General features: G+C 71.6%; 32 protein-coding genes and 1 riboswitch (1 of these 33 only partly in view). Of the genes, 11 read left to right on the top strand and 21 right to left on the bottom strand.

Annotated features, from left to right (window positions below; translation table 11 throughout):
- Positions 1-120: 120 nt before the first annotated feature.
- Positions 121-2,619, bottom strand: a complete 2,499-nt coding sequence (locus ACZ56E_RS07445) for a DUF5682 family protein (protein ID WP_471212068.1) — start codon at positions 2,617-2,619, stop codon at positions 121-123.
- Positions 2,616-3,740: an ATP-binding protein gene (locus ACZ56E_RS07440; protein ID WP_471212065.1), complete on the bottom strand. Its 1,125-nt coding sequence runs from the start codon at positions 3,738-3,740 to the stop codon at positions 2,616-2,618. Before ACZ56E_RS07440 ends, ACZ56E_RS07445 begins: the two co-directional genes overlap by 4 nt.
- Before the next feature lie 154 nt (positions 3,741-3,894).
- Here ACZ56E_RS07440 and ACZ56E_RS07435 point away from each other — a divergent pair, with 154 nt between their 5' ends.
- Positions 3,895-5,247, top strand: a complete 1,353-nt coding sequence (locus tag ACZ56E_RS07435) for an SWIM zinc finger family protein (RefSeq protein WP_471212063.1) — start codon at positions 3,895-3,897, stop codon at positions 5,245-5,247.
- A 95-nt stretch (positions 5,248-5,342) separates the two neighbouring features.
- Positions 5,343-6,956, top strand: a complete 1,614-nt coding sequence (locus ACZ56E_RS07430) for a DUF5691 domain-containing protein (protein ID WP_471212061.1) — start codon at positions 5,343-5,345, stop codon at positions 6,954-6,956.
- Positions 6,957-7,013: 57 nt separating this feature from the next.
- On the opposite strand, the gene ACZ56E_RS07425 is transcribed toward ACZ56E_RS07430, so the two are convergent.
- Positions 7,014-7,424 (bottom strand): cobalamin B12-binding domain-containing protein, encoded by a 411-nt coding sequence (locus ACZ56E_RS07425; RefSeq protein WP_471212060.1) that lies wholly within the window; start codon positions 7,422-7,424, stop codon positions 7,014-7,016.
- Positions 7,425-7,848: 424 nt separating this feature from the next.
- On the opposite strand from ACZ56E_RS07425, the gene ACZ56E_RS07420 reads away from it, so the two are divergent.
- Both ACZ56E_RS07420 and ACZ56E_RS07415 read left to right on the top strand, forming a co-directional pair.
- A complete protein-coding gene (locus tag ACZ56E_RS07420; RefSeq protein ID WP_471212058.1) occupies positions 7,849-8,820 on the top strand; it encodes a lipase family alpha/beta hydrolase in 972 nt (323 codons plus the stop codon).
- Positions 8,821-9,049: 229 nt separating this feature from the next.
- Complete coding sequence (locus tag ACZ56E_RS07415; protein WP_471212057.1) at positions 9,050-10,498, top strand: M23 family metallopeptidase; 1,449 nt, start codon at positions 9,050-9,052, stop codon at positions 10,496-10,498.
- A 36-nt stretch (positions 10,499-10,534) separates the two neighbouring features.
- Here ACZ56E_RS07415 and pcrA read toward each other — a convergent pair whose 3' ends face one another.
- On the bottom strand, positions 10,535-13,015 hold the full coding sequence (gene pcrA, locus ACZ56E_RS07410) for a DNA helicase PcrA (protein ID WP_471212054.1): 2,481 nt from the start codon (positions 13,013-13,015) through the stop codon (positions 10,535-10,537).
- Positions 13,016-13,271: 256 nt separating this feature from the next.
- Positions 13,272-13,427: riboswitch (cyclic di-AMP (ydaO/yuaA leader) on the top strand.
- A gap of 8 nt (positions 13,428-13,435) precedes the next feature.
- Here pcrA and ACZ56E_RS07405 point away from each other — a divergent pair.
- Positions 13,436-14,674 carry a C40 family peptidase gene (locus ACZ56E_RS07405; protein ID WP_471212053.1) on the top strand — a complete coding sequence of 413 codons (1,239 nt, stop codon included), beginning with the start codon at positions 13,436-13,438 and terminating at the stop codon, positions 14,672-14,674.
- 80 nt (positions 14,675-14,754) lie between these two features.
- On the opposite strand, the gene ACZ56E_RS07400 is transcribed toward ACZ56E_RS07405, so the two are convergent.
- Positions 14,755-15,114: a hypothetical protein gene (locus tag ACZ56E_RS07400; protein ID WP_471212052.1), complete on the bottom strand. Its 360-nt coding sequence runs from the start codon at positions 15,112-15,114 to the stop codon at positions 14,755-14,757.
- Between the two features lie 174 nt (positions 15,115-15,288).
- Positions 15,289-15,642 carry a hypothetical protein gene (locus tag ACZ56E_RS07395; RefSeq protein WP_362993363.1) on the bottom strand — a complete coding sequence of 118 codons (354 nt, stop codon included), beginning with the start codon at positions 15,640-15,642 and terminating at the stop codon, positions 15,289-15,291.
- Positions 15,643-15,988: 346 nt separating this feature from the next.
- Here ACZ56E_RS07395 and ACZ56E_RS07390 point away from each other — a divergent pair, with 346 nt between their 5' ends.
- Positions 15,989-17,038 carry a C40 family peptidase gene (locus tag ACZ56E_RS07390; protein ID WP_471212049.1) on the top strand — a complete coding sequence of 350 codons (1,050 nt, stop codon included), beginning with the start codon at positions 15,989-15,991 and terminating at the stop codon, positions 17,036-17,038.
- 25 nt (positions 17,039-17,063) lie between these two features.
- On the opposite strand, the gene ACZ56E_RS07385 is transcribed toward ACZ56E_RS07390, so the two are convergent.
- Together ACZ56E_RS07385 and ACZ56E_RS07380 are read right to left on the bottom strand one after the other, a co-directional pair.
- Positions 17,064-17,795 (bottom strand): LuxR C-terminal-related transcriptional regulator, encoded by a 732-nt coding sequence (locus ACZ56E_RS07385; RefSeq protein ID WP_471212047.1) that lies wholly within the window; start codon positions 17,793-17,795, stop codon positions 17,064-17,066.
- On the bottom strand, positions 17,792-19,081 hold the full coding sequence (locus tag ACZ56E_RS07380; protein WP_468604599.1) for a PspC domain-containing protein: 1,290 nt from the start codon (positions 19,079-19,081) through the stop codon (positions 17,792-17,794). Before ACZ56E_RS07380 ends, ACZ56E_RS07385 begins: the two co-directional genes overlap by 4 nt.
- Positions 19,082-19,265: 184 nt before the next feature.
- Here ACZ56E_RS07380 and ACZ56E_RS07375 point away from each other — a divergent pair, with 184 nt between their 5' ends.
- On the top strand, positions 19,266-20,645 hold the full coding sequence (locus ACZ56E_RS07375; protein WP_471212046.1) for a PspC domain-containing protein: 1,380 nt from the start codon (positions 19,266-19,268) through the stop codon (positions 20,643-20,645).
- Positions 20,632-20,874, top strand: a complete 243-nt coding sequence (locus ACZ56E_RS07370; RefSeq protein ID WP_471212043.1) for a hypothetical protein — start codon at positions 20,632-20,634, stop codon at positions 20,872-20,874. The genes ACZ56E_RS07375 and ACZ56E_RS07370 overlap by 14 nt, the downstream gene beginning before the upstream one ends.
- On the opposite strand, the gene ACZ56E_RS07365 is transcribed toward ACZ56E_RS07370, so the two are convergent.
- From ACZ56E_RS07365 to ACZ56E_RS07355, 3 genes are all read right to left on the bottom strand, one after another.
- Positions 20,871-21,392, bottom strand: a complete 522-nt coding sequence (locus ACZ56E_RS07365; RefSeq protein ID WP_471212040.1) for a DoxX family protein — start codon at positions 21,390-21,392, stop codon at positions 20,871-20,873. The two genes, ACZ56E_RS07370 and ACZ56E_RS07365, sit on opposite strands and share 4 nt — an antisense overlap.
- A gap of 131 nt (positions 21,393-21,523) precedes the next feature.
- Entirely contained in the window at positions 21,524-22,789 is a 1,266-nt protein-coding gene (locus ACZ56E_RS07360) for a hypothetical protein (protein WP_471212038.1), read from the bottom strand.
- A gap of 151 nt (positions 22,790-22,940) precedes the next feature.
- The gene (locus tag ACZ56E_RS07355) at positions 22,941-23,726 is read right to left on the bottom strand and encodes a class II aldolase/adducin family protein (protein ID WP_471212035.1); all 786 of its coding nucleotides are present in this window, start codon (positions 23,724-23,726) and stop codon (positions 22,941-22,943) included.
- Positions 23,727-23,856: 130 nt separating this feature from the next.
- Between ACZ56E_RS07355 and ACZ56E_RS07350 the strand changes: the two genes are divergently transcribed.
- On the top strand, positions 23,857-24,348 hold the full coding sequence (locus ACZ56E_RS07350; RefSeq protein WP_471212032.1) for a pyridoxamine 5'-phosphate oxidase family protein: 492 nt from the start codon (positions 23,857-23,859) through the stop codon (positions 24,346-24,348).
- A gap of 83 nt (positions 24,349-24,431) precedes the next feature.
- Here the strand turns inward: ACZ56E_RS07350 and guaA are convergent, their stop codons facing one another.
- Positions 24,432-26,018, bottom strand: coding sequence for a glutamine-hydrolyzing GMP synthase (guaA, locus tag ACZ56E_RS07345; protein WP_471212029.1), 1,587 nt, complete (start codon positions 26,016-26,018; stop codon positions 24,432-24,434).
- 444 nt (positions 26,019-26,462) lie between these two features.
- On the opposite strand from guaA, the gene ACZ56E_RS07340 reads away from it, so the two are divergent.
- The gene (locus ACZ56E_RS07340; protein WP_471212026.1) at positions 26,463-26,768 is read left to right on the top strand and encodes a chorismate mutase; all 306 of its coding nucleotides are present in this window, start codon (positions 26,463-26,465) and stop codon (positions 26,766-26,768) included.
- 662 nt (positions 26,769-27,430) lie between these two features.
- Here the strand turns inward: ACZ56E_RS07340 and ACZ56E_RS07335 are convergent.
- The 3 genes from ACZ56E_RS07335 to ACZ56E_RS07325 all read right to left on the bottom strand — a co-directional run bounded on the left by ACZ56E_RS07335 (position 27,431) and on the right by ACZ56E_RS07325 (position 29,621).
- The gene (locus ACZ56E_RS07335; protein ID WP_471212024.1) at positions 27,431-28,162 is read right to left on the bottom strand and encodes a hypothetical protein; all 732 of its coding nucleotides are present in this window, start codon (positions 28,160-28,162) and stop codon (positions 27,431-27,433) included.
- Positions 28,163-28,319: 157 nt separating this feature from the next.
- Positions 28,320-29,123 (bottom strand): hypothetical protein, encoded by an 804-nt coding sequence (locus ACZ56E_RS07330; protein WP_471212021.1) that lies wholly within the window; start codon positions 29,121-29,123, stop codon positions 28,320-28,322.
- A 132-nt stretch (positions 29,124-29,255) separates the two neighbouring features.
- Positions 29,256-29,621: a hypothetical protein gene (locus tag ACZ56E_RS07325; protein WP_471212018.1), complete on the bottom strand. Its 366-nt coding sequence runs from the start codon at positions 29,619-29,621 to the stop codon at positions 29,256-29,258.
- 259 nt (positions 29,622-29,880) lie between these two features.
- Between ACZ56E_RS07325 and ACZ56E_RS07320 the strand changes: the two genes are divergently transcribed.
- Positions 29,881-30,966, top strand: coding sequence for an LAETG motif-containing sortase-dependent surface protein (locus tag ACZ56E_RS07320; RefSeq protein ID WP_471212015.1), 1,086 nt, complete (start codon positions 29,881-29,883; stop codon positions 30,964-30,966).
- 79 nt (positions 30,967-31,045) lie between these two features.
- On the opposite strand, the gene ACZ56E_RS07315 is transcribed toward ACZ56E_RS07320, so the two are convergent.
- The 6 genes from ACZ56E_RS07315 to ACZ56E_RS07290 all read right to left on the bottom strand — a co-directional run.
- A complete protein-coding gene (locus tag ACZ56E_RS07315; RefSeq protein WP_471212012.1) occupies positions 31,046-32,869 on the bottom strand; it encodes a GMC family oxidoreductase N-terminal domain-containing protein in 1,824 nt (607 codons plus the stop codon).
- A gap of 76 nt (positions 32,870-32,945) precedes the next feature.
- The gene (locus ACZ56E_RS07310) at positions 32,946-34,562 is read right to left on the bottom strand and encodes a succinic semialdehyde dehydrogenase (RefSeq protein WP_471212011.1); all 1,617 of its coding nucleotides are present in this window, start codon (positions 34,560-34,562) and stop codon (positions 32,946-32,948) included.
- A 143-nt stretch (positions 34,563-34,705) separates the two neighbouring features.
- Positions 34,706-36,439 carry a serine/threonine-protein kinase gene (locus ACZ56E_RS07305; protein ID WP_471212008.1) on the bottom strand — a complete coding sequence of 578 codons (1,734 nt, stop codon included), beginning with the start codon at positions 36,437-36,439 and terminating at the stop codon, positions 34,706-34,708.
- 112 nt (positions 36,440-36,551) lie between these two features.
- Positions 36,552-38,354, bottom strand: a complete 1,803-nt coding sequence (locus tag ACZ56E_RS07300) for a protein kinase domain-containing protein (protein WP_471212006.1) — start codon at positions 38,352-38,354, stop codon at positions 36,552-36,554.
- Between the two features lie 112 nt (positions 38,355-38,466).
- Entirely contained in the window at positions 38,467-40,104 is a 1,638-nt protein-coding gene (locus ACZ56E_RS07295) for a serine/threonine-protein kinase (RefSeq protein ID WP_471213084.1), read from the bottom strand.
- Between the two features lie 132 nt (positions 40,105-40,236).
- A protein-coding gene (locus ACZ56E_RS07290) for a protein kinase (RefSeq protein WP_471212004.1) crosses the window boundary here: on the bottom strand, positions 40,237-42,543 show its 3' portion. Its footprint extends 198 nt past the window's final position; 2,307 of the gene's 2,505 nt are visible here — the last part of the coding sequence; its start codon lies beyond the right edge, outside the window — the gene reads right to left on this strand; the stop codon is at positions 40,237-40,239.

Genomic DNA, 42,543 nt, shown 5'->3' with positions numbered 1-42,543 from the left:
ATCCCACTCACCCCGCCACCTCCAAGCAGCCGTTACCGCTGACCTCCACCGCCATCCCGTCGAGGCCTCCCCCACCCAGCACCAGCCGCCACCGGCGCAGCCGCCCACCAGCCACCCCACTCATCCCGCCACCCCCACACAGTCGTTGCCGTTGCCCCCCGCCCCCGCTCCCCCTTCTGCCTCCGTCACCAAGCCCAGCAGCAGCCGCACGATCGGCACCACGGCGTCCGCGCGTGCGGGGTCGACCTCATCGGCGAAGCCGGGGAGGCCTCCCCCTGCCCCGCTCGCGGATCCGCTCCCCACGCGCCCCGCCCCGGCTCCGGCCCCCGCCGGCCCCCGTCTCACCAGCTCGCCCAACGTCCGCCGCACCCCCGGTTCGTACGCCGAGAAAGTGCGCCGCAGCAACGGCAGTACGTCGGTGAAGGCGCTGTCCGACACCCCGCTCAGCCAGTCGTCGACCAGGCCGAGCAGTCGCTCGTCGTGCACCAGCAGCATCCCGCCGCCGGAACCGCCTCCGACGAACCCCTCGATCCAGGCGGCCCCTTCGGCGGGCGCGCTCCCCCGGGACAGCGCGAGCCCCATGAGCCGAGCGACCTCCTCATCCCCCAACGCCCCCGCGTCCAGCAACAGCCGCACGCTCCGCCCCCGTACAACCCCCGCGACCGTGTCCCGCTGCCCCAGCACCCGAAGCACGGAGTGCCAGCGCTCCCGCACCCCCCGCCCCGCCGCCGCGGGTGCCATGTCCACCGCCCCGGGCGCCGAAGCCCGGGGCGACGGCCCCACAGCCGGGCCCGGGCTGATGTCGCCGAGCAGCCCCACCGCCCCGTGAACGGCGTCCACATGCCCCCGCATCTCCACGGCCGCCTCCGCGTCCAGCCCCGCGCACGCGGGCGGCAACCCCACGAAGATCCGCTCGGCGAGCCCCAGGGCCACCCCGCCGAGAGCCTCCGTGCCGGTCCCCCGGACATCCCCGTACCGAAGGGACCGCACCAGCGCGGGCAACGCCTGCGCGAGGTGCCCGACATCCGCGTCCAGCGCCGCCCGGTCCGCCAGCACCCGCATCACCACGGGCAGGGCGTCCGGCAGCTCGGCCAGCAGACACCGCTCGGCGAGCGCGGTGACCTCGGCGAGTGCCGAGGCGTCGACCGCGTCGGACGAGGCCTTGCCCGAGGCCGCGGCGAGGACCGTGGTCCCCCACACCCCCGCCTCCGCGACCCGCACGGAGAGCTCCGGCTCCCACCGCAGCCGCCAGGTCTCCCGGAACGTCCCCGTGCTCCCCCGGGACACAGCCGGCTCCCCCCAGTGGACGCCGAGCAGCCGCAGCCGGTGCAGCAGTCTGCTGCGCGCGGCGTCCGTCTCCTTGCGGAGGTCGAGCTCCAGCTCCCGCTCCGCCGCCTCCGGCTTGAGCCGCAGCGTGCGCTGCAACCGCGTGAGGTCCCGCTGCAGCGGCACCGCGGGCGCCGACTCGGGCACCTCGCCCAGCACATCGCCCACGACGAGCTTGTCGTGCACGAGCGCGAGCGGCACATCGGAGCCGTCGCACATCACCGCACGCACGGCGTCGGTCGTCTCGGTCAGTCCGGCCAGCGGCCGCCCCCGCATCGCGGCCAGCGTGTCGGCGAGCCGCACCGCCTCGATGACGTGCGCGGACGAGACGAGCATGCCCTCGTCGCGCAACAGCCCCGCGACCTTCGTCATCCACCGCTCGACGGGCCGGTCGGGCGCGCCGAACAGATGCCCGTACCAACCGGGCGAGGTGATCCCCGCGCCGTACCCGCTGGCGCGGGACAGCCTGCGGTGGGTCCACGGCACCCACGTCATCTCGGCCTTCACCTTGGGCAGCCCCTTGAGCAGCGCCCGGTCGGCGGCCACGGTGACCTTCCGCTGCAGCGCGGGGACGTGCCAGGCCCCGCACACCACGGCGACCCGCTCGGGCCCGAACTCCTTCTGCGCGGCGCGGACCTGGAGTCGCATGTACGCCTCGCGCACCAGGTCACGGTCGTGCCCGCCGTCCCCGTAGGCCTCGCGCAGCGCCCCCATCGCGTCGCCCAGCGCCTCGAACGGCGCGAACGCGTCACCGTCCGCCCCCCGGTGCTCGACGACGTCCTCCCACCAGCGCTCAGGGTCGTCGTACCCCGCGGTCTCGGCCAGGACGCCGATGGGATCGATCCGCACGTCCCCCGCGCTCCCGTCCTCCCCACCGCCGCCCTCCTCCCCAAGCGGCACCTCGGCACCACCCCCCTCCTCCCCCAGGGGCGCCTCCTCGACGCCCTCTTCCGCCTCCGTACGCAGAGCGAGTGAGTGAGCCGCGGGCAGATCGATGAAACGCACCGTCGCCCCCCGCCCCAGGGCCCACTTGATGGCAACCCACTCCGGAGAGAACTCGGCGAGCGGCCAGAACGCCGAACGGCCCGGCTGGTCCACGACATGGGCGAGCAGCGCCACCGGCGGCCGCATCCCCTCGTCGGCGGCGAGCCGCACCAGGGCGTCGGCCTCGGGCGGGCCCTCCACGAGCACGGCGTCGGGCCGCCCCGCGTCGAGCGCCGCCCGCACCGCACGCGCGGAGCCCGGCCCGTGGTGCCGCACCCCGAGCAGCAGCGGTTCCAACGCCCTCGTCATGCGCTCACCTCGCGGCACGCGCGGTAGAAGTCCTTCCACCCGTCGCGCTCCCGCACGACCGCCTCCAGGTACTCCTGCCAGATGACACGGTCCGCCGCCGGGTCACGCACGACGGCGCCGAGGATGCCGGCCGCGACATCACCGGGGCGCAGGACGCCGTCCCCGAAGTGAGTGGCCAGCGCGAGCCCGTTGGTGACGACGGAGATCGCCTCGGCCGTGGACAGCGTGCCGCTGGGCGACTTCAGTTTCGTACGCCCGTCGGCCGTCACGCCGTCGCGGAGCTCGCGGAAGACGGTGACGACACGGCGTATCTCGTCGATACCTTCCGGGCCCGTGGGCAGGTCGAGGGAGCGGCCGATCTGGTCGACGCGCCGCGAGACGATGTCGACCTCGGCGTCGGCGCTCTCGGGCAGCGGCAGGACGACGGTGTTGAAGCGGCGGCGCAGGGCGCTCGACAAGTCGTTGACCCCGCGGTCGCGGTCGTTGGCCGTGGCGATGAGGTTGAAGCCGCGCACGGCCTGCTGCTCCTGCCCCAACTCCGGGATGGGCAGCGTCTTTTCCGACAGGATCGTGATCAGCGTGTCCTGCACGTCGGCCGGGATGCGGGTCAGCTCTTCGACGCGTGCCGTCATGCCCTCCGCCATCGCCCGCATGACGGGGCTGGGCACGAGGGCGTCGCGGCTGGGGCCGTGCGCGAGCAGCTGGGCGTAGTTCCAGCCGTACCGGATGGCTTCCTCGGGTGTGCCCGCGGTGCCCTGGACGAGCAGGGTCGAGTCGCCGCTGACGGCCGCCGCGAGGTGCTCGGACACCCATGTCTTGGCGGTGCCGGGGACGCCGAGCAGCAGCAGGGCACGGTCGGTGGCGAGGGTGGTGACGGCGACCTCGACGATGCGTCGCGGCCCGACGTACTTCGGCGTGATCACCGCGCCGTCGGGCAGGGTGCCGCCGAGCAGATAGGTGGCGACGGCCCACGGCGAGAGCTTCCACCGCTGCGGCCTCGGCCGGTCGTCCTGGGCGGCGAGCGCGGCCAGTTCGGCGGCGAAGACGTGCTCGGCGTGCGGCCGCAGGGCGCCCGACGGATTCGCGGTCGCGGACGTCGTCGAGTCGACGGAAACGGTCATGGAGCGATCCCCCTCCAGCTCGTCCGGGCCGCATCTGGCCCGGATATGTCTCCACGGTGCACCACGCCACTGACAATCACCCTCCGCAAGCCGCTGACCTGTACAAACACCCGCAACCGGCCCGATTGTCAGTGGCTGCGCATACCTTCGAGACATGACTCAGCAGGGGGTGCGCTGGACGGCGGATCAGGTGCTGGCACTGGCTCCTGACGCGCCGTCACGCAAGGCGGGAAGCAAACTCGGCGTCGCCGGCCCATGGTCGGAGGCGGGCAGTTCTGGCGAGGGGACGGTGTGGGGGCTGTGCAAGGGCAGTGGCAGCAAGCCGTATCAGACGGTCGTCGACATCGCGGACACAGCGGGCCCGGCGTACAAGTGCAGTTGTCCGAGCCGCAAGTTCCCGTGCAAGCACGCGCTGGGGCTGCTGCTGGTCTGGGCGGGCGCGGACGGCACCGTGCCGGAAGGCGGGGAACCGCCGCTCTGGGCCGAGGAATGGCTCGCGTCACGCCGCAGAAAGGCCGAGGGCAAGCGGAGTCCGGCTGCGGCGCCCGCGGCCGCGGCAGACCCGGAGGCGGCGCGTAGAAGAGCCGAGAAGCGGGCCGAGCGGATCACCGCGGGGGCGTCGGAGCTGGAGCAGCGCCTGTCCGACCTGCTCCGCAGCGGCACCGCCTCGGCCGAGCAGGCGGGGTACGGCGCGTGGGAGGAGACGGCGGCCCGCATGGTCGACGCGCAGGCGCCGGGACTCGCCGCTCGGGTAAGGGAATTGGGTGCGATTCCGTCCTCCGGCCCCGGCTGGCCCGCGCGCCTGTTGGAGGAGTGCGCGCTGCTCCACCTCCTCGACCAGGGCTGGCTCCACCGCGACCGGCTGCCGGCCGATCTTGCGGCCACCGTGCGCTCGCACGTCGGCCTGCCCGCGCACCCGGAGGGCCCACCGTTGCGGGACCACTGGCTGGTCCTCGCCCAGTACGACACGTCGGACAGCAGGCTCACCACACGCCGCATATGGCTGTACGGCACGGAATCCGGCCGCACCGCGCTGCTCCTCTCGTACGGCGCGGCGGGCCGCGCACCCACGCTCGCCCTCCCGGTGGGCCTCGCGCTCGACGCCGAGGTGACCGCCTATCCGGGCGCGTCCCAGCCGCGCGCGGACCTGGGCGAACAGTTCGCGGCGCCGACACCCACCGCACACCGCCCCCCGGGCGTACGGACGGAAGAGGCCACCGCCCGATACGGCGAGGCGCTGCTCGGCGACCCATGGCTGGAGTCCTGGCCCGTCACGCTCGTCGAGGTGATACCGACCCCGCACGAAGACTCCTGGCAACTGACGGACTCCGAGGGCACCACCGCCCTCCCCCTGTCCCCAGCCGCCATATCCAGGCCAGGCCTATGGCGTCTGGTCTCCCTCTCCGGAGGGGCACCGCTGACGGTGTTCGGCGAGTGCGGCCATAAGGGCTTCACCCCGCTCACGGCCTGGCAGAAGGACTCACGGCATCCGGTGTCGCTGTGCTGACAACCGCACGCCAGAGGACAAACACATGCCAGAGGCCAACCACACAGCTGGTGACCAACGCACACCTGGGGACAACCGCACACCAGGAGACACGCATGCCCACTCCACCCCCCGCCCCTGCCTGGGACGACCTGGTCACGGCAGCCTTGCTGGGCACCGACCGCCGCGCGCTGCCGGCCGCCCTCCACGCCCACGGCAAGGAGGCGCCACTCGCCCTCCTGGACGCGGCGGCGGTGCAGACGGTGCGCCGCAGGGCGGGCCTGCGCCCGGCCGCGGCCGCCACGCCACCCGAGCCCGCCGCGGACGACCCCAGGCCACAGGTGCCGCCGGCGGCCGGACGCAGGCTCGCGACGCTGCTCACCGACCAGCCCGGCACCGGCAGCGGCGGCCGCCGCGGCTCCGCACCCGACCTGATGGAGCTCCTGCCCCAGTGGCTGGCCCTGGCCAACGCGCGAGGCTACGGCGCACCACCGGAGCTCCTGCCCGCCCTCCTGAACGCCGCCCGCGGCCGCACGGACCTGCGCCCCCAGGCACTCACCTTCGCGGGCCCCAGAGCGCTCTGGCTGGCCCGCCTGAACCCCGACTGGAAGTTCGCACTCCGCGCCACCCCGGGAGGCGGCGTGGCGCTCCCGTCCACCGGCGACGCAGAGAGAGTCAGGCAGCTCTGGGAGGAGGGCCTCTTCGCCGAGCGCGTGGCGCTCCTCACCGCGCTGCGCGCGGACGACGCCCGCATGGCCCTCGACCTGCTCGCCTCCACCTGGCCGACGGAGCGGGCGGAGGACCGGCTGATGTTCCTCGACTCGCTGCGCACGGGCCTCTCCGCCGCGGACGAACCCTTCCTGGAGCAGGCCCTCACGGACCGCAGCCGGAACGTCCGCGCCACAGCGGCAGAACTGCTGTCCGCGCTCCCCGAATCGGCTCTGGCAGGCCGGATGTCGGCACGTGCCGCCTCCTGCGTGGCCATCGACCACACATCGCACACACCGACCCTCACCGTCGAGGCGCCGCACGAGTGCGACGCGGGCATGGAGCGGGACGGCGTCGTCCCGAAGCCCCCCGCCGGGCGGGGCGAGCGCTCCTGGTGGCTCGGCCAGCTCGTGGAATCGGCCCCGCTCGCCACCTGGCCGCCCCGGCTCGGCAACCGCACCCCCACGGAGATCGTGGCGCTCCCCGTGGCCGACGACTGGCGGGGCGAACTGCACGCCGCGTGGTGCCGCGCGGCCGTACGTCAACGTGACGTCGCCTGGTCCAGAGCGCTCCTGGGCGCCCCCGCCTCACCCGACGCGGCGGGTCCGGGCGCCGTGTCGCTCGCCGAGCGAGCCAAACTGCTCGCCTCCCTGCCGGCCGCTGAGCGCGCGGACTGGGTGGCGGGGTTCATAGCGGCACACGGCCTGTCGGAGGCGTTCCAACTGCTCGGCGTCTGCGCGGTCCCCTGGGCCGGCCCTCTTGGGCGGGCCGTGGTCGACTCCCTGAACATCGCGCGCGACGCGGGCAGTTACCCGTGGAGCTTCAGCGGAGTGATGGGCCTGGCCGAGCGCTGTCTGGACCCGGCCGAGGCGGTCCGCCTGGAAGCGCTCACCGCGCTCCCCGACGAATCGGAGGACGCGTCACCCGGCGCGGGAAGCTACTGGTCGGAAGCGTTCCAGCGCCTGGTCACCACCCTGCGCCTACGCGCGGCGATACGCGACGAACTTCCCCCACCGCCATGACGCCCACCGATACGACACGGACCGCGACGGGCGAGCGAGCGAGCGATGGGGAAGTGCTCAGGCGGCCTGTCGCACGTTCCCCCGAACCCACTCCACGATCGACGTGGTGGTGGCCCCGGGCGTGAAGATCTCCGCGACGCCCTTCTCCTTCAGCGGTTCGATGTCCGCCTCCGGGATGATGCCACCACCAAACACCTTGATGTCCTCCGCGTCCCGTTCCTTCAAGAGCTCCAACACGCGCGCGAACAGCGTGTTGTGCGCTCCGGAGAGGATGGAGAGGCCGATCGCGTCGGCGTCCTCCTGGATCGCGGTGTCCACCACCTGCTCGGGCGTCTGGTGCAGCCCGGTGTAGATGACCTCCATACCGGCGTCACGCAACGCCCGCGCGATCACCTTGGCCCCGCGATCGTGCCCGTCGAGCCCCGGCTTGGCGACCACCACGCGGATCGGCCCGGCTGCCACACCCATCACTGCCTCCATGTACCGATATCCGTACCGACAACAGTCTGTCCCCGGCACAGATACCCCGCACCGCACCGGCCGGGGAAGTGAACGAACGTTATCCCCAGCATCGCGCAAGCGGCAGTTTCGCGGTGGAGAGCGAGGGGGAAATCACACGTGGGACACATTCGCTGCGCGCCCGTCCGCAACCCAGGGGTTCACGCTCCGCATCCGGACCAGGCGCGAGGGGAGCCGCAACGAGACGCCGGTCCACCGCGCCGGCAGCCGCACGGCGTGGTGACACCGCGCATCGGCGATGCAACGGGGGCACGGAGTCACCGCAGCGCGGTGGCCGGGATCGCCATCGCACAGCCGACTCCTCGACCACGACTCCCCCTAGGGCACACGGGGGACAGAGCCTCCCTTCCGTGCGCCAAACGGGAGGTCGACGATGCCGGTCACGAAGGCCCACGCAGGGGCCCGGCCCTTTCGTCCACTCGGTTCGCTGCTGCCGAAGATCCTCGGCCTGACCCCACTCCCGGCGCTCCCATCCCTCCTGCCCCTCCCGTCCCTCGCGTCTCTCCCGTCTCTCCCCGCCCTGCCGTCCCTCCCCGCCCTGCCGGCCAAAGTGGCCGGCCTCTCCGTGGCCCTGCTGAAAGCGACCGCTCTGGAGCTGACGATCCTCGCGGGCCACCTGCTCCTGTACCCCTCGGGCATCGCCCAGGAGCGCAGGTCGGCCCCGATCCAGCCGCCCGCCGGCGCGCCCCGTCTCCCCCCGGACGGCAGGCCTCCAGTCCTGCTCCTGCACGGCTTCATCGACAACCGCTCCGTCTTCGTACTGCTGCGCCGCGCGCTCTCCCAACACGGCCGCCGGGTCGAGACCCTCAACTACTCCCCGTTGACCTGCGACATCCGCGTCGCCGCCGAGCTGCTCGGCCGCCACATCGAAGAGATCTGCGAGCGCACGGGACACGCCCGGGTGGACATCGTCGGGCACAGCCTCGGCGGCCTGATCGCCCGCTACTACGTACAGCGGCTCGACGGTGACGCACGCGTCCGCACGCTGGTCACGCTCGGCACCCCGCACGCCGGCACCCGCGTCGTGCCGCTCGCGGACGCCCACCCGATCGTCCGGCAGATGCGCCCGGGCTCCGAAGTGATCCAGGAACTCAAGGAGCCGGCACCGGACTGCCGCACGCAGTTCGTGAGTTTCTGGAGCGACCTGGACCAGATCATGGACCCGCTGGAGACGGCCTGCGTCGACCACCCCGACCTCCTCGCGCAGAACGTACGCGTGACCGGCATCGGTCATCTCGCGCTGCCCGTGCACCCCGCCGTCGCGAACGGCATACGCCAGGCACTCGACCTGGCGAATCCGGGAGCCGACGCCAAGAGCGCGCCGAGCGGACTGACGGTCGCCTGACCGGGGCGCACCTCATCCGTCACTTTCCACTCCCACGCCCCCATTCACCTCCGCGTCTATCGAACGGACCTCGAACGCAGAGCCAAGGCTGTGCCCACAGTCCCCCGAAAGGCGGCCGAATGCCCGTTTCCTGAAACCGTGAAACCTGCCGAAGATTGTCGCGCCCGTATACCGCCGGGTACAGTCGCCGCACTGCTCTGCCCCTGCTGCCGAGGCGAAAGAGAAGTTGGTGAACGACCGTCACCCGTCGGGGAGCTCGACTCCCCCGTCCTCGGCACCCGGCGCCGACCAACCGCACTACCCGACGTACGACCAACAGAGCGCCCAGCACGGCGGCTACGGCTACGACAGCTACTCCACCGGCACCTTCGCCACCACCGGTTTCGACACCGGAAGCTTCGAGACCGGAAGCTTCGACACCGGTACTTTCGCCACCGACCCGCTCTTCGGTGACATGCCCGGCACCGGGCACGACACGGGCCAGTGGGAGACCACCACGGCCACCACGGCCCCGCCCCAGCGGACGACGCTCGCCGAGGACCCGTACGCCGCGCAGTACTACGCCGAGACGTACGACACCGGCAGCTACGACACCGCGTCCATGTGGTCGACCGGTGGCTACCAGCAGCTCGCCGACATCCCCGCGCAGCCGGGCCCCGACTCCACGGGCCAGTGGGACACCGCCGCCTGGGATCAGACGCCCCAGACCGGCGAGTGGGACACGCAGACCTTCGACACGAGCGCGTACGACCCGCACGACGCGGCCCCGCCGCACGAGGCGGAGCAGCCCGACCTCGACCAGTACGCGCTCGACGCGGACGCCGACGCCGCGTACGGGACCACGGATACCGAACCGGCCGCCGCGGACTCCCGGAGCGCCGCACCCCGCTCTTCCCGCGCCTCCCGCGGAAAGAGCGGCGGTGCCGACGGCGGCCGCTCCAGGACCCGCCGCCGTAGCCCCGCCAAGCGCTCCGCCCTGTTCACCGTCGCGGTGCCCTCGGCCTGCGTGATGGGCGTCGCCGGTGTGGCCGCCGCCTCCGTGGGCAGCTTCGGCGGGGACGACGAGAAGAAGGAAACGGCGGCATCGGCTCCGGACGCCACGTCCGTGCAGCCCTCTGCCGCCAACAACAAGCTGGACACCCAGCTGGCGAACCTCTCCGCCGACGCTGGCGACTTCGCGGACCGCGCGAGCCGCACACAGGAACGCATCGACCTCAAGGCGGAGAAGGTGGCCGCCCAGAAGAAGGCGGCAGCCGAGGCGGCGCGCAAGGAGCGGCTGCGCCCCAAGTTCGCTCTGCCGGTGAAGCAGCACGGCCTGAGCGCCTACTACGGCCAGGCGGGCGTCAACTGGATGTCCGCGCACTCCGGCATCGACTTCCCGGTGTCGTACGGCTCGGAAGTCTTCGCCGCGACCGACGGCACCGTGTCGACGAAGTGGAACAGCGCCTACGGCAACATGGCGATCGTCACCGCCAAGGACGGCACGGAGACGTGGTACTGCCACCTCTCCACGCACAAGATCTCCAGCGGTCCAGTGAAGGCGGGCGAACCCATCGCCTTCTCCGGGAACTCCGGCAACTCCACAGGACCGCACCTCCACTTCGAGGTGCGGCCCGGCGGCGGCTCGGCGATCGACCCGCTGCCGTGGCTGCGCAGCCACGGCCTCGACCCGACGTAACCCCCTGGGGTCACTCTCCGACCGCCACCCCAGACGTCAGAGCTTCTCCACCGGCGCGTACCTCAGCAGCAGACGCTTCGGCTTGGGCTCTCCGAAGTCCACCGTCGCCTCGGCGTTCGCACCCGTCCCCTTCACCCCGACCACGGTCCCGAGGCCGAACTGGTCGTGCGTGACCCGGTCGCCGACGGCGAGCGACACCACCGGCTTCTCCGACGCGCGGCGCGTGGCGAAGCCCTGCGCCCCGCCGGAACGCGAGCGCGAGGAGGACAGCGTCGAGGCGATTCCCGCGACGGGCCCGGACGACGCGGGCGCGCCCATCGAGCCGGTCCGCTTCCAGTCCAGGTGCGTGTCCGGGATCTCCTCGAGGAAACGCGACGGCGGGTTGTACGACGGCTGGCCCCAGGCGCTGCGCATCGAGGACCGCGTCAGATAGAGCCGTTCACGCGCGCGTGTGATGCCGACGTACGCGAGGCGGCGCTCCTCCTCCAGCTCCTTGACCTGCCCGAGGGCGCGCATGTGCGGGAAGACGCCGTCCTCCATGCCGGTCAGGAACACCACGGGGAATTCGAGGCCCTTGGCGGTGTGCAGGGTCATGAGCGTGATGACTCCGGAGCCGTCGTCCTCCTCGTCGGGGATCTGGTCGGAGTCGGCGACCAGGGCGACGCGCTCCAGGAAGTCGGAGAGCGTGCCGGCCGGGGCGGCCCCCTCCTCGCCCTCGGCGGCAGCTGCGCTGTTGTCCTGCTCGAACTCCAGCGCGACGGCGGCGAGCTCCTGGAGGTTCTCGATGCGCGTCTCGTCCTGCGGGTCGGTCGAGGCCTGCAACTCGGCGAGGTACCCGGTCCGTTCGAGCACGGCTTCCAGGACGACGGCCGGACCCGCGCCGGACTCGACGATGGTCCGCAGCTCCTCCATGAGCGTGTTGAAACGCTTGACGGCGTTGGTGGAGCGGGCCGCCATTCCGTACGCCTCGTCGACGCGGCGCAGGGCCTGCGGGAAGGAGATCTTCTCTCGCTGCGAGAGCGCGTCGATCATGGCTTCGGCGCGGTCGCCGATGCCCCTCTTCGGCACGTTCAGGATGCGGCGCAGCGGGACCGCGTCCTCGGGGTTGGCGAGAACACGCAGGTAGGCCAGCACATCGCGGACCTCCTTGCGCTCGTAGAAGCGGACGCCGCCGACGACCTTGTAGGGCAGGCCGACGCGGATGAAGATCTCTTCGAAGACACGGGACTGGGCGTTCGTCCGGTAGAAGATCGCGACGTCGCCGGCCTTGGCCTCGCCCGCGTCGGTGAGGCGGTCGATCTCGTCGGCGACGAACTGGGCCTCGTCGTGCTCGGTGTCGGCGACGTATCCGGTGATGCGGGCGCCCGCGCCCTGGTTGGTCCAGAGGTTCTTGGGGCGGCGGCTCTCGTTCCGCTCGATGACCGCGTTCGCCGCGGTGAGGATCGTCTGTGTGGAGCGGTAGTTCTGCTCCAGGAGGATCGTCGTCGCGTCGGTGTAGTCCTCCTCGAACTGGAGGATGTTGCGGATGGTGGCGCCGCGGAAGGCGTAGATCGACTGGTCCGCGTCACCCACGACGCACAGCTCGGCCGGGTCGTCCTCGTCGCCTCCGGAGGGGCCGACGAGCTCGCGCACCAAGGCGTACTGGGCGTGGTTGGTGTCCTGGTACTCGTCGACCATGACGTGCCGGAAGCGGCGCCTGTAGTGCTCGGCGACGTCCGGGAAGGCGCGCAGCAGGTGGACCGTCGTCATGATCAGGTCGTCGAAGTCCAGCGCGTTCGCCTCGCGGAGGCGGGACTGGTACATCGCGTAGGCCTGGGCGAGGGTCTTCTCGAAGCCGTCGGCGGCCTGCCCGGCGAAGTCCTCCTCGTCGATCAGCTCGTTCTTCAGGTTCGAGATCTTGGCGCTGAAGGACTTCGGCGGGAACTTCTTCGGGTCGAGGTCCAGGTCGCGGCAGACCAGGGCCATGAGGCGCTTGGAGTCCGCGGCGTCGTAGATCGAGAAGGAGGAGGTGAAGCCCAGTTTCTTGTACTCGCGGCGCAGGATGCGGACGCAGGCGCTGTGGAAGGTGGAGACCCACATCGCGTTCGCCCGGGGGCCGACGAGCTGCTCGACGCGCTCCTTCATCTCGCCCGCGGCCTTGTTCGTGAAGGTGATCGCGAGGATCTGGCCCGGGTGCACGCCGCGCTCGGCGAGGAGGTACGCGATGCGGTGGGTCAGCACCCGGGTCTTGCCGGAGCCGGCGCCGGCCACGATGAGCAGCGGGGAGCCGGCGTGCACGACGGCCGCGCGCTGGTTCTCGTTCAGCCCGTCGAGGAGGGACGCCGGGTCGATGACCGGGCGCGGGGCACCGTCGCGGTAGTGCGACTCGCGGGTCATGGGCGCGTCGAACTTCCCGTCGAACAAGTCGTCCGGAATGGGCTCCGGAGCGCTGTCCTCGGGCGGCGGCGGGGGCGCTTCGTCCGCGGCCCGGGAGGGCTGCAGGTCCGCCAGGAAGCTGTCATCAAAGAGGCTGCTCATCGCCTCCCGAGTCTAGGCGGCCCCACTGACAACCCGCTGCGGGTTCCGGACACACCCCGGACTTCCCACTCCGCGCTCACGGACGATCACGATCCGCTACGTCTCTCCGTGTCTCCATCGTGTCCGCGTCAAGGGTCTCGTAAAGTCACGAAAATGTATCGGGCATATCGAACATCAACCTTCACAGGAGCCACACGGGTTGGCTAGCGTGCCCGGCGGGCCACTCGCCCTCCCACCGGCGAACCCCGCCGGGAACGGGTGGCCTCCGCCGAGTCCGACACGTTCGGAGCCGGGGACCCACCAGAACCTTGGGGTGAATCGGTCCCGTACGAAGTACGGGACTGTAGGGCAGCCTTCCGAACCACCCGCCCGAACCCGACAGCTAACCCGGTAGGCGGTCTACGGAAGGAGTCGCCTCCCTTGGCGTCGCACCGCAAGCCGCGGACCCGTACAGCCGGCATACGCACGGCCCCCGCCGTCGGCATCACGACGGCAGCCCTCACCTCCGTCGCCCTCCTGGCACAGAGCGCGCAGGCGGCGCCCTCCGCGCCGACGAAGCCCAGCCTCGAAGAGGTCCAGAAGAAGGTCGACGAGCTCTACCGGCAGGCCGGCGTGGCCACCCAGAAGTACAACTCGGCCAAGGAGCGCACCGACAAGCAGCGCAAGAAGGTCGACCGTCTGCTCGACGACGTGGCCACACGCACGGACGAGCTGAACGACGCGCGCGAGGAGCTCGGCTCGTTCGCCGCCGCCCAGTACCGCACCGGCGCCGTCTCCGAGACGGCCACGATGATGCTCGCCGACGATCCGCAGGGCTACTTCGACCAGAACCACCTGGCGGACCGGCTCACCACGCGCCAGAAGAAGGCGGTCGACGACTACCAGGCGCAGCAGGCGTCGGCGACCAAGCAGCGCACGAAGGCCGCGAAGAGCCTCGAGACGCTGAGCGACTCGCGGGACGACCTGAGGACGAGCAAGCGGACCGTCCAGAAGAAGCTGGGTGACGCGCGTGAGCTCCTCTCGAAGCTGACCGCCGAGGAGAAGGCGCGGCTCGCGGAGATCGAGCGGAAGAAGAAGCAGGAGGCCAAACGCAAGGCCGAGAGGCTGGCCCGTGAGCAGGCCGCGGAGGCGGAGCGGGAGCGGAAGGCCGAGGAGGCGGCGCAGCGGGAGAAGGAGCGCGAGGCCGGCCAGGGTTCCGGTTCCGGCTCCGGATCTGGCTCCGGATCTGGCTCCGACACGGGATCAGGCTCGGGCTCGGGCTCCGGTTCAGGCTCCGGTTCGGGCTCGGGAAGCACCGACGGCAGCTACGCCACCAAGGCCGCGAAGGTCATCGATTTCGCGGAGGCCCAGATCGGCAAGCCGTACGTCTGGGGCGCCACCGGCCCCGACTCCTACGACTGCTCCGGACTCACGCAGGACGCGTGGAAGGCCGCGGGGATCTCCCTGCCGCGCACCACGTGGGACCAGGTGAAGGTCGGCACGACCGTGAAGACCGCCGACGCCAAGCCGGGTGACCTGGTGTTCTTCTACGACGACATCAGTCACGTGGGGATCTACATCGGCAACGGCAAGATGATCCACGCCCCGAAGCCGGGCGCGAACGTCCGCGTCGAGTCGATCTACTACATGCCGATCCACAGCGTGGTCCGCCCCGCCTGAGAACGAACCCCCTCCCAGGGCCCGAGACACCCTCTACGCGCGCGTGGCCCGCATCCTCCCCGGATGCGGGCCACGCGGGCTCACGGGCGCTTGACTCGGCTCATCCACCACGGCGCATCCGGCGGCGCGAACGGATCTTTCACGGTTCGCCTCAGGAACTGCTCGTCGAGCGGCTCAATGAGCGCCCGCAGGTCTCGAGCGGCTCTCGAAGAAAGGGCATGGAGGAGCGTTTCCAGGACGTCCCGGCACCGCTCGGGACCGATGTCCTCGCCTGTTTCGTAGTGGTAGCAGTTGTCGTACTGCGTCGCCCTCGTGTACATCACGCCACGTCCAGGGCGTCGACAGATTTTCTGCCACTGCCCCAGAGCTTCGTGGGTGGCGCCAATCCATAAGCGCCGCCGCTCGATGCGAGCGATCTCCGCCAGTACACGGGACGACAAGCCGGGCACCGTGGCTCTTCGTTCCCATTGCCGTAAGGGTCGTGGCAGGTCACGACGGACCTGCGAAGGGCGCCTACGAGGCATGGGCCTTTCGTGTGTTGACCATGGCGACCATCATGCCCGCCCTCACGACACCCGTCATCCCTCCGCGGCAGTGGCCTGTTCGCATAGAACTCAGGTCCACAGCACCGCGATGAAGATGTTCGCCGTGGTCAGCAGGCCGACCGCACCGAACATGCCCTTGTCGACCTTTTCCTCGTCCCGCTTCACATAGACCAGCGCGAGGATCACGATCAGCAGGGCCAGCTTGATGCCGATCTTGACGTTGTTGACCGTGTTGTCGTCCGCCTGGTTGAGGCCCACCAGAACCACACCGGTGACGAGCATGATCAACGCGCCGTGCAGCATGCCGGGGCTGAAGCGCGCGGTGCCCTGGCCCATCTGCTTCATCTGGGTCAGGAAGCCGCCCAGGAGCGAGGCGATTCCGATGATGTGCAGGCCGACGAAGAGATGGATGAGTAGGTCCATGGGGCCGGAGCCTAGCCGGGCCTCAGGCCGGGTGCGGCAGGCGCCCCCGTAGCACGACACTCCGGCCGGGCAAGCCGGAAACGGGCCATCGGTCGCGGCCGCGCGCCAAGCCGCCGTCGTCCCGTGAGCGGCACGGTCGTTGTCGGTCACTGTGCGCCCACTTCCGCCAGTTGCGCACAATCCCTCACCAACCCGTGACAGCCAGGTTTAGCGTCCTCCACCAGGTGACCGGCTCCCCAACCGCCGTCCGACCCGGGACGGCCGTCGGTCGCCACCGCCGAGAAACCCGGCGGCGGCCCGTCCCCCCTGTGCGGGCCGCCGCCGGACACGTAAGGAGCCCCACTTCGTGGCAGCGCACCGCAAGCCCAGACAGCGCTCGCTCAGCGGCAGCACGGCCCGCACCGCCGCAACCCTCGCCCTCGCCGGAGCCGCGTCGGTGACCGCCTTGGACGGCACGGGACACGCGGACCCCCGGCTCAGCCCCGCCGAGGTGAAGTCCAGGGTCGACGCGCTCTACCGCGAGGCGGAGACAGCCACCGAGAAGTACAACGGCGCGAAGGAGAAGGCCGAGAAGGCCGAAAAATCGCTCCGCGAACTGCGCGACACTGCGGCCCGCAAGACGGAGAAGCTCAACACCGCCCGCAACAGCCTCGGTTCATACGCCGCCGCGCAGTACCGCGCAGGCGGCATCGACCCCTCCGTGCAGCTCGCGCTCTCCTCCGACCCCGAACAGTTCCTGGACCGCGCGGCACGCGCCGACCGGGCCGGCAGCCGCCAGGCCCTCGCCGTCCGCGATGTGCGGAAGCAGGTCCGGGAGATGGACCGGCTGCGCGGCGCGGCCGACGAACGGCTGACCGCCCTCCGCGCACGCCAGGCGGAGCTGGACAAGCACAAGAAGACGATCACCAGGAAGCTCGGCGAGGCGAAACGGCTGCTGTCCCGGCTCACCGCCGAGCAGCGCGCGGAACTCACCGGCCGCGAAGCAGACGACCGCGCCTCCCGCGCGGACACCCGTGCCGCGTCCCCGGTCGCCGCCAAGGCCCCCAACGCCCGCGCCGCGTCCGCCGTCTCCTACGCGTACAAGGCCATCGGCAGCCCCTACGTCTGGGGCGCCACCGGCCCGAACGCGTTCGACTGCTCGGGGCTCACCCAGGCCGCCTACCGCTCGGCGGGCGTCGCACTGCCCCGCACCACCTACGCCCAGATCGCCTCGGGCGAGCGCGTCTCCCGCTCCGAGCTGCGCCCCGGCGACCTGGTGTTCTTCTACTCCGGCATCAGCCACGTCGGCCTCTACGTCGGCAACGGCCAGATGATCCACGCCCCGAACCCGAGCGCCCCGGTGCGGCTCGCACCCATCGACCAGATGCCGTTCGCGGGAGCCACGCGCGTGGCCTGAGCCGACTCCCCCGTCCGTCGTCCGGTCAGACCAGCCGTCGCGCCGTCGCCCATCGCGTCAGCTCATGGCGGTTGGAGAGCTGCAGCTTCCTCAGGACGGCCGACACGTGCGACTCGACCGTCTTCACGGAGATGTAGAGCTGCTTGGCGATCTCCTTGTACGCATAACCACGCGCGATGAGCCGCAGGACCTCCCGCTCGCGCTGCGTGAGGCGGTCCAGGTCCTCGTCGATCGGCGGCGCGTCCGTCGATGCGAAGGCGTCCAGGACGAACCCGGCGAGGCGCGGCGAGAACACCGCGTCCCCGTCCTGCACACGGAAGATGGAGTCCACCAGGTCGGTGCCGGTGATGGTCTTGGTGACATAGCCGCGGGCTCCGCCCCGGATGACGCCGATGACGTCCTCGGCGGCGTCGGAGACCGACAGCGCGAGGAAGCGCACCGGGCTCTCCGCGTCGGCCATCAACGGCGAGCAGCGGCGCAGGACTTCCACGCCACCGCCGCCCGGCAGGTGCACGTCCAGGAGGACGACCTCCGGCCGGGTGGCCGTGATGACCGTGACCGCCTGGTCGACGTCGGCGGCCTCGCCGACGACCTCGACGCCGGTGATGTCGGTCCGGCCGATCTCCGCCTGCACTCCGGTACGGAACATCCGGTGGTCGTCGACCAGGACGACTCGCACGCGACGCCCGCCCGCACCGCCGCCCTCGTCCGTCCCGGTCGGCTCCATGGGCTCGCTCGCCCCGGTCGCGTCGCTCATGTCGTCGCCGTCCTCTCCATCTCCAGCTCGACTTCCGTGCCGCCGCCGGGCACCGCGCGCAGCCGCGCCGTGCCGCCGTTGCGCTGCATGCGGCCGATGATCGATTCTCGTACGCCCATGCGGTCGTCCGGCACGGAATCCAGATCGAAGCCGGGACCGCGGTCCCGGACGGACACGAACACCGTCTCCTCCTCGACTTCGGCGAACACCTGCACCGCGCCGCCCTCGCCACCGTACTTGGCGGCGTTGACCATCGCTTCCCTCGCGGCCTGCATCTGTGCGGTCAGCGGCTCGTCGAGCGGGCAGTCGCCGACCACGACGACCTCGATGGGCACGCCGTGCTTGTCCTCGACCTCGGCGGCGCTGCGGCGGACCGCCTCGGCGAGGGTGTCGGGCTCCTCGTCCTCGTCCTTGCCGCTGCCCTCGGGGTTGTAGAGCCAGGCCCGCAGGTCCCGCTCCTGGGCACGGGCGAGGCGGCGGACCTCGCCGGCGCTCTCCGCGTTGCGCTGGATCAGGGTGAGGGTGTGCAGCACGGAGTCGTGGACATGGGCGGCGACCTCGGCTCTCTCCTGGGCGCGGATGCGCATCAGCCGCTCCTCGGAGAGGTCCTGCATCATGCGGACGAGATAGGGGCCGGCGAGCAGCGCGATGCCGACGAGGACGGCGAGCGAGGCCTGCAGCACGGCGCCGAGGTGCGCGGCGGAGCCCTGCAGCACGAAGATGCCGGAGACGCCGGCGCCGACCAGGAACACTCCGGCCGCCGACCGGGCGATGGTGAGGGTGCGCCTGCGACGGCCGACGGCCATCCAGCGCGCCCGGCGGGCGTTGTCGGCCTGCCGCCAGACGAGGGCGACACCGGCGGCGACGAGCAGGGTCGGGACGACATAGGCCTTGGTCGAGCCGTCCAGGTCCACATTGCCGACGAAGACCATGGCGACGACGACCATCGCGAGGAGCGCGACGAGCTGCCCCTTGTCGGGCTTGCGGGCCACGAGTCTTCGGCGGCCGTCCGGCGCGGTCTCGGCAGTGAAGGCCGCGGGCGGCCGCTCGGAGTCGACGCCGCCCACACCGAGCGGGACGAAGAACCAGAACGCCGCATAGAGCAGCGCGCCGAGGCCATCCGCGGTGAACAGGCCGACGAAGACCAGCCGGACCCAGATCACGGGCAGCCCGAGGTGCCCGGCCAGGCCGCGCGCGACGCCGCCGAGCCAACGACCGTCGCCGCTGCGATACAGCTTGCGCAGCGGTCGGACGTCCTCGATGGGCGGGGCAGCGGCTTCCGGCATGTCATCGATCCTCACACGCGGGCTCGGGTACGAGCATCAGGGTCGACCCCCGAGACTTCCCTGATCTCGGCCCCTGCCCCGGCCCTGTCAGGGGTGCGACCCGAGGCGTCTCAGGGGCGATATCAGGGTTCGGCCAGGGTCGTCCCGACTGCCGCGGCGGGCCTGCGGCAGTCACCATGGACGCATGAGCGATCAGCAGCCCGCCGAGACGGAGACCGAGGCCGCCATCCGCGATGCCCTGCGCACCGCGCCCGGCGAGCCGGGCGGTCCCGCGGGCGGACACGCGCCGGGCGGTTCCACGCCGGGCCTGCCCGCGGAGGAGCGGAAGTTCCGCCGCGACCGCCGGCAGAAGAAGCTCGGCGGCGTGTGCGCCGGGCTCGGCCGGCACTGCGACATGGATCCGGTGATCTTCCGCATCGGCCTCGCCGTCCTCGCCATAACCAGCGGCCTGGGCCTGGTCTTCTACGGCTTCGCCTGGCTCTTCGTGCCGTACGAGGACGAGGAGGAGAACGAGGCGCGCAGGCTCCTCTCCGGCCGGGTCGACGGCCAGGCGCTGACCGCGGTGCTCTTCGCCCTGGTCGGCTGCGGCGTCTTCCTCACTCTGTTGAACAACGGCGGGGCGCTCACCTTCGCCGCCGTCCTGGCCCTGCTCCTCGCGGGCGCGGGGTACTGGTCGCAGCAGCGCGACACCCTCGACACCGACCAGGTGGCGGCGCAGGCCGCGGCGGACGCCCCGCCCGAGGCGAAGGCGCCACCCGTCGCCGGAGGCCCTTCATGGTGGCGCGACCCAATAGTCAAGGACGGTACGCACGACGGGATCTCGGGGTACTTCTGGGGCCCGGAAGGCCTCGACATCGGCTATCAGCCGACGGGCCATCGCGGTGTGCCCCGCAAGGAGACGGCTCCGGTCGACCCGGTGCCGCAGCCCAGTGGGCCGCGCTGGATTGGCGGCTCGGTGTTCCTGTTCGCCCTGCTCGCGGGCGGCCTCGGCACCGGCCTGACCTGGGAGGAGCAACCGCTCGGCACGACGTTGCAGACCGGTCTCGCGTGCGCGCTGGCGGTGTTCGGCCTCGGTATCGCGGTGAGCGCCTTCCTCGGGCGCACCGGCGCGGGATCGATCGTGCTGGCGGTGCTCACCGCCGGTCTCCTCGCCGCCTCGGCGGCCCTGCCGAAGAACATCACGACGCACTACACCCGCACGGACTGGATACCCACGGCCGTGGCGGACGTCCGGCCGCAGTACGAGGTGGGGCTCGGCAGGGGCACGCTCGATCTGAGCAAGGTCGAGGTCGGCAAGGGGAAGACGCTCGAGACCGGCGCAGAGGTCGGCGCGGGTGACCTCCGGGTGATCGTGCCGAAGGACGTCACCGTGCGGCTGGACGCGGAGGTGGGCGTCGGCGACATCGTGTTGCCGGACGACAAGGGCAAGGACCTGGACATCGCTCCGGGCCGGGAGAAGAAGGTGACGCTGGAGCCGCCCGCGGGCAGCAAGGACGGCGGCACGATAGATCTGCGCCTCGAAGTCGGCGTCGGACAAGCGAAGGTGACCCGTGCTACGACATGAGTTCCACCCCGGAAAGCTGGTGGCAGGCCTGTTCCTGCTGTTGGTCGCCGTCGTGTACGCGGGCGACGCGGGCGGTGTCTGGGACGCGCCCTGGTTCGTGGCGCTGCCGCTCGTGATGGCCGGCCTGTTCCTCGCGGGCGTGACGGCGGCGATCCACGGGATACGTCCGAGGAGAGCGGCCCGCCCGGCCGGCCGCTCCCAGGGCGCCAAGGACCAGCGGCAGGACTAGGGCCCGGGGGCGCCCCTGCGGCGGGCGGCGCGCAGGGCGTCGATGGAGAAGACCGCGGCTCCGGCGAGCACCAGCGGCAGCCACGCCATCAGATACGCCAGGTCGTTGCCGTAGTAGTAGGGCGTCTCGTGCCAGCTGACGGTCAGCCAGAGGCTGAGCGAGATGAGCGCTCCGCCGAGCGCCGCGACCCGGGCGAACAGGCCGATGAGTGTGCCGATGCCGACGGCCAGTTCACCCAGGGCGATGGCGTAGCCGAAGCCGACGGGGCTCTTGAGGGACAGGTCGACGAGCGGGGGGATCGCGGAGATGTCCCGGACGCCCTCCATCTGGGCGCCGATCGAGCCTGCGCCGCTCGCCTGCATGAAGGCGCTGTCGGTGAGCTTGTCCAGGCCGGCGTAGATGAAGGTGACGCCCAGGAAGATCCGTAGGGGGAGCAGGGCGTAGCGGGTGGCGGAGTCCCGCCAGTCGTCACGCCTGACGTGGTGGGTGTGGCTGTCCGTACGCATGCCGTGCGCCATGGCACTCCGCCGCCTCTCGGGTGGTCCCGTCTTCCGACGATACGTACGAAGAGGCGCCGCTGCTCACCCATGTGCAGCGGATTCCACGACACAGGTCCGGGTGATCCGGAGAGGGGGGAGGCAGCGATGGTTCAGTCTGTGACGTCGATCGTGACGCGGTTCGTCTCGACGCCCGCGGCCGTGACGACCTGGACGTCGACGCGGCCGGGTTCGACGTCGACGGGGACGGGCACGGTGAGCGTCGCGTCGGTCGGGTTGGTGAAGCCTCCCGGCACGGGCACGAGCGGCACGTGGACGTGCACGGCGCCGATGCGGACGACCGTGCGGGCGAGCCTGTCCGCGTCACCGGCGCCGGGCGGGACGAAGCCGGCGCCGCGGATCTCGATGTCGTCGCCCGTGCGGATGGGTGCGTCGAGGTCACCGGCCTCGCGGGCGCGGACGACGGAGAGGATCACGGGACGGCCGCCTTCGGAGTACTTCCCCGCCAGGTATGTCGCGGCCGACACCAGCACGAGCAGGGCGAGACCCCACGGCAGATCGGGCAGCTGCTCGGGCCGCCGCGCGAGGCGTACGGCGGCGAAGGCCACGGCGACGGCGTTGACCAGGACGTACTGCGCGTCGCTGAAGCTGCCGCGGCCCTCGTCGTCGGTGAGCGGGTCGGCGGCCCGCGGCCGGTCCGCGCGCACCTTCTGCAGGCGCTGGCCGAGCACGCGCAGGCCGACGACCCTGCGTACCAGGACGGCGACGGCGCACACCACGGCGAGGACGGTGACCGTACCGGCGGCGCGGGCCAGTTCGAGACCGGCGATCAGGTCGTCGCGCTGCCGGTGGTCCGAGGCAGCGGCCAGTTCGCCCGCGAGGACGAGCACGGCGAAGACGACGAGGAGCACCCAGGCGGCGGCCACGGCACGCGAGGTGGAGAGCCGGTTGTCCTCGCCGATCACCGGCGCGAGGATCCCGCCGCGCGCCCGGTGGGTGTACGCCGCGCCGGTCAGCAGCCCGCCCACGACGAGGGCCGCGAGGAGCCCGGCCGTCCGCGCGTCCGACCAGCCGGCGCCGATCGCGGTGAGCGCCTGGACGAGGAGCAGCACACCGAAGGAGACCCAGACGACGCCGAGCGTGCGCGTCCAGAGCCGTCGCAGCCAGGCCTCGCCCTCGGCCCTGCCGCGCTCGGCGACGGTGTGCGCGGACTGCGTCAGCTCGTCCGACACCCACTGCCGTGAGGCGCTCGCCGAGTGGGCGACGGCCGCCGGCAGCCCCTGCCCGGAGGCGAGTTCGTCCCGCTTGGTGAGGAACGCGGCCACGGCTCTTCGGTGCCCCTCGCGCGCCCCGTGCGGGCAGCCGCCGCATGTGCAGCCACCCCCGTGCGCGCCCTGCCCCGCCTCCTGCACTGCCACCGCGTACGCCGCCTTCCCCACCCTCGAAGCCCCTGGGGGCCCATGCGAACTTCCTTACAGAGCAAGCGAATTGTGCCGCACCGAGAGGCGAACGTACTGCCGGGGTCAGGTCAGCGGGGGTGAATGGCCCGGCCCGGGGTTGACGGCCGGGTCAGGCCAGCAGGTCCGGTTCGCTGCGGCTGATGTCCTGCCACAGGGACTGGTAGTTGATCCACGCGACCAGATCGCTGCCGAGCTGTTCGCGGGTCTGCACCGCCTGCTTGTGGCCGATCAGCACCGGTCGGCCTGCGGCCCGTGCGCTCAGCTGGACCTGGCAGGAGCGTTCCATGGAGATGAACCACCAGGCGGCGGCATCGACGGAGTCCCCGACGGTGAGCAGGCCGTGGTTGCGCAGGATGACCGCCTTGTGTTCGCCGAGCGCGGCCGCGATCCTGCGGCCCTCGTCGGCGTCGACGACGACTCCGGTGTAGCCGTCGTACAGCGCGTGGGTCTCGTAGAAGGCGCAGGCCTCCTGGGTGATCGGGTCCAGGAGCTCGCCGAGTGTGGAGAGCGCGCGGCCGTGCAGCGAGTGGCAGTGGGCGACGGCGACCACGTCGGGCCGCGCCAGGTGGGCCTGGGCGTGGACGGTGAAGGCGGCCTGGTTGACGTGGTGGCGGCCCTCGACCACCTGCCCCTCGGCGTTGACGAGGACGAGGTCGCCGACGGTGATGTGCTTGAAGGGCATGCCAAAGGGGTTCACCCAGAAGCAGTCGGTGTGTTCCGGGTCGCGCGCGGTGATGTGGCCGGAGACCCCGTCCTCGTACCCGAACCGTCCGAAGATCCGCAGCGCGCCGGCGAGCCTCTCCTTGCGGTGCCGGCGTTCGTCCGTCACGGAGTCGTGGACGGGCGGCATCGCGAACTGCAACCGTTCGACGGGTATCGGTGTGGGCGCCTGCATGTGTCCTCCATCCCTGGCTGTACGGGGCGGAAGTTACCGGCGGGAAGCCCAGGAGGACAGAGGCGCGGCGTGATCAACGATGCGCGAAAAGACGACAGGAGGTGTCTGGTATCGGTGCCAGGCTGTGCGCATGCCATTCACTGGGGAAGTCAACTGGGAAGCCTTCGCCGCGGCAGAACCGGACCTGGCCGCGACCGTCGAGAAGCGCTTCGGCGCGTTCACCCACCACATCCTCGCGACGCTCCGCAAGGACGGGTCGCCGCGCACCACCGGGCTGGAAGTCCGTTTCCTGAACGGGGAGTTGTGGCTCGGCATGATGCCGAACTCCGTCAAGGCGCTCGACCTGCGCCGCGACCCGCGCTTCGCGCTGCAGGCCAACCCGGGGCCGGGCACGGAGATGGCGGGCGGCGACGTCCGTATCGCGGGGCGGGCGGTGGAGGTGCGGGATCCGGCGACCGTCGCGCGGTACACGGAAACGGTGAATCCGCCGGACCCGGATGCCTTCCACCTCTTCCGGACGGAGCTGACGGAGGTCGTGCGGACCTATATCGAGGACGGGAGGTACCTGGCGGTGCAGCTGTGGAAGCCGGGCGCCGGGGTGCGCACCACGCGCCGGACGTGAGAACGCCGGTGCCGCCCCTCCGTGGTGTGGACGGAAGGGCGGCACCGGCGCTCAGCAAGGCCTGGGAAGGTCGACCGCGGGGGTCACTCCCACTCGATGGTCCCCGGCGGCTTCGACGTGACGTCGAGGACGACGCGGTTCACGTCGGCGACCTCGTTCGTGATGCGGGTCGAGATCTTCGCGAGGACGTCGTACGGCATGCGGGTCCAGTCGGCCGTCATGGCGTCCTCGGAGGAGACGGGGCGCAGGACGATCGGGTGACCGTAGGTGCGGCCGTCGCCCTGGACGCCGACGCTGCGGACGTCCGCGAGCAGCACGACGGGGCACTGCCAGATCTCCCGGTCGAGGCCGGCCGCCGTCAGCTCCTCGCGGGCGATGGCGTCGGCCTCGCGGAGCAGGTCGAGGCGGTCCTTGGTGACCTCGCCGACGATGCGGATGCCCAGGCCGGGGCCGGGGAAGGGCTGGCGCTGGACGATCTCGTCCGGCAGGCCGAGCTCGGCGCCGACCATCCGGACCTCGTCCTTGAACAGCTTGCGCAGCGGCTCGATGAGCTGGAACTCGAGGTCCTCGGGGAGCCCGCCCACGTTGTGGTGGGACTTGATGTTCGCGGTGCCGCTGCCGCCACCGGACTCGACCACGTCGGGGTAGAGGGTGCCCTGGACCAGGAACTCCACGGGCTGGTCACCGGGGGCCTCGGCGACGATCTCCGCCTGGGCCTGCTCGAAGACGCGGATGAACTCGCGCCCGATGATCTTCCGCTTCTCCTCGGGGTCGCTGACCCCGGCGAGGGCGTTCAGGAACCGCTCCTGGGCGTCGACGACCTTCAGCTTGACGCCGGTCGCGGCGACGAAGTCCTTCTCGACCTGCTCGGTCTCGTCCTTGCGCATCAGGCCGTGGTCGACGTACACGCAGGTCAGCTGCGAGCCGATGGCCTTCTGCACGAGAGCCGCGGCGACCGCGGAGTCGACGCCGCCGGAGAGGCCGCAGATCGCGCGCTTGGTGCCGACCTGCTCGCGGATCGCGGCGACCTGCTCGTCGATGACGTTGCCGGTCGTCCAGTTCGGCTTGAGGCCGGCGCCGCGGTAGAGGAAGTGCTCGAGGACCTGCTGGCCGTGGGTGGAGTGCATCACCTCGGGGTGGTACTGCACGCCGTACAGCTTCTTCTCGTCGTCCTCGAAGGCGGCGACCGGCACGACGTCCGTGGACGCGGTGACCGTGAAGCCCTCGGGCGCGGCGCTGCACGCGTCGCCGTGCGACATCCAGACGGACTGCTCGGTCGGGGTGCCCTCGAAGAGGGTGGAGCCGGCCTTGGAGACGGCCAGGGGCGTGCGGCCGTACTCACGGGCGCCCGTGTTGTCCACCGTGCCGCCGAGGGTGGTGGCCATCAGCTGGAAGCCGTAGCACATGCCGAAGACGGGGACGCCGGCCTCGAAGAGCTGGCGGTCGACGGACGGCGCGTTCTCCGCGTACACCGACGAAGGGCCGCCGGACAGGATTATGGCGGCGGGCTTCTTGGCGAGCATCTCGGAGACGGGCATCGTGCTCGGCACGATCTCGCTGTAGACGCGGGCCTCACGGACGCGACGGGCGATGAGCTGGGCGTACTGCGCTCCGAAGTCGACGACCAGAACGGTGTCGGGAGCGGCGGCAGCGGGGGACGCTGATGGCACGGCGGCGGCCTTCCGGCGTTGAGCTTGAGCGGTGCGTGAGCAGAGGCTCGTGCGTGAGCAGGGGGTCTGTGTTTGTCAATTCTAACGGGCCCGGCGCGACACCTTCGTCGTATCCGACGGGGCCCGCGCCCGAGGCATCGGGACGGCGAGGCGGCGGGGCGCCAGGGCATCGGGGCCGGTTGGGACGGGTGTCTCAGTATCCGAGCCGTGCCCGGGTTCCGATTGACCCGGCGGGCGGGCGTGGGGGCATACTGGGCCCGTGACCAAGCACCTCAGCTTCCTCTTTACCTATGGCAACCGGCCTGCCGGCTGCCATGGTCGAGCTGCTTGATCCACTGACAAGCGACTTACCGGGCGCCCCGGGCCGACAAGGCCCGGGGCGCTCTGTCGTTCGCGGGTCCTGCCGCTCCGGGGCACCTCACCCCTTCCGACAAGGAGCCCCAGATGACCGCCACCACCGCTTCCACCGCTGCCGCCGCCGACAAGACCGGCGCCCGCACCCCCGAGGCCGTCGGCGTGATCGAGAACGCCCGGGAGCGGATCGACGCGCTCGACGACCGGATCATCGGCCTCGTACAGGAACGTATGGCCGTCTCGGCCGTCATCCAGGAAGCACGCATCACCTCCGGCGGCCGCCGGGTGAACCTCTCCCGCGAGATGGAGATCCTCGGCCACTACAGGGACGCGCTCGGCAAGCCGGGCACGGCGCTCGCGATGACGCTCCTCGAGCTGTGCCGGGGCCGCGTCTGACCCGCGCAGCCGGCCCCGTGCACGGCCCCGCGCACGACCCCGCGCACGAGTTCGGGTCCGTTCTCACCCGTACGGCGCGTGACCGGTTCCGGGCGGGCTTCGTTGGTCCCGGTGTCCGTGTCAGCCAGGTGCGGGCCCGTAAGAACCACGCGTGGCTCCGCTGGAGCGATGAGGCGTGAGGATTGCGTCCTCGCGCCGTGGGACCTCACTCCAGTGATGTGACCGGACGGCAGGGGACAGCAGCCCGGTCACCCAAGAGAACGGTCGGTTCCGGGGACGCCCGGAGCCGGCCGGCCTCCGTCCCGAACACCGTCCCCCGACGCCGTCCCAGCGCCCTCCCAGGATCCCCGGCCCTTTCCTATAGAAGTGGGTCGAAACGGTTGCGCAGCCAACAGCACATCCAGCACGATGCGTAGAAGGGCGGAGCGCAAGCCCCCCGTCCACAGCTTCATTGCCAATGGTCGATACCACGTGCGCGCCCCTTGTGCGCCGGGGCGGCCACCGGCACCACGACCAAGCGGCGCACTCCCCCCGGCGCCGCTCCGAGGCCCCGACGCAGCCCTGACGTCGGTGCCGACGGCCAAGGGCCCCGCGGTTCCGTCCCGCGGGGCCCTTCGCTCCGTCCTCTGCTCGATCCACTCGATCTACTCGACCTACTCGATCTACTTGCTCGTCTTCTCCAACTTGTTCACCTGTGCCTCGACGATCTCCGCCGGCACGCCGAACTTCTTCGGCTTGAGCAGGTTGATCGAGTAGAAGGCCGCGACCGTCGATCCGCTGCGGACGACGGTGAAGCTCATCGGCGTCTTCTGACCCTCGATGTCGCCCACGACCTTGTACGAGACGGCCTCGTCACCCACCTTCGGGGCGGTCAGGGCCGCGACGTCGCGGTACTCGGAGCCCGCGTGCTCGTACGAGGTGCACTTCTTCGTGGCGGTCCGCAGGCCGGCCATGACCTTCTCGGCGTCGTCCTGTCCGTGTGCGAGCAGCGCGAACGAGATGACGGTGGCATCCATCTCGTTCGTGCTGGTCACGTTCCGACCGATGCGGGCTTCCGCCGCCGGCCGGCTGGCGAACATGAACATGTCGGCGAACGGCTGGCAAGCGGCCGGGTCCGCGGGCACGGTCTGCGAGGGCATGTCCGCCGCGGACATCTTCTCGACCTTGTAGCCCTTGAGGTCACCCTTGACGAGTGCCGCCTTGTCCAGGTCGGCGGTGGTCAGCACGGTCGACTTCTTCGCGGCCGGCTTCACCGCGGCAGGCTTCTCCGACGACTTCTTGCCGTCGTCGCCGCCGTTGCCGTTGCCGCCGTTGTCGCTGCCACAGGCTGCGGTCAGGCCCAGCGCGACCGTGACGGACGCGGCCATGACGGCCCGAGACACAGATGACTTCACGTTTGCGTTTCCTGCCTTCAGTTTCACGGCGCGGGCGACGGCCCGCGCCGAGGCGACATGAAAGCGGTAAACGCACGCCTGTCACCAGCGTTTTCCGTAACGATCGGAAACCGCCGGAAAGGTTGTACGCGGTGGATGTGAGTTAGGTCAGGGCTGGTCAGAGCTTGCCGAGCTGCGCCTCGACGATCGCGGGGGCCACCTTCGGGTCCTCGTCCGCCGTGGGAGCCCCGACGCCCTCCATGCCGTCCTTCGCGCCGTCCTTGTCCCTCTGGACGCTCTCGGGGTCGTACAGGTTCACCGCGTCGAAGATCGCGAGCGTCGAGCCGCTGCGTGCGACGGTGATGCCGTCCCGCACCATGAACTCGCCCGTGCGATGAGCAATTTTGTACGAAACGACCTCATCGCCACCCCCCTCCGGGGCCGGCAGCGCCTTGACGCCGAGGTAGCGCTGATCGCCGATGCGGAAGGCGGAGCACTTCTTGGACTTCGACGCCGTGCGCAGGTCCGCTATCGCTCGCTTGGCATCGGCCTCGGTGGAGGAGACCAGTTCGACGCGCGTCATCGTGGAGTCCGCGTCGTCGGTCGGGGTCAGGTCCCGGTCGACGTAGGCCTTCACCTTCACCGAGCCAGCGAAAACGGACCCAGAGCCGGAGCCGGAACCAGAACCGGAGCCGGAACCAAGGCCTGAACCGAGCATCACAGCCAGCGGGGCGCACTCCGCGGGCAACGGCTTCCCGGCGGCGGGCCCCGTGGCCTCCTCGGACTTCTTGGGCGTCTCGACCTTGTAGCCCTTGACGTCCCCCGCGGTGAGGGCCGCCTTCTCCAGCACGGCGCCCGCACTGGCACGCGGCTTCGCCGGCTTCTTGGCGTCATCCTCACCGCTGCCGCTGCACGCGGCGCTCGCTCCGAGGGCCGCCACGACCGAGACGGTCACCACGACACGCGACACAGCTGACTTCACGTTCTGTTTCCCCCGAAGGCTTTCCTGCTTGGTGCTGCCTGCTTAGTTACTGCTGGCTCGTTACTGCTTGCACTTCTACGACGGGGGAAGATCCATTCTGGTTCCGTGGTTCCGTGGTTCCGCGCGCCGCCGTCACCAGCCCCAGAGCCAGAAGCGGAACGGGCTGAGCAGGACGATCGCGAGGGCCATGCCGCCGATGACGATCACCACGCTCCACACCCTGCGGCCGCGCTCGGACCGTCGGCTGCGCCGCGGACCCGTCGGCGCCGCCCGCCACTCGTCCGGCCGCCACCGCTCGTCCGCGGCCTCACGCTTCGCGCGCCTGCGACGGAACCGCCCCGCCTCCTCGACCCGCCGGCGCGCGGCCTCCTCGTCGAGGCGCCGCAGCCTTTCGGCCACCATGCGGGCCCGTGCGGACGGCTCCTTCGGCGCGGAGGAGCGGATGTCCCGCTCGCTGTCGTTCTCGAATCTCTCCCACACCTCGTCGGGTATGGCCACGCTGTCCCCTCCCCTTGCTGCCGTTGCCCCCTCGGCACCCATACGCCCCTGGAGCGGGGGCAGTTCTACGGCACCCCTTCACGACAGCACAAGCGCTGTGATCCACCCCACATAAGAATCCCGTCAGTTCGAGGACAACCATTCACAGGGATCGCAGGTCATGCATCCAGTAACAACGGCCACACCTGCGTCCCCACCTCGGACGCCTCCACCTCCGTGCTGCCCCACCAGGCAGCGCGCCGGACTTCCTGAGGTCTTCATGAAGCTTCGTCGTGCCATGGCTGCCGCGGCCGCTACGGCTGCCCTGGCCCCGCTCGCGCTGCTCTCGGCCCCGGCCTCCTTCGCGACCGAAGAGGGTGGCTCCGCGACTTCGGCCACGACGCCCTCCGGGACGCCCACGCCGTCCGGGACGCCCACCGCCACTCCGCCCGCGACGGATGAGGACAAGGACACGGACGAGCCGGAGGGCAAGCCGTCCACGCCGCCCGCGAAGCCCGGGAAGACCGCCCAGCCCGCGAAGTCCCCGAAGCCCTCGAAGAGTCACGACGTCCTCGACGACATCAAGGACGCGGACCTCGACGACGAGGAGCTGGAGGACGGGGACGCGGAGGAGCCGGTCGACTGCCCGGTCGACGAGAACGGCGTGGACCTCGACTCCGAGCTGGAGGTCGACCTCGTCGGCCTGCCCAAGAAGATCGTCAAGGGCACCGGCTGGCACCGGTTCGAGCTGTCCCTCGCCAACGCCGGCGACGAGGAGCTCGGCGAGGTCAAGTGGATCGCGGCCGTCAACGACTTCTCGTACGGCAAGGACGACGAGGACCGGCTGGGCAGCCACGCCGACCTGCAGTACTTCAACGACAAGACCGGTGACTGGAAGACGATCGACGGCGATGTGAACGGCGGCCTCGCCTTCGACGTCACCGACCTCGGCCCCGACGAGCAGGTCGACATCAAGCTGCGGGTCGACATCGACTCCAAGGCCCCGTCCGGTGACGGCTACGCGTTCGGCCTCGGCGGGTACCTCGACATCGAGGAGAACTGCACGCACAACTCGGACGCGTACCAGCCGCTGACGATCGTCAAGGCGGACAGCACCGACGAGACGCCCGGCAAGGCCACCCACATCCCGAGCAAGCCGACGCCGACGCCGAGCTCCGAGAAGTCGCCGCAGGGCGCCGCCAAGGATCTCCCGGCCGCCGACACCACCGGTGACACGGGCAGCCTCGCCGAGACCGGCTCCAGCTCGATGCTGCCGACCGTCGCCCTCGTGGGCGGGATCGCCGTCGTCGCCGGCGCGGGCGCGGTGTTCGCCGTGCGTCGCCGCAAGGCCGACACCGCCGCGTAACGCGGCACCTGATCACGCGGAAGGACCTGCGCTCGGAGGGGGGCGCAGGTCCTTACGTGTATCCGTGGCCCGGTGCCGCTCAGTCCTCGGACTTGGGCGGCACCGTCGGCACGCCGAGGAACGGCAGCTTCAGCGCGCCGAAGGCGTCCGCCGGGACCGCCGGGGTCTTCGGTTCGACGGCCGCGAGCCGCACATACCGCTCGCCCTGCGCCGGACGCGGGTCCTCGCCGCCCTTGTTGGGCCAGAACGACATCGCGCGCTCGGCCTGCGCGGTGATCGTCAGGGACGGGTTGACCCCCAGGTTCGCGGAGACCGCGGCGCCGTCGACGACCGAGATGCCGGGGTGTCCGTAGAGCCGGTGGTAGGGGTCTATGACACCCGTCTCCGGCGAGATCCCGATCGGGCAGCCGCCGAGGAAGTGCGCGGTCAGCGGGGTGCCCATGAGCTCGCCTATGTTGGAGCCCGCGAAGCCGTTGATCTCCTTGGAGAGGATCGTCGCCGCCCGGGTGGCCTCGGGTATCTGGTCGGGGTTGGGCGCGCCGTGGCCCTGGCGGGCGGTGAGCAGCCCCTTCCCGATGCCCTTCTCCTTGCGGTACGTGGTCAGGGAGTTGTCGAGCGACTGCATGACCAGGCCGATGATGGTCCGCTCCGACCAGCGGCGGTTGGAGAGGGAGCGGACCAGGAGCGCGGGGTGGCGGGCGACGTTGCCGAGCCAGCCCGCGACGCGTGCCTTGCCGCCCTTGACGCTGTACGGGACCTGGAGCACCGTCAGGCTGCCCATGGCGTTGGACTTCTTGCCGTAGCGGACGGGCTCGATGTGGGTGTTGGCGTTCGGGTGGATCGACGAGGTGATCGCGACGCCCTTGGTGAAGTCGACCTTCTCGGCGCCGTGGCGCTTGCGGTAGCGGCGGTCGGTGGTCTGGGCGCCGACCAGCGCTTCGGAGTTGGTGCGGGTGAGCGTGCCGAGGCGCTTCGACATGTGCGGCAGCAGGCCGGTGTCCTTCATGCGGTGCAGGAGCGTCTGCGTTCCGTACGTACCGGCGGCGACGACCACCTTGCGCGCCCGGAACGTACGGCCCCGGCCCTTGCGCTTGTCGTCGGTGGGCAGGGTGGCGACGGCGAAGCCGCCCTGCGAGTCCTCGGTGACGGCGACGACCGACGTCATCGGGTGGATGACCGCGCCGGCCTTCTCCGCGAGGTAGAGGTAGTTCTCGTTGAGGGTGTTCTTCGCGCCGCGCCGGCAGCCCGTCATGCACTCGCCGCACTCGGTGCAGGCCCTGCGGGAGGGGCCCGCGCCGCCGAAGTACGGGTCGGGAACTTCTGTGCCGGGGCGGGTCGTTGAACGACCGTCCGCGTCCTTCTCGTCGCCGAAGAAGACGCCGACGGGTGCCATGTGGAAGCTGTCGCCGACCCCCATCTCCTCGGCGGCGGCCTTCAGATGGACGTCCGAGGGCGTCGTCGTCGGGTTGAGCCGGACCCCGAGCATGCGCTTGGCCTGCTCGTAGTAGGGGCGCAGCTCGTCCTGCCAGTCCGTGATGTCCTTCCACTGCGCGTCCTTGAAGAACGGCTCGGGCGGTACGTAGAGGGTGTTGGCGTAGTTCAGCGAGCCGCCGCCGACTCCGGCGCCCGCGAGGACCATCACGTTGCCGAGCAGGTGGATGCGCTGGATGCCGAAGAGGCCGAGCGCCGGGGCCCACAGGTAGTTCTTCAGGTCCCAGGAGTTCTTGGGCAGCGTCGCGCGCGTGAAGCGGCGGCCCGCCTCCAGTACGCCGACGCAGTAACCTTTCTCCGTCAGCCGCAGCGCGGAGACCGCGCCGCCGAAACCGCTGCCCACGACGACTACGTCGTAGTCGTACGCGTCGTCGTCGCCCACCTGGATCTGGGCAGAGCTCTCCTGTGACATCGACTCTCCTCGTCAAATTGCCCGCGGGCCGTCTGTGGTTGCTCGCGCAGTTCCCCGCGCCCCTGACGGGGCGCTGCTAACGCAGTCGGAACGCCTTCATGACCTTGAGGCTCGTGGTCATGAACGCCGCGTACTTCTCGTCGTCAAGGCCGAACGACGGAGCGAGCGGCATGATCCGCTGGGTGGCGACGGTCTGCGCCTCGGTGTACTTGAGGATGCCCTCGGACCCGTGCCTGCGGCCGAGGCCGGAGTCCTTCATGCCGCCCATCGGGGACTGCACGCTGCCGTAGGCGGGCGCGTAGCCCTCGTTGACGTTGACCGTGCCGGTGCGCAGGCGGGTGGCGAGCTTGCGGCCGCGGGCGCCGTCCTTCGTCCAGACCGAGGAGTTCAGGCCGTACGGCGTGGCGTTGGCGAGCTCGACCGCTTCGTTCTCGTCCGTGAAGCGGTAGATGGAGACGACCGGGCCGAAGGTCTCCTCGGTGCAGACCGCCATCGGGGCCTCGACGCCGTCCAGGATCGTCGGCTCGAAGAAGTAGGGGCCGATGTCCGGGCGCGCGACGCCGCCCGCGACGAGCGTGGCGCCCTTGGCGACGGCCTCCTCGACATGCCGCGTCACGGTCTCCAGCTGCCGCTCGCCGACGAGCGAGCCCATGTCGGCCCCGTACGCGAGGGACTTGCCGAGCCGCATCGCCCTCGTACGCTCCGCGAAGCGCGCCACGAACTCGTCCGCGATCGACTCGTGGACGTACAGCCGCTCGATGGAGATGCACAGCTGGCCCGCGGAGGAGAAGCAGGCGCGCACCGCGCCCGACGCCGCCTTGTCGATGTCGGCGTCGTGCAGCACCAGCATGGCGTTCTTGCCGCCGAGTTCGAGCGAGACGCCGACCAGGCGCGCGGCGGCGCCCTGCGCGACCTCGCGTCCGGTGCGGGTGGAGCCGGTGAAGGAGACGTAGTCGGCGTGCTTGACGACCTCGGGGCCGACGACGGGGCCCTCGCCGAGGACGACCTGGAAGACCTCCGACGGCAGACCCGCCTCGATGATGAGGTCGCGGGCCCACAGGGCGGTCAGGCAGGTCTCCGTGTCGGGCTTCATCACGAGGGCGTTGCCCGCGACGAGGGCGGGCAGCGCGTCGCCGATGGAGAGCTCGAACGGGTAGTTCCAGGGGGCGATCTGGCCGACGACGCCGCGGGGCTGGCGGTTCTCGGTGACCTTGGTGAGGGTCGGGACGACGCCGGTGTGCCGCTTGGGGCTCAGATACGAGGGGGCCTTGCGGCCGTAGTGCCGGGCGGCGACCGCGACGGCCTGGATCTCCTCGTGCGCGTGCAGCCGGGACTTGCCGGTCTCCAGCTGGATCAGGTCCAGGACCTCGGCCTGGCGCTGGAGCACCAGGTCGTGGAAGCGCAGCAGGACGGCGGCGCGCTGCTTCACGGGGGTCCTGGCCCAGGCGATCTGGGCGGTGCGGGCCCGCTCGAAGGCGGTGGCCACGTCCGCGGGGGTGGACTCGGGCAGGTCGGCCAGCTTCTCGCCGGTGAGCGGCGTGTGGTTGGCCGTACGCCCCGAACCGATGACGTCACGGGTGAGCTGGGCGATCAGCTCGGGCGTGACCACGTCGGCGGCGGTGCGCGCGCCTGCGGGGGCCGGGGCGGTCGGGTTCGTGCCGAGGGGCGCTGCGATGGCCTGCGAGTCCGTCATGCTCGTGAGAGTAGGCGCACGTCAGGCTTTTGGGTACCCATCGGTAATGGGCTTCACGGCTCACTCACACCGCGCCAGTGATTGCTGGCGACAAAGCCGCTGATCAGGGCGTTGTCGCCAGCAGGACGAGCCGCGAGCAGTTTTCAGAGCTTGTCGAGCGCCAGCTCCGCGATGGCGGTCTCGGCGACCTCGCGGCCGCGGGCGGTGAAGTCGCCCTTGCCGGGATAGTCGATCCACAGCCGGTACATGTCACCGGACTTGGTCCGGTAGTAGAGGATCTTCGCCTCGTGCGGCAGCTCGGTCTGCGAGTCGGTGTACGTCACCGTGTTCTCGGCGGCGCTCTGATCCTGGTACTTCGTCTCCTTGGTCCTGGCGACGGGCGCGGGGTCGCCGGACATGTGGCTGAACGTGGTCTCGCCGCTCTCCTCGAACTTCTCCGCGTCGGCGTACGCCTGGGCCGCCGCGGTCCCCGCGACCTCCAGCGAGGTGTCCTTCTTCTCCGCGAGGTCGAGCGTGATGAAGACGGCGCCGCTGGGATCGGTGTACCTGACCCAGGACTTGTCCGTGTCGGTGGCCTGCGGCTTGCTCTCCACGTACCCCTCGGGGGTGGAGACCGTGGCGGCGACCGCCTTCGCCTCGTGCTTCTTCCACTCTTCGGCGTCCGAGCCGCCGAAGGGGTTCACCGCCACCAGGACCCCGGCGGCCACGGCCGCGACGACGACACCCGCGACGACCGCCAGGGCCTTGCGGCTCAGGAAGATGCCCTTGCCCCGCTGTCCGGCGTCGCCGCCCGCGACCGTGACGACCTGGGTCGGCGCGGGCCGCGGAGGCCTGGCCGCCTCTTCCAGGAGGGCGCGGACCTGCGCGGCGTTCGGGCGCTGGGCCGGGTCCTTGACCAGCAGCCGGTTGATCGCCTCGGCGAGCGGTCCGGAGGCGGAGGCGGGCGCGGCGGGGGTCGCGTTCAGGACGGACTGGAGCGTCGCGGGCGTGTTGTTGCGGCGGAAGGGCGAGACGCCCTCGGTCGCGGCGTACAGGACGACGCCCAGCGACCAGAGGTCGGACGCCGGCCCCGGCCGCTGGCCCAACACCCGCTCGGGCGCGATGAATTCGGGCGAGCCGACGAACCCGCCGGTGTCCGTCAGATTCGTCTCGCCCTCGATCTGGGCGATGCCGAAGTCGGTGAGGACGACGCGGTCGTGGCGGCCGAGCATGACGTTGTCCGGCTTCACGTCGCGGTGCAGGATGCCCGCCTGGTGCGCGGCGTCCAGCGCGTTCAGTACGTCGAGGCCGACGCGCACGGCATCGCGGGCGCCGAGCGTGCCCTCCTGGAGCGCGGCGCCCAGGGAACGGCCCTGGACGAGCTCCATCACGATCCACGGCTGGCCGTCCTCGACCGCCACGTCGTGGACGTTGACCACGGCCGGGTGGTCGAGGCGGGCCGCGGCGCGCGCCTCGCGGCGCATCCGCTCGAAGGCGTTGGCGCGTTCGCGCTCCGGCAGGTGGTCGGGGAGGCGCGGCTCCTTGACCGCGACCTCGCGGTCCACCGTCTCGTCCTTGGCTCGCCACACCGTGCCCATGCCGCCGTGGCCGAGCTTGGCGAGCAGCCGGTAGCGGTTCGCGATCAACCGGCCCGCGCCCGGCTCTGGCTGGGAGGGCTGGTGGGGCGCGGCCTGGGTGGGCACGACTTGGGGGGCGGGCTGGGCGTACGGATTGTTGGGGTGGGGGCCACCGTGTTGGCTGGATCGTTCCGGTATTGCCGGTGCTCCCGGTACGCCGGCTGCGCCCGGTGCTCCCGGTTTTCCCGGTCGCTGTGGTGGCTGCAGGCCGAAGCTGGTGGGTTCGTACGGCCCGTAAGAGGCTCCCCCGTCGTTACTCATGCCCACATCACTACCTTGCCGAGCCCCCACGTTTCCAGCCAGGCCCCCCATTGTGACCGGGGTGATGCACGCCGGGGGCGTCACCGGCGTACGCGAAGACGCGAACCGCACCTCACCGGCGTACGAACGTGTCCACCGCCGCGTCGAAGTACCGCCGCGCCTGCCCCGCGTCCGCGGCCGGTGCCGAGACCCACACGTCGAACGTCCGGCCGCCCTCCTCCCAGCACAGGTCGAGCGTGCGCCGGCCGCCCTTCTCCTCGCTGTAGCCGTCCCAGGTGAACTCCCACAGGGCGGCGGGCCTGCCGTTGCGCGTGGTCTCCGTGATCCTGCTGTCGCGGTAACCGGGGTTGGTGCGCGGTCCCTGGGCGTCGGCGCGGCGCTGTGCGGCGAGCGGGCCGCCGGGCTCGGAGGCCGCCTCCTTGATGCCGATGCGGTAGGTGCCGTCGGGCGACACGTAGAAGACACGGGGGCCGTCCGCCTGGCGACGGAAGCGTTCGGGCACGGCGAGTGCGAAGCCCCTGGGGTCCTTCGCGATGCGGTAGCCCTGGGGGGCTTCGGGCGACGACGGCCTCGGCGTGCGCGTCGTCACCGTGACCGTGGGCGTCGGCGAGGCAGGCGTCGCGGAGGACGAGGGGGTGGCCGGTGTGTCACCGCCGTCGTCGCCCCTGCCCAGCAGCAGAGCGGCGGAGACCCCCGCGCCCGTGAGGGCGGCCACCAGCGCGGCGGCGACCATGAACGCCCGGCCGTGCTTCTCCGGTTTCACGAGCCCCGCGGCGGCCTGGCTCGCGAGCAGCTCGCGCTCGGCCGGTGTCTGCTCGCCACGGCCCGGCCACCCCGGCCGTCCCGTTCGCCCCGGCCGCCCCGATCCCGGCGGGACCCCCGGCAGGCCCGACCGCCTCGAAAACCCCGGCAGGCCCGGCAGCCCCGGCCGCCCCGAAAGACCCGCCCGCCCCGCACGTCCCGGCAGCCCCGGCAGCCCGGATCCGGGTCTCTCCCGCACCACCGCCGGCATCCGCCCCGTCTCGACGTACGCCTTCAGCAGCCCCTCCACCTCCGCCGCGTCCAGCCGCCGGTCCGGATCGCGGTCCAGAAGGCCGAGCACCACGGGCAGCAGCGGCGCGGCGGCCACGGGCGGGCGGAAGTCGTCGTACACGACCGCGTGCAGCACCCCGCCGATGGAGTCGCGACGGAACGGCGACTCGCCGGTCAGCGCGGTGACCAGCAGCGCGCCCAGCGACCACAGGTCGGACTCGGGCCCCGTCCGCTCCCCCGCCATCCGCTCCGGCGCGGTGTATTCGGGCGACCCCACGAACGACCCGACCTCCGTGAGCGTCGTCGCCCCGGTCAGCTGCGCGATCCCGAAGTCGGTGAGCACGACACGGCCGGTCGCCCGCTCCAGGAGTACGTTGGCGGGCTTGAGGTCACGGTGCAGGATGCCCGCCTCGTGGGCGGTGCGCAGCGCTCCGACCAGGTCGATGCCCATGCGGGCGACGGCGTCCGCGTCCAGCGGCCCGCCCCGCGCGATCCGCCCGGCCAGCGAGCCGCCCTCGACCAACTCCATGACTATGTACGGCTGCTCGTCCTGCACGACGACGTCATGGACGACGATGACGTGCGGGTGCCGCAGCTGCGCCACCGCCCGCGCCTCGCGCAGGGTCCGCTCGCGCTGCTGCTCCGCCTCGGCGTCGGAGAGCGTCTCGTCGCGCGCCAGTTCCTTCACGGCGACCTGGCGTCCCAGGAGCAGATCGGTGGCACGCCACACGACCCCCATGCCGCCCCGGCCGAGCCGCGCCTCGAGGCGGTAACGACCCGCGATCACACGGGCGTCGCCCTCACCGGCGCCGCCGCCACCGACGCCGCCGACGCCGCCCCCACCGGCACCTGTCCCACCGGCGTGGTCTCCCAGGCTCCCCATGCGGCCATCATGCCCCACACGTGTGCGAACGGAATGGCGCGCAGCGAGCGCGGGGCCGGTTCCGGCCGCCCACGCGGGTCGCCACAGCGTCACCAGAGGTGAGCGGGGGCGCTCAGCGCTCCCGCCACCCCCGGAGCATCGCGTCGAACTGCTCCCGCGTGGTGTCCCAGCCCGCTGCCGGGGCGGACATGTACAGCACGTACTCGACGCCGTCACGGCTGAGATACGTCTGCGAGATGGCCCGGCGCGGCCCCTTGGTCGTGTCGTTCGCACCCGCCTTCCAGCTGAACTCCCAGAGGGAGCCCGACTGATCCCGAAACGTGTTCGAGTTCAGTTCCAGCCGCCGGTACTGGGGAAGTTTCACCCGCAGGTTCTTCTCCAACGACAACTGGTGCGCGTACGAGCTCTCGTACTGCGGGTTCTTCTCGACGGCGATGCGCAGGAACCGGCGGCCGCCGTCGGGTGTGTAGTCGACCTGGTTGCCGTTCACCTCGCGCTTCCACTTCTTGGGCAGCATGAGGCTGAAGCCCTCGGGATCGTTCACCCGCCGCCAGTCCTCGGGGATGCCGCCCACCGCCGTCCCCCGCTCGCCGTTCGACTGCTCCTGCGCACCGCCCGCGAAGCGCACGTACCCCAGGACGCCACCGCCGCCGAGCAGCGCGGCCACCACGACGAGGGCGACGATCCCGGGCCAGCGACGGCGCTCACGCGAGGGCCGGGGCTGGGGCTGCCCCTGCCCGCCGACGACGGTGAGCACGTCGTGGCCGGTGGGGGTGGCGGGGGTCTGTGGGGACGGGGGCTGGGGCGGGGTCCCGTACGCGTACGTCGAGCGGGTGCCGCCCCGCGCGTCCGTGGGCGCGACCACGTGTGTGTCCGTGTGCCCGCCGGTGGCCGGGTGCGTCTGCGTCGGCACGTAGGCCTGCGCGTGGTGCGGACGGCGTCCCTCCGCGGCCTCCGCCAGCATCTGTTCGGCCTCTTCGGCGGAGGGCCGGGTCTCCGGGTCCTTGCGCAGCAGCGCGCTGATGACGGGTGCGAGGACTCCCGCGTGCCGGGGCGCCGCGGGCTCCTCCGTGACCACGGCCTGCATGGTGCCGAGCGGTGACGTGCGCCGGAAGGGCGAGAAGCCCTCGACGGCCGTGTACAGCGTGGCACCGAGCGCCCACAGGTCGGAGGCGGGGCCTGGGTTGCCGCCGCTGACACGCTCGGGCGCCAAGTAGTCGACCGATCCGACCACTTCCCCGGTGCGCGTGATCGTGGAGTCGCCCTCGATCGCGGCGATCCCGAAGTCGGTGAGCAGGATGCGCCGGTCGTCGGAGAGGAGGACGTTGCCGGGTTTGACGTCGCGGTGCAGGACGCCGGCGGCGTGCGCGGCGCGCAGGGCCTTCAGGGTCCACAGGCCGATGCGGGCCGCCTCGACGGGCTCGACCCGCTCGTCGTCCTTGACTGCGTCCGCCAGCGAACGCCCCTCGACCAGCTCCATCACGATCCAGGGCCGGTCGTCGTACTGCAGGACGTCGTGCACGGTGACCACGGCGGGGTGGTTGATGCGGGCGGCGGCCCGCGCCTCCGTCTGCGTCCGCGCGAAGAGGACGGCGCGGTCGGCCTCCTGCACGAACTGCGCGGCCGTCAGCTCCTTGACGGCGACGGCACGGTGCAGCACCTCGTCCTGTGCGCGCCACACCCGTCCCATGCCACCGCGGCCGATGGTCTCAGTGAGTCGGTAGCGGCCCGCGAGGAGCAGGCCCTGCATCTGGTTCACGTTCCCCCGCAATGGTCTTGACAGGGCCAGGTTATGGAGCGGGAAGCACACAGGGAACCACAGGGGCCCTTAGGAGACCGCACTGTGACGCATGCCGTGCATGTCCAGAGTGCCGGAATCGGCTCAGCCGGTGACCCGATACGTGGCCGAAGCCTGCTCGTACAACCGCGTGACCTCGTCCCGCTCGGCCTCCGGCCCGCGCACCTGCACCACGTGGTACTTCCCGCCGACGATCATCGCGAGATTCCGTACGAAGACCTCGCGTCCCGAGGCGTCCTGCCAGGTGAACTGCCCCTCCGCCATGGCCCGTCCGCCGACGTCGATACGGCGCATGCCGCTGGAGGTCGCCCAGGACGAGTCACGGAAGGGCTGCAGCTCGCGCTCGTCCTCACGCTGGTACTTCATGGGGTCGCTGCCATAGCTGTCCGTGGTGTCGCGCCCGGGCACGACCAGCAGCTCGAAACCGGCGTGCGTGTAACGGACCTGGCCCCGGCCGTTCTTGGGCTGCCGGTCCCAGCCGCCGGCGACGGCGACGTGGAAGCCCTCGGGGTCCTTGCGGAGGGTGAATCCCTGCGCGAGATCGGGGTTGGTGGTCTGCGGCTCCTGCGAACCGGGATTCTTGCCGGACTTGTCTGTGTCTTCTTCTTTCTCTTTGTCTTCTTTCTCTTTGTCCTTGCCGTCGGTGGGTGTGCCGGGGGCCTCTGGGGCCGAGCTGACCTCGCCCGCCGTCCCCGCGCGGTCGCCCGACGCCCCGTCATCGGCTTTGGGCATGAACACCATGGCGTACGCGACGGCCGCGGCGAGCCCGACCAGAATGGCGATCAGCAGCAGCCGCCCGAGCGAACGGGGCCTGGCCGGGCCACGGCTCTGCGGCACGCGGGCCGGCCCCTTGCCGCGCTTGTGCCGCCCGTGGCCCTGCCCCTGCCCGTTCCCCGCGGCGGCAGCAGCGGCCGCGGCGCCGCGCCGCTTGCGGACGACCTCGCCACGGCGGCGTACGACAGGCAGTCTGCCCGCGTCGTACGGCGGCACCGGCACGACGTGCGCCCCGGCCTCCGGCTCGGGCGCCGACCGCACCAGCGAGCGCAGCCAGCCGCTCAGCTCCTCGAAGTCGAGTCGCTCGGTCGGGTCCTGACGCAGCAGCGACTCGACCACGGGCCGCAGCGGGCCGCACTCCTCGGCGAAGGCGGGCGGCTCGGCGCAGACCAGCTGGACGAGTTCGGCCGGGCTGTCCTCCGGGTACGGCGCGTGTCCCTGCACGGCGCGGAAGAGCAGCGCCCCCAGGGCCCACAGGTCGGTGGAGGGGCCGATCGGCGCGGCGAGCCGCCAGTTCTCGTGCACGGGACCGGCCTGCTCGGGCGCCCACCGCTCGGTGACGGCCCCGACCACCACCATGCGGGCGTGCCGGGCGCGCTCGGCGGCCAGGGCGGTGGAGGGGCCGCGCGAGGGGGCACCCTCGGCGGCACCGTCGTCCCATCCCCCGCGCCCGCCCCCACGGACCTGCTCGTGCGTGTCCCCGGGGCCCTGCTCGTACGGGTTCCCGGGGCCCTGCACGTACGGGTCCCCGGGACCCTGCTCGTACGGGTTCCCGGGGCCCTGCTCGTACGTGTTCCCGCGGCCCTTCTCGTACGTGTCCCGCTGCGGGCTCCCGCCCTCGTCCGTCGTGTTCCGCGCCGCCGGGATTCCGTTCCGCGGCACGGCGCCGTGCCAGGGCGGCTGCCTGCCCGCCACGCCGTACGGGTCCGGTATCTGCCCGGTCGGGCCGGCCCCAAGGTCGGCGGCGGCGTCCTCTTCGGTCGTACGCGCCGCGGCCCTCGCTCCCGCGCGGTACGCCGCGACCGCACCCGTGCGCCCGGTGCGCGCGCCGCTCGCGGCGGACTCCGGCGCGGGGGCGAGCTGCGCGTCCCCGGTCTCGTGCACCCCCTCAGCGGGGGCGCTCCCGTGTCCGGCCACATTGCCGACCGACCCCGCCGAGCCGGCCGCCTCCCCCGCCTCCACCGGCCGGGGGTCGTACCCGCAGAGCGCCTCCTCGGCCGCCCCGGCCGCCAGGCCCGTCAGCATCACGCGGCCGTCGTCGCAGATCAGCACGGTCCGCGCGGTGATGTTCCGGTGCACCCAGCCGTGCCCGTGCAGGACACGCAGCGCCGCGAGGACGTCCGCCGCGACCTCGGCGGCGCGGTACGGACTCAGGGGCCGGTCCGCGAGGAGCGCCGCCAGCGGCCTCGCCGCCACCAACTCGCTGACTATCCACAGCGAGCCGCCCTCCGCGAACACGTCGAAGACCTGGTCGAGCCGTGGATGGTCCGGTATCTGCGCGGCGGTCTGCGCCGCCTCGATGGCGCGCCGCACCGCGGGCTCCGCGGGCCTGCGCGTCGTCCGTGCCGCGGCCCGCCGCACACCGGCACCGCCGACCGGGCCGCCCCCCGCCCGCGG

Source organism: Streptomyces sp. NPDC039480 (assembly GCF_055597165.1).
This window is presented reverse-complemented; position numbering and strand designations above follow the sequence as displayed.

Bases quoted from the DNA above. Each gene is read 5' to 3' on its own strand.
- ACZ56E_RS07445 (WP_471212068.1), bottom strand. From the start codon at position 2,619: ATGACGAGGGCGTTGGAACCGCTGCTGCTCGGGGTGCGGCACCACGGG.
- ACZ56E_RS07440 (WP_471212065.1), bottom strand. From the start codon at position 3,740: ATGACCGTTTCCGTCGACTCGACGACGTCCGCGACCGCGAATCCGTCG.
- ACZ56E_RS07435 (WP_471212063.1), top strand. From the start codon at position 3,895: ATGACTCAGCAGGGGGTGCGCTGGACGGCGGATCAGGTGCTGGCACTG.
- ACZ56E_RS07430 (WP_471212061.1), top strand. From the start codon at position 5,343: ATGCCCACTCCACCCCCCGCCCCTGCCTGGGACGACCTGGTCACGGCA.
- ACZ56E_RS07425 (WP_471212060.1), bottom strand. From the start codon at position 7,424: ATGGGTGTGGCAGCCGGGCCGATCCGCGTGGTGGTCGCCAAGCCGGGG.
- ACZ56E_RS07420 (WP_471212058.1), top strand. From the start codon at position 7,849: ATGCCGGTCACGAAGGCCCACGCAGGGGCCCGGCCCTTTCGTCCACTC.
- pcrA (WP_471212054.1), bottom strand. From the start codon at position 13,015: ATGAGCAGCCTCTTTGATGACAGCTTCCTGGCGGACCTGCAGCCCTCC.
- ACZ56E_RS07395 (WP_362993363.1), bottom strand. From the start codon at position 15,642: ATGGACCTACTCATCCATCTCTTCGTCGGCCTGCACATCATCGGAATC.
- ACZ56E_RS07385 (WP_471212047.1), bottom strand. From the start codon at position 17,795: ATGAGCGACGCGACCGGGGCGAGCGAGCCCATGGAGCCGACCGGGACG.
- ACZ56E_RS07380 (WP_468604599.1), bottom strand. From the start codon at position 19,081: ATGCCGGAAGCCGCTGCCCCGCCCATCGAGGACGTCCGACCGCTGCGC.
- ACZ56E_RS07375 (WP_471212046.1), top strand. From the start codon at position 19,266: ATGAGCGATCAGCAGCCCGCCGAGACGGAGACCGAGGCCGCCATCCGC.
- ACZ56E_RS07365 (WP_471212040.1), bottom strand. From the start codon at position 21,392: ATGGCGCACGGCATGCGTACGGACAGCCACACCCACCACGTCAGGCGT.
- ACZ56E_RS07355 (WP_471212035.1), bottom strand. From the start codon at position 23,726: ATGCAGGCGCCCACACCGATACCCGTCGAACGGTTGCAGTTCGCGATG.
- ACZ56E_RS07350 (WP_471212032.1), top strand. From the start codon at position 23,857: ATGCCATTCACTGGGGAAGTCAACTGGGAAGCCTTCGCCGCGGCAGAA.
- ACZ56E_RS07340 (WP_471212026.1), top strand. From the start codon at position 26,463: ATGACCGCCACCACCGCTTCCACCGCTGCCGCCGCCGACAAGACCGGC.
- ACZ56E_RS07320 (WP_471212015.1), top strand. From the start codon at position 29,881: ATGAAGCTTCGTCGTGCCATGGCTGCCGCGGCCGCTACGGCTGCCCTG.
- ACZ56E_RS07315 (WP_471212012.1), bottom strand. From the start codon at position 32,869: ATGTCACAGGAGAGCTCTGCCCAGATCCAGGTGGGCGACGACGACGCG.
- ACZ56E_RS07310 (WP_471212011.1), bottom strand. From the start codon at position 34,562: ATGACGGACTCGCAGGCCATCGCAGCGCCCCTCGGCACGAACCCGACC.
- ACZ56E_RS07305 (WP_471212008.1), bottom strand. From the start codon at position 36,439: ATGAGTAACGACGGGGGAGCCTCTTACGGGCCGTACGAACCCACCAGC.
- ACZ56E_RS07300 (WP_471212006.1), bottom strand. From the start codon at position 38,354: ATGGGGAGCCTGGGAGACCACGCCGGTGGGACAGGTGCCGGTGGGGGC.
- ACZ56E_RS07295 (WP_471213084.1), bottom strand. From the start codon at position 40,104: ATGCAGGGCCTGCTCCTCGCGGGCCGCTACCGACTCACTGAGACCATC.